Source organism: Methanobrevibacter sp. (assembly GCF_045646205.1).
Lineage (GTDB): Archaea > Methanobacteriota > Methanobacteria > Methanobacteriales > Methanobacteriaceae > Methanocatella.
Genome location: NZ_JAZRKF010000009.1, coordinates 1 through 57,671 on the forward strand (window position 1 = coordinate 1; position 57,671 = coordinate 57,671).

The 57,671-nt window shown below is 34.4% G+C and carries 31 protein-coding genes (1 of these 31 running past the window's edge); 14 read left to right on the forward strand and 17 right to left on the reverse strand.

Features of this window, described 5'->3' with window-relative positions; translation table 11 throughout:
* Window positions 1-213: 213 nt before the first annotated feature.
* Together ACKI44_RS01965 and ACKI44_RS01970 are read right to left on the reverse strand one after the other, a co-directional pair.
* Window positions 214-357, reverse strand: coding sequence for a hypothetical protein (locus ACKI44_RS01965; RefSeq protein ID WP_407421032.1), 144 nt, complete (start codon window positions 355-357; stop codon window positions 214-216).
* Window positions 358-1,056, reverse strand: coding sequence for a hypothetical protein (locus tag ACKI44_RS01970; protein ID WP_407421034.1), 699 nt, complete (start codon window positions 1,054-1,056; stop codon window positions 358-360). It abuts the gene before it with no gap.
* Between the two features lie 126 nt (window positions 1,057-1,182).
* Here ACKI44_RS01970 and ACKI44_RS01975 point away from each other — a divergent pair, with 126 nt between their 5' ends.
* Genes ACKI44_RS01975 through ACKI44_RS01985 form a run of 3 tightly spaced genes read left to right on the forward strand, consistent with a single transcriptional unit; the run spans window position 1,183 to window position 4,723 of the window.
* A complete protein-coding gene (locus ACKI44_RS01975; protein ID WP_407421036.1) occupies window positions 1,183-1,983 on the forward strand; it encodes a class II glutamine amidotransferase in 801 nt (266 codons plus the stop codon).
* Entirely contained in the window at window positions 1,967-3,349 is a 1,383-nt protein-coding gene (locus tag ACKI44_RS01980) for a hypothetical protein (RefSeq protein ID WP_407421038.1), read from the forward strand. Before ACKI44_RS01975 ends, ACKI44_RS01980 begins: the two co-directional genes overlap by 17 nt.
* Window positions 3,350-4,723 carry a glutamate--cysteine ligase gene (locus ACKI44_RS01985; RefSeq protein ID WP_407421040.1) on the forward strand — a complete coding sequence of 458 codons (1,374 nt, stop codon included), beginning with the start codon at window positions 3,350-3,352 and terminating at the stop codon, window positions 4,721-4,723.
* On the opposite strand, the gene ACKI44_RS01990 is transcribed toward ACKI44_RS01985, so the two are convergent.
* The 3 genes from ACKI44_RS01990 to ACKI44_RS02000 are packed head-to-tail and all read right to left on the reverse strand — an operon-like array spanning window position 4,720 to window position 7,268.
* The gene (locus ACKI44_RS01990) at window positions 4,720-5,043 is read right to left on the reverse strand and encodes a NifB/NifX family molybdenum-iron cluster-binding protein (protein ID WP_407421042.1); all 324 of its coding nucleotides are present in this window, start codon (window positions 5,041-5,043) and stop codon (window positions 4,720-4,722) included. The genes ACKI44_RS01985 and ACKI44_RS01990 overlap by 4 nt on opposite strands.
* Before the next feature lie 13 nt (window positions 5,044-5,056).
* Window positions 5,057-5,812, reverse strand: a complete 756-nt coding sequence (gene mtnP / locus ACKI44_RS01995; protein WP_407421044.1) for an S-methyl-5'-thioadenosine phosphorylase — start codon at window positions 5,810-5,812, stop codon at window positions 5,057-5,059.
* 7 nt (window positions 5,813-5,819) lie between these two features.
* The gene (locus ACKI44_RS02000; protein ID WP_407421046.1) at window positions 5,820-7,268 is read right to left on the reverse strand and encodes an RtcB family protein; all 1,449 of its coding nucleotides are present in this window, start codon (window positions 7,266-7,268) and stop codon (window positions 5,820-5,822) included.
* A gap of 130 nt (window positions 7,269-7,398) precedes the next feature.
* On the opposite strand from ACKI44_RS02000, the gene ACKI44_RS02005 reads away from it, so the two are divergent.
* Complete coding sequence (locus ACKI44_RS02005; RefSeq protein WP_407421048.1) at window positions 7,399-13,026, forward strand: C1 family peptidase; 5,628 nt, start codon at window positions 7,399-7,401, stop codon at window positions 13,024-13,026.
* A gap of 400 nt (window positions 13,027-13,426) precedes the next feature.
* Here the strand turns inward: ACKI44_RS02005 and ACKI44_RS02010 are convergent, their stop codons facing one another.
* Window positions 13,427-16,426 (reverse strand): hypothetical protein, encoded by a 3,000-nt coding sequence (locus tag ACKI44_RS02010; RefSeq protein WP_407421050.1) that lies wholly within the window; start codon window positions 16,424-16,426, stop codon window positions 13,427-13,429.
* Between the two features lie 496 nt (window positions 16,427-16,922).
* Between ACKI44_RS02010 and ACKI44_RS02015 the strand changes: the two genes are divergently transcribed.
* Both ACKI44_RS02015 and ACKI44_RS02020 read left to right on the forward strand, forming a co-directional pair.
* Entirely contained in the window at window positions 16,923-17,105 is a 183-nt protein-coding gene (locus tag ACKI44_RS02015; RefSeq protein ID WP_407421052.1) for a hypothetical protein, read from the forward strand.
* Window positions 17,106-17,345: 240 nt separating this feature from the next.
* Window positions 17,346-20,333, forward strand: coding sequence for a C1 family peptidase (locus ACKI44_RS02020; RefSeq protein WP_407421054.1), 2,988 nt, complete (start codon window positions 17,346-17,348; stop codon window positions 20,331-20,333).
* Window positions 20,334-20,528: 195 nt separating this feature from the next.
* On the opposite strand, the gene ACKI44_RS02025 is transcribed toward ACKI44_RS02020, so the two are convergent.
* On the reverse strand, window positions 20,529-21,242 hold the full coding sequence (locus tag ACKI44_RS02025) for a DUF4013 domain-containing protein (RefSeq protein ID WP_407421056.1): 714 nt from the start codon (window positions 21,240-21,242) through the stop codon (window positions 20,529-20,531).
* A gap of 320 nt (window positions 21,243-21,562) precedes the next feature.
* Window positions 21,563-22,960: a DHA2 family efflux MFS transporter permease subunit gene (locus tag ACKI44_RS02030; protein ID WP_407421058.1), complete on the reverse strand. Its 1,398-nt coding sequence runs from the start codon at window positions 22,958-22,960 to the stop codon at window positions 21,563-21,565.
* Window positions 22,961-23,290: 330 nt separating this feature from the next.
* Between ACKI44_RS02030 and ACKI44_RS02035 the strand changes: the two genes are divergently transcribed.
* The gene (locus tag ACKI44_RS02035) at window positions 23,291-26,506 is read left to right on the forward strand and encodes a C1 family peptidase (protein ID WP_407421060.1); all 3,216 of its coding nucleotides are present in this window, start codon (window positions 23,291-23,293) and stop codon (window positions 26,504-26,506) included.
* Between the two features lie 62 nt (window positions 26,507-26,568).
* The gene (locus ACKI44_RS02040) at window positions 26,569-29,907 is read left to right on the forward strand and encodes a C1 family peptidase (protein ID WP_407421062.1); all 3,339 of its coding nucleotides are present in this window, start codon (window positions 26,569-26,571) and stop codon (window positions 29,905-29,907) included.
* Between the two features lie 95 nt (window positions 29,908-30,002).
* Here the strand turns inward: ACKI44_RS02040 and ACKI44_RS02045 are convergent, their stop codons facing one another.
* Window positions 30,003-31,439 (reverse strand): ATP-binding protein, encoded by a 1,437-nt coding sequence (locus ACKI44_RS02045; protein ID WP_407421064.1) that lies wholly within the window; start codon window positions 31,437-31,439, stop codon window positions 30,003-30,005.
* 407 nt (window positions 31,440-31,846) lie between these two features.
* Here ACKI44_RS02045 and ACKI44_RS02050 point away from each other — a divergent pair, with 407 nt between their 5' ends.
* From ACKI44_RS02050 to ACKI44_RS02060, 3 genes are all read left to right on the forward strand, one after another.
* A complete protein-coding gene (locus ACKI44_RS02050) occupies window positions 31,847-31,993 on the forward strand; it encodes a hypothetical protein (protein ID WP_407421066.1) in 147 nt (48 codons plus the stop codon).
* Between the two features lie 114 nt (window positions 31,994-32,107).
* A complete protein-coding gene (locus tag ACKI44_RS02055) occupies window positions 32,108-34,690 on the forward strand; it encodes a C1 family peptidase (RefSeq protein ID WP_407421068.1) in 2,583 nt (860 codons plus the stop codon).
* 117 nt (window positions 34,691-34,807) lie between these two features.
* Window positions 34,808-39,316, forward strand: coding sequence for a C1 family peptidase (locus tag ACKI44_RS02060; RefSeq protein ID WP_407421070.1), 4,509 nt, complete (start codon window positions 34,808-34,810; stop codon window positions 39,314-39,316).
* Window positions 39,317-39,385: 69 nt separating this feature from the next.
* Here the strand turns inward: ACKI44_RS02060 and ACKI44_RS02065 are convergent, their stop codons facing one another.
* The 4 genes from ACKI44_RS02065 to ACKI44_RS02080 all read right to left on the reverse strand — a co-directional run bounded on the left by ACKI44_RS02065 (window position 39,386) and on the right by ACKI44_RS02080 (window position 42,615).
* Window positions 39,386-40,135, reverse strand: a complete 750-nt coding sequence (locus ACKI44_RS02065; protein WP_407421072.1) for a CPBP family intramembrane glutamic endopeptidase — start codon at window positions 40,133-40,135, stop codon at window positions 39,386-39,388.
* Between the two features lie 200 nt (window positions 40,136-40,335).
* Window positions 40,336-40,653, reverse strand: coding sequence for a hypothetical protein (locus ACKI44_RS02070; protein WP_407421074.1), 318 nt, complete (start codon window positions 40,651-40,653; stop codon window positions 40,336-40,338).
* 31 nt (window positions 40,654-40,684) lie between these two features.
* Window positions 40,685-41,107, reverse strand: a complete 423-nt coding sequence (locus tag ACKI44_RS02075) for an archease (RefSeq protein ID WP_407421076.1) — start codon at window positions 41,105-41,107, stop codon at window positions 40,685-40,687.
* Between the two features lie 389 nt (window positions 41,108-41,496).
* Window positions 41,497-42,615: an ORC1-type DNA replication protein gene (locus tag ACKI44_RS02080; RefSeq protein ID WP_407421078.1), complete on the reverse strand. Its 1,119-nt coding sequence runs from the start codon at window positions 42,613-42,615 to the stop codon at window positions 41,497-41,499.
* A gap of 74 nt (window positions 42,616-42,689) precedes the next feature.
* Between ACKI44_RS02080 and ACKI44_RS02085 the strand changes: the two genes are divergently transcribed.
* Both ACKI44_RS02085 and ACKI44_RS02090 read left to right on the forward strand, forming a co-directional pair.
* Window positions 42,690-42,815 (forward strand): hypothetical protein, encoded by a 126-nt coding sequence (locus ACKI44_RS02085; protein WP_407421080.1) that lies wholly within the window; start codon window positions 42,690-42,692, stop codon window positions 42,813-42,815.
* 148 nt (window positions 42,816-42,963) lie between these two features.
* Window positions 42,964-43,926, forward strand: a complete 963-nt coding sequence (locus tag ACKI44_RS02090) for a phosphatase PAP2 family protein (protein ID WP_407421082.1) — start codon at window positions 42,964-42,966, stop codon at window positions 43,924-43,926.
* 180 nt (window positions 43,927-44,106) lie between these two features.
* On the opposite strand, the gene ACKI44_RS02095 is transcribed toward ACKI44_RS02090, so the two are convergent.
* Both ACKI44_RS02095 and ACKI44_RS02100 read right to left on the reverse strand, forming a co-directional pair.
* A complete protein-coding gene (locus ACKI44_RS02095; protein ID WP_407421084.1) occupies window positions 44,107-44,838 on the reverse strand; it encodes a 6-hydroxymethylpterin diphosphokinase MptE-like protein in 732 nt (243 codons plus the stop codon).
* Window positions 44,839-44,847: 9 nt separating this feature from the next.
* Complete coding sequence (locus ACKI44_RS02100; RefSeq protein WP_407421086.1) at window positions 44,848-45,495, reverse strand: YczE/YyaS/YitT family protein; 648 nt, start codon at window positions 45,493-45,495, stop codon at window positions 44,848-44,850.
* Window positions 45,496-45,597: 102 nt separating this feature from the next.
* Between ACKI44_RS02100 and ACKI44_RS02105 the strand changes: the two genes are divergently transcribed.
* The gene (locus ACKI44_RS02105; RefSeq protein ID WP_407421088.1) at window positions 45,598-45,897 is read left to right on the forward strand and encodes an STAS domain-containing protein; all 300 of its coding nucleotides are present in this window, start codon (window positions 45,598-45,600) and stop codon (window positions 45,895-45,897) included.
* A 32-nt stretch (window positions 45,898-45,929) separates the two neighbouring features.
* Here the strand turns inward: ACKI44_RS02105 and ACKI44_RS02110 are convergent, their stop codons facing one another.
* Together ACKI44_RS02110 and ACKI44_RS02115 are read right to left on the reverse strand one after the other, a co-directional pair.
* Window positions 45,930-47,612 carry an MATE family efflux transporter gene (locus ACKI44_RS02110; protein ID WP_407421090.1) on the reverse strand — a complete coding sequence of 561 codons (1,683 nt, stop codon included), beginning with the start codon at window positions 47,610-47,612 and terminating at the stop codon, window positions 45,930-45,932.
* An 11-nt stretch (window positions 47,613-47,623) separates the two neighbouring features.
* Window positions 47,624-57,671: the 3' portion of an amino acid adenylation domain-containing protein gene (locus ACKI44_RS02115; RefSeq protein ID WP_407421092.1), read on the reverse strand. The gene runs 5,525 nt beyond the window's last position; the window shows 10,048 of its 15,573 coding nt (coding positions 5,526-15,573); its start codon lies off the right edge, out of view; the stop codon is at window positions 47,624-47,626.

Below are 57,671 nucleotides of genomic sequence, written 5' to 3' on the forward strand. Positions count from 1 at the left end.
AAGTAAAGAGGACTACTTTATGAATCGATGAATAATATAGTTGAACTTTCGGATAAAGTTCTGCTCGAGCCGTATGTTCGGAAACGGACACGTACGGTTCCACAGAGGGTGCGGATGAGCAATCATCCAATCCTATCTAACTAACACCCCCATTGAACTAAAAAAAATAAGTAACTCTAAAAAAATAATATGATAATGCCTTTAAAGTGCAATTCATCTCCGGCTTGCAGAAGCCGGAGAATTCTTGCACAAAAATGTTAAATCTGTCGTATTGGTTAGTGAGTCTGCTGCAAAGTTAGCAGAAATTCCTAAAGCCAGAAGAGCCACAAGCAATAGCACAAATAATATTTTTTTCATTTAAGCCACCCCCATGATTACAAGGGTAAAAATAAACACATCCGTTAACAAATGAGTAGTATAAGATATGAACACATTTTTTGTTTTAATGTAACCATAAAACTCAAATATTGAACCTAAACCCTGTATCAGCAAAACGGAAAGCAGTGATCTAAGATCCATCAGATGCAACATTGCAAAAAATACCATTACCAGAGTCATTGCTGCAACAATTGACAATTTACGGTTATTGCTGAATTTAAAGAATAGTCTTAAAAAGAACAGGAACGGAATAAGCTTAATCAATTCCTCACCCATTAATGAAAAGAGCAATGGCGGAATGCTTGCAAATGTAAGAGTAACTCCCTCAATAGTTGATGTTCCCGTTAAGGAAAAGTAATCCAAAGCAGAACCCACAATTAATGAATAAATAATATATCCGATAAAAAGGGCCACTGCAAGTCCAACTTCTTTTGCTTTTGGTTTTTGAAATAATGCCCTGTAATCCCATTTCAAATAATATAATAAAGGAATAAGAACGATAAAACAGAACAATATAGCATCAATCATTTCATTGCCTGTCAATCCCTGCATCATGAATCCTGCAAACATGGCAATCAATAATACAACCCAGCCTCTTTTTGGGATGTGAGGATTTTTATCATAAACCGGGAAATCTAAATCCTTGTTTTCAAAGTTAAAGTAATCAATATTTGACATAATAATAAAGTTATGATTTTTCTTAAATAAATATTTTTGATATTCCTACAATCAGATTTATATACCATGAAAAATATAACAATTGTTATTGAAATAATATTTTAATAAAATGGGGAGGTAAATTATATGTGTGAAATATTTTGTTTTAATTCAGATAAGCCAAAAGAAGTAAATGAATGTCTAAAATGTTTTTATAACCATAGTGAAGAACATCCGCATGGCTGGGGACTTGCAAACATGCACGATGACAACTTTGAAATAACAAAAGAACCGGTAAAAGCATCATGCAGCGAACATTTAAAAAGCATATTGTCACACCCAGTAATTGGAAATAACATATTTGCACATATAAGACTCGCAACAATAGGAGAAATTATATCACCAAATTGTCATCCATTTACAAAAATAGATGATAATAATAGGAGTTGGGTATTAATCCATAATGGAACAATCTTTGATTATCCACAATTAGACGAATATAAGGAAATTGAAAATGGAGATACCGACTCTGAGAGAATATTATTATATATTATCGATAAAGTGAACGAATTTGAATCTAAAAAAGGCTGTAAATCTACTCCATTCGAACGATTTAGACTATTAAAACACTTAATAGAAGATCTGTCATTCAACAACAAGTTAAATCTAATGATATTTGATGGAGAAGTAATGTACATACATTCCAACATGCAAAATTCCCTATACTACCTTAAAAATGAAGAGGGAATATTAATTGCTACAACACCAGTAACCGATGATGAAAATTGGAAACCTGCAGAAATAAACAAATTATTCTGTTTGCACAATGGTGAAATAATTCTTGAAAGTGAAGAACATTCAAATGAATATATACAAACTGAAGAGCAATTAGCTTACATTAACGAATTCATTGAGTCATTAGGTGAAAAAAATGGAGAAGATAATTAGAGATAAGTTATATAAGGAATTCATTGAACCTACAAAGCAAAAGAAAAACTTTATAGGAATAGAAATAGAAGTTCCAATTATCAATTTAAATAAAGAACCTGTTGACTTCGATATCGTTCACAAAATCACCGGCAACTTTCAAAAGGAATTCAATGATTTTTCTCCTAACGGAATAGATTATGATGGAAATACTTTTTCACTGAAAAATCCCAAAAATTCCGATATTGTATGCTATGACTGTTCTTACAACAATATAGAATTTGCAATGGGCCGTGAAAAAGACTTATTTACAATAAATGATCGGTTTATTACATATTATTCTTATGTGAAAGAGGAATTTGAAAAATATGACTATACCTTAACCGGAATGGGAATTAATCCTTATCGCAGATACAATAGAGAAATCCCAATTCCTTCCGAAAGATATTTAATGCTTTATCATCATTTGAAATCATTCAACAAATATAATGACATACCAATGCATTTTCACAATTATCCGGGCTATGGAATGTTTTCCAGTGCTTCACAGGTGCAGCTGGATGTCCATCATGATGATTTAGTAAAAACAATTAATACATTTACTAAAATAGAGCCAATAAAAGCTTTATTATTTTCAAATTCTGTCCTTATGGATGAAAACAAACATGTTACCTGTTATAGGGATGCATTATGGGAATACAGTACTCATGGGATAAATCCCCACAACATCGGAATGTATGATGTTGATTTTGAAAGCGTAGATGATATTTTAAACTATCTTGAAACATTGAATATATACTGCGTAATGCGTAATGGGGCATATATTAATTTCGAATCAATGAATGTGATGGATTACTTCCAAAATAGTCATATTACTGGCGAAATATATAAAAATGACAAATATGAACAGATAAAAATAAAACCTGAAATTGATGATATCGATTACTTAAGAGCATTCAAATTTATTAATTTAACATTCAGAGGAACATTGGAATTCAGAAGCGTATGCACTCAACCAATCAGGGATACCATGAGTGTGGCAGCATTTCATTTAGGCCTTAAAGATAAAATTGACGAATTGAATGAATTAATATCAAATGACAGAGTAATATATCATAAAGGATATACTGCAAGTGAACTTAGGAAATTATTAATTCAGGACGAACTTCCAACATTTATCAATAAAAAAGAATTATGTTCACTGACAAACAATACTCTAGATATTGCAAAAGAAGGGCTGGTTGAAAGAGGAGCAGGTGAAGAAATCTTTCTTAAAACATTATTTAATCGTGTGAAAAACCACACAAATCCTGGAAAAGATATTATAAAATCATTAAATAGTGGAACAGATATTGAAAAAGTTATTAAAGAATATGGGGGCGTATGAATGGATTTTTCACATTTGAAAAAATTAACAAAAGATGAAATATTATGCGGTTCATTTGGAATTGAAAGAGAAACATTGCGTGTCCATTCAAAAGGAGAATTATCATTAACTCCACATCCAAAAATCTTTGGCGATAAAATAGCAAATCCTATCATTACAACAGATTTTTCAGAAAGTCAAATCGAAATAATAAGTCCTACATTCAATAATATTGATGAAGCATTTTCAACATTCTGTTCATTGTCGGATATGGTTAATGAAGCTTTACCCGAACATGAATATTTCTGGTTCCATTCGCTTCCATGTATTCTGCCTGAAGAAAATGAGATACCTATTGCACATTACGGTGATGATGAAGAAGGGCGAAAATCAGAAGAATACCGTATAAAACTGGCTGAAAAATACGGTCTTAAAAAACAGATGATTTCAGGCATTCACTTTAATTTTTCATTTGCTGATGAAACATTAAAGAAATTATATTCCATTGAAAAAGAAGGTACTTTTGAAGAGTTTAAAAATAAAGTATACCTGAAGATATCCAGAAACTTCATCAGATATTGCTGGCTGGTAATTTATCTGACAGGCAGTTCCATAAGCTGTCATGAGACATTTACTGAGGATTGTATTAATTTAATGGATAAAAAAGATGAATATGGCAATTATTATTCAACAAAAGGGGCTTCGCTTAGAAACGGATCCTGTGGCTATAAAAACTTAAAGAAATTATACCCAAGTTATAATAGTGTTGAAGAGTTTACACAAGACATTACATCATATATCAAATCTGGAGATTTGTCTGAAGCAAAAGAGCTTTACACACAAATAAGATTAAAACCAAAAAATCCAAAGGATTTATTAAATTCCTTAAAAGAGACAGGAATAGAATATGTTGAAATTAGAACTCTTGACATTAATCCATTCTATAGATGCGGCATTACAAAAAGAGATATGCAATTTTTACACCTATTTATAATTTATATGCTGGTTAAAAATGAAAGTGACTATGAAAACTGGCAGGAAGAAGCTTTAATCAATGAAGAATTAAGTGCAGAAAGAGCATTTGATGATAAAATGAGACTTATTCGAGATGGTGAAGAGATAACCTTGAAAGAATGGGGTTTGGAATTAATAAATGAAATGCACCACATGGTTGATGAATTGGGAATCTATTACCACGACATGCTTGATTTGATGACATTAAGACTTGAAAAACCTAATGTTACATATGCCAAAAGGCTTTCCAAACTGATTGAAAAACAGGGATACGTCAACACCATTGTGGATTTGTCTTTAAAAAACAAGCACAAAAATAAGAATACAAAAATAAATGACATGAAAAAATACAGAAAACTTGCTCTAAATGAGCAAGCCTAATTTTTCATAAAGTTATAATGATCGATGTAGCGTTTCAGTACTTCATCAACAGATCCTTCATCCATGACCAGTTTTATGTTCAGCTGGTCTGCTTTAACTTTTGATTTAAAACCATATTGGGCTGCAATGATAACATCACAGTCTTCACACGCTTTTATGACTTTACTTCCCTGATGTTGGCTTTCCATGTCAATGTCAACTTCCCTGTGTTCTGTGAAAGTCAAATCATCATCTTCATACTCATAGACATATAATGAGTAACCTTTTCCCAAATGTAAATCAACATCCTGCCCGTTTGTAGATACAACAGCTATTTTCATTTATATCACCATTTTAAACTTCAGCACCGTCAAGTGCATGATTGCAAGTGCAATCCTTTTCTTCAGAATTTTTAATGAAATTATAAATTAATTCGAGTAAATCGTTTTCAAGTTCCTTAACCATTTCAAAAACTTCATCTATGGTCAGCTCACTTTCAGATATTCCTGATGCATAATTGGAAACTATACAAATTGAATTGTAACACATTTCCCTTTCACGAGCGAGAGTTACTTCAGGAAGTCCTGTCATTCCAACCAAATCTCCGCCAAGCATTTTAAACATCTTTATTTCAGCAGGAGTTTCAAATCTTGGTCCCTGTGTACAGACATAGGTTCCTCCTAAAATCACGTCACCTGATTTTGCCAGAATATCTCTTAAGTGCGGACAATAAGGTTCTGTAACGTCAATATGAACAACCTTGTCTTCATAAAATGTCTTTTCGCGGTTTTCAGAAAAATCCAGAAAATCGTCAGGAATGACAAATGACCCTGGAGGCATTTCCAAATTCATTGACCCCACAGAATTTGTTGCTATTATCTGTGTCACTCCAACATTTTTTAATGCATCGATATTTGCCCTGAAATTGATTTTATGTGGAGGAATGCTATGGCCTGAGGCATGTCTTGGGATAAATGCAACCTTTTTTTCAAAGATATCTAAAATAGATACTTCCACATCCCCGTACTCTGTATTGACTATCTTTTTTTCCACATTGTCTGCTTTGGAAGTTATTTCATAAACTCCGCTTCCGCCGATTATTCCAATCATGTTAGTACTATCCTTTTGTAACAGCTAATGGTTTTACTTTACAGACGAGTTTTGCAATACCTGTTGAGTCAGATACGCGAACTACGCTGTCAACATCCTTATATGCGCCAGGTGCTTCTTCTGCAATAACATTTTTGGATGTGGCTTTGATTTTAATACCATTGCTTTCCATATTATTTACGATATCATCGGGATTATAGTCTTTTTTAGCCTGTGAACGTGACAAGACCCTTCCTGCACCATGTGCGGTTGAACCGAATGTCTCTTCCATTGCGGTTTGTGTTCCATGAAGCACATAGGATGCTGTTCCCATAGTTCCCGGAATCAATACAGGCTGACCGACTTCACGATATTTCAATGGAACTTCTTCACGGCCAGGACCGAATGCACGGGTTGCTCCTTTTCTGTGAACCAAAACATCAACTTCCCTTCCATTAAAGTCATGAGTTTCCTCTTTTGCAATGTTGTGAGCCACATCGTAAACAATCTGCATGTCCATGTCACGTGCGGATTTTCCTAAGACGTCTTCAAAGGATTCACGAATCCAGTGAGTAATCATTTGCCTGTTGGCCCATGCATAATTGGCTGCAGCATACATTGCTTTTAAGTAGCTTTGTGCTTCTTTAGAATCAAGCGGTGCACATGCAAGTTGCCTGTCTGCAATATCAATTTTATAGTTTTTATAAGCTTTATCCATTAACCTTAAATAGTCTGAACATACCTGGTGTCCGCATCCACGAGATCCTGTGTGAACCATAATTACAATCATTCCTTTTTCAAGACCGTAAACTTTAGCCACTTCTTCATTGTAGACTTCATCGACGACTTGAATTTCCAAAAAGTGATTACCTGAACCTAGAGAACCTAATTGTGGAATTCCTCTTTTTTTAGCCTTATCACTGACTTCAGATGAATCTGCGGCTTTGATTCTACCGTTTTCTTCTAAAACTTCCAAGTCTTCTTCCCATCCGTAGCCGTTTTCAACAGCCCATTCTGCACCGTAATCCAGTACGTTGTTAATGTCTTCTTTGGAGAGTTTTACTTTTCCTTTAGATCCGACACCAGAAGGAACGTTTTTAAATAAAGCATCTACAAGTTCATCCAAGTGACCTTCGACGTCTTCTTGGCGTAAATTGGATTTGATTAATCTGACACCACAGTTAATGTCAAAACCGACACCACCAGGGGATACGACACCGTTTCTCATGTTGAATGCGCCAACACCGCCTATTGGAAAACCGTATCCGAAATGAATGTCCGGCATGGCAATGGAATATCTGAATACTCCAGGCAAACATGCAACATTAACTATCTGCTGGACGGCGCCTTCTTCAAGCGCCTCAAAACTTTCATCGTCAATATATAATCTTCCGGAAGCCCTCATCTTCTTGTTATAGCTTCCCGGAACTTCATAAACATTATCTCTAATCTTTTTAATTTCATCTTTGATAGCCATAAAAATCACGAGTTTATTATGTTTTAATATTTTAATTTAATTGATTAAATAATTTTTCTACGAAATTATCAAAAAATAATATAAACTTTTTTTAAAATATAATATACATATCAATTGATTTGGAGAAAAAATGATGAAAGAAATTAAAATATTTCTAATTTTGCTTGTGTTATTCATCTCAATCAGTGCTGTTTCGGCTGAAGGAAACTTTACATCACTTCAGGAAGAAATTGATTCAAGCACAGACAGCATTGAAATAACACAGGATTACGTCTACGATGATGAAACAGATTTTGAACTTGATGCCGGAATTTTAATAAATAAAAGCAATTATGTGATTAATGGGAACGGTTACACAATTGACGGATCAAATCAGGCCAGAATTTTTAGTATTCTCTCAGATAATGTCACGATTTCAAACATCAATTTAATTAATGGAAATGGGGATAAAAATCCGGGCGGATCAATATTTTCATTAGGTTCAGTTACTTTAAACAATGTGACTTTCAAACATAACTATGGAGCTGAAGGAGGAGCGATATTTAGCATGAACCCAATAGTTATAAGCAATTCAGCATTCACTGACAATATTGCCAAATGGGGAGGAAATGTTTATTGCCTAAAAGATATTGCCATTTTCAATTCAACATTTGCCAATTCAGCATCCGCCTACGCTGCAGCAATATACTCTCAAGGAAATTTTATCAGCATCATTAACTCTGTTTTTGAAAATTTACATGCCAATGAAACTGCCGGAGCAATAGGGCTAAGAGAAGCAAATGAAATAAAAATAATTAACTGTACATTTATAAACGCTACTGCAAATAAAAACGCTGGTGCGGTATATATCGACTTCGACCTGGCTGAAGAAAGCGAAGGCACACTTATTGTAAACTCAACGTTTATTAATTCAAATGGGGAGTTTGGTGGCGCTTTAGTCCAATTAATGAGTAATTTGACAATAATGAATTCTACTTTCATAAATAATACCGCCGAATATGACGGTGGAGCAATATATACCTCACATACAAACATTTATCTTGAAAACACGTCATTTAACTCCAATAAAATAAATTATGACTATTTATTTAATGGAGGGGCAATTTACTGCGATATGGCAGACTTTACATCAATTTCTTCAACATTTACAAACAATACGAAAAATGCAATTTATGCTTATGACAGCAATATGAGTATAATCGCCAATGAATTTGAAAAAAACCTAGAAGCTGTTCACTGTGTATTCGGTGAAAAGATTTTATTAAAAGATAATGAGTATAACGAAGATATCCTGATTTTAAATGATACCAATTACCAGTCTGTTGTAAACGGGAACAGCATGAAACTTGAACTCATTAACAATACAATTAATGTGGAAGCTCTTCCGGCACGCTTTGATTTACGTGATTGGGGATGGGTTTCATCCGTTAAAAATCAAGCAGGGATGGGTGCCTGCTGGACATTCGGAATGACAGGCAGCCTGGAATCTGCATTACTGAAAGCTGCAAACATCGCAACTGATTTTTCAGAAAACAACATGCAAAATACCATGCTGAAATATTCAATTTATGGAAGCACTAAAATTGTGGAAGGTGGAGCCAACTGTATTTCCACCGGTTATTTGTTAAGCTGGCTTGGAGCATTCACACAGGATGCTGATACCTATGATGAAGTTGGAAAAATTTCACCAGTAATCACAACCCAAAATGATATCCACATTCAGGATGTGATGTTCACACCTAACAATGAAATACCAAACGGCACACAGCTCAAATTGGCAATCTTGAAATACGGTTCAATAGACGTGTCCTTCTACGGGCAGGCCTCAATTAATGAAGTAAATCATTACTATAATCCAGAAACCCATGCACATTATGTTAATGAATCTATACAAGCAACTCATGCTGTTTCAATTATAGGATGGGACGATAATTATGATGCAAGCAACTTCTTAATCACACCTCCTGGAAACGGTGCATGGATTGTCAAAAACAGTTATGGTACAGAATGGGGAGAGAATGGATTCTTCTATATTTCATATTACGATAAGACATTACTAAAATCTGTAGACGTGACAACTTACGCTACTTCAATAATAATTGAAAATACTGAACCATACAATAAAAACTACCAATATGCTCTCATATGGGAAGGTGATTTCCAATCAGGCAATCAGAATGTAAGTTATATGAATGTATTTGAAGCATTGGATGATGATTCAATTGCAGCTGTCGGAACATACTTCGATAAGAAAGGCATGGATTATACAGTTGAAATTTATGTGAATGACGAATTGAAATTGACCCAAACTGGAGTATCACCATACTACGGTTACCAAACAATCAAGTTAGATGAATACATAGCAATTAAAGAAGGTGATGTTTTCAAAGCAGTAATAACTTCAAAAACTGCACCAACCGTTAACTTAACTTTTGTCAGGTCACATTACAGTCAAAATCTCTCATACATATCCTTCGACGGAGAACCTATGAAAGATTCTTATGACTTAGGTTACATTACATGTTTAAAAGTATACACCGTTGCAGATTCAAACAAAACCAATACAACAAATACATTTACAGAATTGGAAAGACTTATAAATGCATCAGGCCAATATTTGACTCTGGACGACGATTATTCATTCTACAATGAAACTGATAATAATACTGGAGTTTTAATCAACAAGGATAATTTTGTCCTTAACGGTAACGGCCACATACTTGACGCAAAAAACCTATCAAGAATATTCAACATTACTGCAAACAACATTACATTAAAGGATTTGGTTTTAATCAACGGTAATGCTCAAAAAGGCGGAGCAATCTATGCTAGAGGGTCATTGACATTGAACAACGTTACTTTCATAAACAACTATGCGAAAACAGAAGGGGGAGCTGTAGGGCTTTACGGTAATGTAACTCTTAACTGTGACAATACGGATTTCACTGATAATTATGCTGAAGCAGGTTCCGCAATATATGTGGAAAAAGGCAAATTGAATCTTTACAATGCGGAAGTGAGTTCAAAAATTTTCAATAAGTATTCTCAAATTGCTGCTTTGAGGCATTCTGTAATTAATATAGAAAATGCTACTTTTGCCAATACTAGTTCTTCTTATTCACCGGCATTGTATCTTAGAAATACTAAAACTTCAATAATCAATTCTAAATTCTATAATTTGAGAGGCGATATTACTGCTGGTGCAATAGGCGTTAGATTTGGTGGTGAGATATATATCAAAAATTGTGAATTTATAAACACTACATCATCTAAAAATGCAGGTGCTGTTTATGCAGATATTGCCGGAGAGGGTGAGGGTGGTTATCTAACAATAATTGATACTGTCTTTAAGGATACCTATTCTGACTTTGGTGGAGCATTACTTCAATTGGGTGGAGATTTATTCCTAAACAATACAGAATTCATAAACGGCCATGCAAGATATAATGGAGGTTCAGTATATCTTTCATATGTAAACGGTGCAGTTAATAACTGTACATTTGATTCAAACAGTGTTGATGTTATTGAAGGTTATCCAACCTATGGCGGTGCAATATTGTTGGATATGGGCAGCTATAACATTTCCGAATCCAAATTCTTCAATAACAATGCAAGTGCAGGTGCTGCGATTTATGCATATGATTCTTCATACACCATTAGCAATTCAATATTTGAAAACAATACAAATCCTATTTATTCAGTTTTCGATAAACAAGCCATTATAGATGAAACAAACATTTTCATCAATGACAACAACATCTCAACCAACAATACATTTTATGCAACAATAATGGTTGGGCAAGGCATGCAGTTAACCTTGATTAACAACACTATCAATGTCACTACTCTTCCATCCAGATACGATTCACGTGACTGGGGATGGGTTTCACCAGTTAGGGCTCAAGGTTGGATGGGTTCCTGCTGGACATTCGGAATGACAGGTGCCTTAGAATCTGCATTATTAAAAGCCACAGGTCTCAGAATTGATCTTTCAGAAAACAACATGCAAGACACCGTGATAAAATATTCTATTTATGGGGATTTGGATTTAGTTGAAGGTGGATTAAACACTGTTGCAGCAAGTTACCTGTTGAGTTGGCTCGGAGCATTTACACAAGATTTGGATTCATATGATGAAATGGGGAAAATTTCACCAGTAATCACAACCACTCAAGACATTCATGTTCAAGATGTGATATTCATAGCTAATGATGAAGTGCCTAACGGTACAAAACTTAAAGAGGCAATCATGAAATATGGCTCTATAAATGTCAATTATTATGGACAATCCCAATACGATGAAGTAAGCCTGTATTATAATACTGAAACATATGCACAATATGTTGATGTGCCTACAAAGCAAAATCATGCTGTTACAGTTGTGGGATGGGATGACAATTTCCCAAAAGAAAAGTTCTTGGCTACCCCTCCTGGTGACGGTGCATGGATTGTCAAAAACAGCTGGGGCCCTGAGTGGGGAGAAAATGGATATTTATATGTTTCATATTACGACCAATCATTCGTACAATGTGGTCCTGATGAATTGAATGGACATGCTACTGCAGTAATTCTTGAAAATACTGTTCCATACAATAAAAACTATCAATATGTGGTGACATGGGATGGCGGTTTCTTACCGGGTGCAGAAACTGTAAGCTATATGAATGTGTTTGAAGCATTGGACGATGATTTGATTGCCGGAGTCGGAACATTCTTCCAGGAAGGCGATGACAACTATACTGTTGAAATCTATGTAAACGATGAATTAAAACTAACTCAAAATGGAGTGACCCCCTATATGGGCTACCACACCATCAAATTAAATGAATACATACCGGTAAAAGAAGGTGATGTCTTCAAAGCAGTAATAACCACAAAAAATATACCATTCATGAGGCTTGACACTATGAGAACACATTATACCAGCAATATTTCATTTGTTTCTATCGACGGAACCCCTTGGATGGATTCCTACAGCGAAGGCGTAATTGCTGTTTTGAAAGTCTATACATTACCTCTAGCTATTTACACCCACGATTTGGTTAAAATCTATAAAAACGATTCACAATTCGATGCAAATATCGGCGTGGCCAATGAAACCGTAACCTTTGAAATCAATGGCGTGAATTACACAAGAACCAGTAACGAAAACGGAACTGCAAAAATGACCATTAACTTAGGACCAGGCAACTACGCAATCAAAACAACATTCAACGGCACAACAGTTGAAAACACAATTACAGTACTGCCTACGTTAATAGCAGAAAACCTGGTTAAATACTACAGAAACGCATCCCAATTCTACATTTCATTAATCGACGGCGAAGGTAATGCAGTAACTGGTAAAAACATTACAATGAATATTAATGGTGTTTTCTATGATAGATTAACCAATGAAAACGGAACCGCCAAGTTAAACATCAACTTAGAACCAGGCGAATACATCCTAACCGCAATTGACCCATTAACAGGACTCATGATGTCATACAACATCACAGTTTTACCAACTCTAAACGCAACCGACCTTGAAATGAAATACAGGGACGGCTCAAAATTCATGGTAAGCGTATTGGACGGCCAGGGCAAACCTTTAGCCAATGCAAAAGTAACCTTCAACATCAATGGAGTATTCTATACCCGTACAAGTGATTCTGAAGGAATAGCTAAACTGAACATCAACCTGATGGCCGGAAAATACATCATAACCTCCGAGTATGACAGATTGAGAATTTCAAACACCATTACAATCAAGGATTAATATATTTAATCCTTTTTTATTTTTTTTTAGTTGTTTTTTCTATTGATTTCGTTGCATATTCTTTTAGTTTTAATTCAGCATTGCTTTAATCCTGTTGTTTTTAAAATCAAAACCAACGAAAAAAAAGCTTGAAATAGAAAATAACAAAAAATAAGTAAAATAATACATCAAATACAAAGAAAAAATATCGGCAATATTCACCAAGCCAACTTTAAATATCGATTCTAAAAAAAATAACTTTAATTAATTGATAGGGAGTATAGACCTCCAGTGCAACCCCCATGCACCGAAGATACAATCATCCGATTAGTGAAAAATTCCTAATCCAAACGATGATTTAATTATTAGGCATCATTGGTCCTGCCTAATCCCAATCATTAACTTTTTTTAATCCCAAAAACTACATTAAAACACAGTTATAAAGTGCAGCAACCATTCCCATTCCAAGGACTCCGTTTAGAGACATCCATGCAGCAAATTCTCCCCAGCCATAATACATAGCATAATCGAAAGGAAGGAAATCTACAAAGAAATCAATTCCAAACATTCCGCCAACTCCGCCTCCTAAAGCTCCGGCAAGTGCACATCCAGTCATCAAAGTCACTAATACTTTTACTCTACTCTGGCTTATGTCATAAGTGTTGGAAATGATTATTGCAGAAGCTGCTGCACCTAAAGCTGCACCGACTAAAACACCGACAGCAATACCAATAGCAGGGTTTGCTGTGAAGAAACCAGTGACAGCACCTGCAATGAAACTTAATGCTGCAGCTCCAACTCCAATTAAAGTACTTTCAAGCATGTTCAAACTGTCAGCGAAATAAACTGTTCCTGTATTTGAAGTGATATTATTATCGTCGATTACAACAGTTCCGCCTTCACCGACACAGATATCATTACCCTCACCGTATGCCTCGTTGCCTGCAAAGGTAGTGTTTGCAAGAGCCAATACTCCCTGATTGAATATTGCTCCACCATTTTTCGCATAATTGTTTGTAAAAGAACAATTGATGCATGTTACCAATCCTGCATTGAGTATGGCTGCACCCCAATCCCTATCGATTATGTAATCCATCCTGTTGTTGTTGAAATGTGCATTGATGAGCATGCAGGATCCGCCCATATTTTCAATAACAGTGTTGAATCCTTCAAGAGTTATATCGGATGCTCCAAATATACTGCCCTTTTTTAATACAACCCATTTATCTTCATTCCTATCCTCAAATGAACCTCTGATTATTGAATTGCAACCATTAATATTAAGTATATCAAAAGGTGAGGTTTCAAAAGACCATGTTAAAGGACAGCATATTAGACAACTTTCGGTAAATACTACATTCAATGCATAACTTAGGGAATCTTCTCCTAAATATGAATGTTGTCTATCAGCTGATAAAAATCCGGATATCGGATCAAATACACTTAATGAAGTGAATTTGTTGGACATTGCATCCCAATATCCTGGTACATCATGGACATATACTGTTTTTGCTAGTGAAAACGTGTTTAAAAAATTTGAATTGCGCAAAGCCTCATAAACATTATCAAAGGTATAGTTGAATATATTCTTGAATTGGAAATTTTTTGTATAGGTTATGTCATATTCTCTGAATTCCCTGACCATTGTGAATACAAAATCACCGCTTTTATTATAATAGCTGCTGGTGTAGTAGAGGTCGTCATTATAATAGATTACACCGCCTTTCATGATTGAGTTGAAAATCAATGGAGCGATATCTATCTTTCCATCAGCCATATAAGTATAATAAGCAAAATCTACAAGATTATTTATGTCAACAGGAACCTTAGCCCCGTCAATAAATGGAAGTGATGTTTTTTCATCAAAGAAAATATTGTCTAAAGTCATGTTTTTACGGTTGCGGTCAATAAAGATTGCTTCACCGTTGATTGCTGATGTGGAATTTACAAACAGACAGTTGCTGATTGTGTTATCCATTCCTGCCATATAAATTGATCCGGCATATTTAGAGACATCATTTACAAAAAGATTATTATCAATGCTGCAGTTGTTTGCGTTACATGTTACGGCTCCACCAAAATCTGCACTGTTATCGCTGAAGATACAGTCCCTAATAACACCGTTGTTTCCGCTCCATGTTACAGCTCCACCGTTTACTGCATTATTTCCTGAAATCTCACATCCTGAAAGAACACCATTACAACCTCTCCAGTCAATAATACTTGGACATACATAATCTTCAGCAGTAAAGTCAAATGTTAGGTTATTGATTGCGACATTATTACCATTGACTATGAATACGGAATATGCAGGGTCTTCACCCAAGATTTTATGGCCGTTACCATTAATTACTACATTGTTTGCATTTATCACGATACTTCCATCAAAAGTATGGAGATAATAATCATGGACTATATCGAAAACTTCGCCATCCTTTAAATTGTTTAGATAGTAAATCAATTCTGAGAAATAACTTGGAACGAAATCATTTTCATTTTTAATTCCAAATATTACTTTACATCCATTTTCAAAATCAACATCTTTTGCACCCATTTTATAGCTTTCAAAAGTACAGTTGTCCAAGTACAAGACGTTTGCAATACTTTTTGGATTTGCAAAGTAAATTGATTCGTAATGATTAGTTGTATATGAATCCTTGAATTGGCAATCAGATATTTTGGTATTGGCACCGCTAACGTAGAGTGCACCACCGAATCTTGCGGCATTATCGTCAAAAATACAGTTTTCAATTAAACCATTGTTTCCCTGCCAGTTTATTGCACCTCCATAATCACCTGTGTTGTCATTGAATACACAGTTTGAAATGGATCCGTTGTCTCCATGCCATTCGATTGGACTTGTTAAACTGTTATAATCATCCCCATACTTGTTTAAACCTGATGAAACATATTCCACATCATATGCCCTGGAACCTTTAATGTTGAGATTGATTAATCTTACATTGTTTCCGGTTATGTTGAATATTGCAAAATATGCTTTGTCCCTATTTGCATCTATTGTATGGCCGTTACCGTTGATTACCACATTATCTGCATTGATGTTTATTATACGATTTTTTGACAAATCATAATCACAGCGTTCAATGGTATAATCCTTTTTGATATCATAGATGTCACCATCTTTTAAATTTTCCAAATCATCGCGCAAGTCATTATAGGTAGCCGGAACTGATTGGGAATCCATTCCGTTTAATAAACCCGCAGTGTTTCCTGTCACATTATCAGCATTTGCCAAGTTAAGTTGGTCTTCATCAATTGCGCTGACTCCAATATATGAATTTAAATCAGAATCTACGCTTACTTCTTCAACTGCCAAATTAGTTTCAAAATCCTGTGCATCTGAAATGGTATTATTACCTGCCTGATTCAAATCAGCCGCAAAAGCACTGGATGCGCTCATAAAAAAGCATATGCACACTATTAATAAAATCATTGATTTTTTTAGATTAGGCATCTTTTTAGTTCCTCCACAAAAAACAAGATATTGAATGCAGATTCATCAGAGGACAAAATAATTGGGGTTTGCCCCATCTGATTTGCATACTCCATCATTAAGCATTGATGTTTAATTTTAGAATTTGATTTAAATCTATTCTCAAACACAACTACTTTGCTATATTATTTATAGAGTATTATATATAAAGATTTTTGCAAGTAAGCACTTACATATGCTTTATTTCTTATAAAAAATGATATAAGGCCAGCATGCAAGTAAGCACTTACATTCATTGTTTTTAAATGATGACAAATAACGTTTAATGTTTTCATCACATGCATATGCTTAACGAATTTAGTTATTAAAAATCTTTTTTTCAATTTAACACATCATTAAGCAATAATAGCAGAATATATAAATTTAAATAATATTTTTCATAGAATTTTAAACAGTGATAATTATGAAAGTATTAAAGATTATGATTGTCATGATTGTTTTAATCCTGTCGGTGGGCGCAGTCTGTGCAGCAGATGAGATTTCCGACGATATAAGTGATGATAATCGAGATATTTTAAAAATAACGCAAGATGAAATTTATACGGCAGATGAATCATCATTCACTGATTTAGATGGTGAAATATAAAATGCAGGCAAATATTTAGAGTTAACTAAGGATTATACCTTTAACAATGAAACGGACAAAAATGAAGGAATTTATATCACCAAGAATAATTTCGTCCTCAATGGTAAAGGCCATACAATCGACGGAAATTTCCAGTCAAGAATATTCGTCATTACTGGAAATAACGTTACAATTTCCAACATTTGTCTTATTAATGGATATGCTAAAGATTACGGTGGAGCCATATTTTCACAATCAGATGTGATTTTAAAGAATATAACATTCACCAACAATTACGCAGAAAATGGGGGAGCAATAGCTAATTCTAAAGAAACAGTGATTAATGAATGTATTTTTAACAAAAACACTGCCAATAAGAGCGGAGGATGCATAAAAGCAGATAAAAGTTTAACCGTCATTAATTCATCATTTTTGAATTCAAATGCAGATAGCGGATCAGCAATACACTGTCTTGATGAAACATACATAAAAGGTTCTATCTTTATGAATTTAACCGGCGATGATTATGGTGCCATATACAGTTCAAAAGAATTAGGAATAGTAAATTGTCTTTTCTTCAACAATACTGCCCAATGGGGAGGATGCGTTTACGCAAACAATAGTTTAGGTATCAATAATTCGACTTTTACCAATTCAAAATCCAAATATGCCGCAGCAATATATGCTGAAGGGTCAGCTATAGTTCAAAATTCAATATTCACAAATTTATATGCCAATGAAACTGCAGGAGCAATAGGACTGAAAGAAGTAACATACGGGGAAATTACCAACTGTACTTTCATAAATACTACCGCCATCAAAAATGGAGGAGCGGTATATGTCGATGTTAATGATAAGGTAGACAAGTCAAATGGAACATATTTCATAAATTCAACATTCAATAACTCCTATGGTGATTTTGGTGGTGCAATTGCCCATTTAGGCGATAATTTAACAATATTAAATTGCAGTTTCGCAAACAACACTGCAAGATTTAACGGCGGAGCAGTCTATACATCCCTTGCAAATGTAACTTTAATCAACAGTCATTTCGAATCAAACAGAATACTTGACAGCGAAACCTTTGACGGCGGAGCAATATACTGCGACTCAAACATGTTAATAGCAACCAATTCAGTTTTCAAAAACAATACCAAAAATGCAATTTATATATACAATATTAATTCATTTATAGTGAAAAACGAATTTGAGAATAATGGTGAAGCCATCCACGCAGTATTCGGTGCCCCTAATATAGCCAACAATACATACAATGGAGACAAACTGGTTTTAAATGATACTGATGTTGTATTGTACATACTCTCAAATACCCAGGAACTTAAAATCATCAACAATACAATAGACACAAAAACCCCACCTTCACGTTTTGATTTGCGTGAATGGAAATGGGTGACTCCCGTTAAAAATCAGGGCGCCATGGGTTCATGCTGGGCATTTGGAGTTTATGGAGCGCTCGAATCAGCATTACTGAAAGCAACAGGAGTGACATATGACTTTTCAGAAAACAACATGCAGGGTAACGCCGTGAAATATTCAAAATACGGTGTTATGGGCTCTTCTGAAGGAGGACTGATGGAATATGGTCTGGAATATTTATTAAGTTGGCTTGGACCATGTCCAACAGAAAATGACACATATAATGAATTGGGCAAATTGACCCCAATACTCGACATAAACCCAAACATACACATCCATGATGCAATTCTTATAAGGCCTCCTGAAAATTCAACAGACACTGATGTATTTAAAAAAGCAATAATGAAATATGGAGCATTGAGCATTCTATATTATGCATGCGATTCAGCTCCGGGATACAATGAAAACACATCAGCACAATATCAGAATAACATAACTAATGAAGACCATTCAGTAGCACTTGTCGGATGGGACGATAACTATTCTGCAGACAATTTCATTACAAGACCTCCTGGAGACGGAGCATGGATAATCAAAAACAGCTGGGATGACACCTGGGGAGATAAAGGATATGGATATATTTCATATTATGACACGAGCATCCTGCATTACAATCACACAATAGGATTCATTTTTGAAAACAATGAAAATTATAGCGCAAACTATCAGACTGATTTAGTGGGACAGTTGAAAATTACTGAATATAATGAAAACATAAACTATAGGATAGACTATGGATCCATCAGAAATGAATTAATCAGCGCTGTTGGAACTTACTTTGCAGATGAAGGCGAAGAATATTTGCTTGAGATTTATGTAAATGACGAATTGGCACATGCTCAAAATGGAACAGCACCATTTAGAGGATTCCATACAGTCAAATTAACCAAAGAAATTCCTGTTAAAAAAGAGGATAACTTTACAGCAGTAATTACGAAAAAAAGCATTCCTATAATAGCTTATGGAAGACAGCACTATCTCAATAATCAAAGCTTTATGAAATTAGGCAATAAATGGATAGATTTAAACGAAAATGATACAACCACAACCTTAAAAGTCTATACCAAAACTTTAACCATTTATACTCAGGATTTAATTAAAGCCTATAAAAGCGATGTTAAATTTGAAGCCAATGTCGCTGCTGCCAATCAGACCGTTATCTTTGAGATAAACGGCGGAACATACAAAAGAACCAGTGATGAAAACGGGACTGCAAGAATGGCAATAAACCTGGATCCGGGAAACTACACAATCAAAACCACATTCAACGGCACAACAGTTGAAAACACAATAACAGTATTGCCAACATTAATAGCTGAAAACCTAATAAAATACTACAGAAACGCTTCACAGTTCTACATCACATTAATTGACGGTCAAAGTAATGCAGTATCCGGTAGAAACATTACCATGAACATTAACGGAGTATTCTATGACCGTTTAACCAATGAAAATAGTACGGCTAAACTAAACATTAACCTGGAGCCTGGAGAATACATCCTAACAGCTATTGACCCGTTAACCAGACTGACGATGTCATATAACATTACAGTATTGCCTGTATTAAACGCAACTGACCTGGAAATGAACTACATGGACGGCTCAACATTCAATGCAACAGTCCTTGACGGTCAGGGTAATCCGTTAGCTGATGCAAAAATAACATTCAACATAAACGGAGTATTCTACACAAGAACCACCGATTCCTCAGGAATAGCTAAACTAAACATCAGATTAATGGCTGGAGAATACATCATCACCTCCGAATATGATGGAATGAGAATCGCAAATACAATAACAATCAAGGATTAATCAATTTAATCCTTTTCTTTTTTTGATGTATATCATGAACTTGAAATCAATTAAAAATTATTACTAAGCATTGTAAAATAGATACATCACCAATATAGACAAATAGTATTAGTTAAAGTGTTAAAATTATTTTAGGAAAATGCATTTAAAACTAGATTATTTAATTTGAAAAAAAAGAAAAATGTGGTTTATTATTTAATCGGAGTATAATAAACCAACAGCTCTGTTATAGAAGAATGCAAAGTAAACAGAAGCAATAGCTAATACGACATTACCAAGCATACCATTTAATTTGTTAATCAATACAACAACTATAGCAATAATCAATAAAATTATTACAACAATAGCAACTACTCCAAGAATTTTAACAATACCCACTCTGGATATGTCTCCAATTGCTTCTCCAATAGCTAAAGCAGCACCTAAATCATCAGTTTTTGCCAATCTACATTTAGCCATGAAGTTTGCTAAAGCAAATACAATAAATAAAATTAATGCAATTATTGAAACTAACCAGTTTCTAAGGAATAATCCTAAAACAAAAGTAATAATTACTGGTACAATGAAATAAACAAAACTAACAACAATTAATTTAATAGCATTTGAAACTTGTCTTCCAAAATCAATTCCCGGACTGTCATTTCTTCTTTCAATACCATATTTAACAATATCTAAAGCATATCCTTCAATTAAGAAATACACAAGGACAAAAACAATGATTCCAACAATACCCATTCCTGCAAATGCCGCACTGGAAAAACCAGTAGTATGATATGCGCCTATAAAACCTACTAAGGCTGATCCTCCGATAAATGCAGCAATAAGTGCTAAAACTAAATATACAACTAATGCTTTAACATTATTTAATGGATATGCTAATGCATCAGATATAATACTTCCTATACTCATTTAATCACCTTTCATTTAATTATTAAAAAAAACTCAAATTGAGTCGATATTAATTTTTATTATTATATTTATTTAAATGTTACCATTATTAGAAAAACCCAATGATTTTATTTGAAATTTTGTTTTTAAATATAGAAACATTTTTTGTAAAGATACAGCAAATAATAGGTAGTTTTAAAAAACATGAATGAATTTATTGTGAGTTTTCGATGTGAATATACATTCATATTAATATATTAAAACTTAATACCACAAATACAATTCAAATAATACTTTATTAACGAAATAATGATTTTTTAGAGAAATTTCTTCAATGGAAATTAACCCTGTTTTTGACTTTCGATTTTATCTTTATCGTCAATGTATAGAATAGCCAAAATCAGCATTATGATATGGAGCACAAGTAAAATCAGTGAAGTCTGATTGAATGCAATAACAGAAGCAGAATTATGGTCTATTGCACCGCCTGCCAAAACAGCCACCATCACAACAACCATTGATGAACCTATGGCTGCAAAAATCTGTCTTAATGTATTGTTTACTGCAGTTCCATCCTCAACCTTATCGGACACCATAGTCAGTGCCCATGTTGTTGCAGGCATTAATGCGAGGCCTGCACCAATATAACGAATTGATTGAGTTATCATAATGAATTCGAAAGAGGAATCCTGCGTATAGAACATCATGGTTGCAAATCCAATTATGGAAAGAATACATCCCATAATCAAAACCTTTCTGATTCCAATTCTATTTGTAAGCAAAGGTCCAATAAAATTAAAGGCAATAATCAGAAGACCACCTGGAAAGAGTACTGAAGCGGAAAAAATTGCAGAGTTATATGCTATACCTTGTATAAATATCGGAACAAGTGCAGTGCATCCGTTTAAAGCGAAGAAAAGGATACATATAAATACCGTACCTATTGAAAAATACTTGTTTTTAAGTATAGATATATTAATTAAAGGCTTTTCCAGTTTAGGCTGACGCCTTACAAACAATATCAAAGCAATAATTCCAATGATAATTGGCAATATTACAAAATAATGTGTAAATCCATAATCTGCAACGTTAGTAAAACCAAGCATCACTCCTCCACAACCAAGAACAGATAATAATACTGACAAGTAGTCGAGAGGATAATTTTCAGTAGGGGTATCGTCCCTTACAAGAATTAACCCAAAAACTAAAAGGATTATTGTAGATATTGCGAAAAATGAAAACAATGATCTCCAGCCATAGTATGTTATGACAAATCCTCCTAAAAAAGATCCGACAACAGGAGCGATTGCAACAACCAATCCATATAATCCCATATATGTCTGCCATTTCTCTTCAGGAACGATTCTTAAAAGCAAAATCTGAACATAAGGCATTACTATACCGTTTCCAATAGCCTGAAGAACTCTTCCGAAAATCAAAACAATCAATGAATTTGAAAAATAACATATGATGGATCCCAAAAGGAATACTGCCAATGCAAAGAAAAATATTGTTCTTGCACTGAAACGGCGTGAAATAAAAGCGCTTAAAGGAATCATGACTCCAACGACTAAAAGAAATGCTGAATATGACCATTGAGCCTGTGTTGATGAGACTGAAAAATCACTCATCAGATAAACAACCCCTGTTGTGATAATTCCCTGAGCTATAGTTATCAGAGCAGCAGTTAAAGTAAATAAAACCAATAGCTGCATCCGATTGTCCATTTTAAAATTCATTTTTTCACACCAAAAAAAGTTATTACTACTTCTATTTAATTCAGATTATTTATATTTTTTTACTTTATAAAATGAATATTTCTTTAAAAAATCAATTTTAAACATTATTTTTGAATAATATACAAAATAAAATATAAACTATTAAATATTAATTTTTTATATAAATTTAATTTAATTCTTCCCCTTTTTTTGAGAAAATCTGTTGCAGAAAATAATTATTAATTTACAGACTTGTTTTTTTGAATAATTTTTAATATCACCCCAATTAAATGATAAATTTTTTAAAAACCAAAAAATATATTATATAATATTGAATATGGGAGAAAAATTATGAAGATAATTAAAATATTGCTTGTACTGGCTATTTTATTCATCTCGCTCAGTGCCGTTTCGGCCGAAGGAAACTTCACGGCACTGCAGGATGAAATAGATTCAAGCACGGACTTCTTAGAAATAACTCAAGACTATGTATATGATAATTCGACTGATTATGAACTTATGGATGGAATTAAAATAAATAAAAATGATTTTACCATTAACGGTAACGGCTACACCATCGATGCATCCAACCAGGCCAGAATCTTTATCATTAATGGAACCAACATCACAATAAACAATCTGAACCTTATAAATGGGAATGCCCACAGTGGTGCAGCTTTATCAAGTTTACCTGGTTCTGACCTTACTACAAACAATGTTACCTTTATAGACAATGAGGCCACAGGAAGAGGTGGTGCGGTTTTAAATAACGCATGGTATATAAGTATGAATGACAAGTTTATCGATAACTATGCCAATAATGGTGGTGCGATTAACTCAGCAAGCGGAGGATTGATTATAATAAATGGAACCTTTTCAAGCGATAAAATCCAAAACTGGGGTTTAATCTATATGACCTCCACTTTAATGTATATTGAAAACACCACTTTTGCAAATACCACAGCAAATTATTCTACTGCAATTTATGCCAGCAAAAGTCGTGGGCAAATCATAAAATCCAATTTTTTCAACCTGACCGCTACAATGACTGCAGGTGCAATAGGAATAAAAGAACATTCATATGACATTGAAATAGATGACTGTGACTTTATCAACACCCGCTCCGCGAAAAATGGTGGAGCGATTTATGCGGATGTCGGAGGAGAAGATGGAAATTTAAACGGAAGCATTACAATTCTCAATTCTCGTTTCACTAACTGTATTTCCGAATTTGGAGGGGCATACCTTCAGCTTTGCGGATACTTAAATATTGACAACACAAACTTCACTTCAAACATTGCAGTCTTTGACGGAGGAGCCATATATACTTCCTGGGTAGAGACAGTCAACATTACCAATTCAATATTTACTTCAAACATTGGATATTACGAAGGCTTTTCACATGGTGGGGCAGCATACTTCGACATGAGCGATGTTATCATAGATTCATGCATTCTTGAAGACAACAGTGCAAGCGAGGGCTCATCACTCTATACATATGACTGTGATGTATCCCTATTTGATAATTACTTCAGCAACCCTACAGAAAACGGCTCAAGCATCTACGGTGTTTACTGCGAATATTATGAAAGCGGAAACAATTACACAGAGGACATACTGTCTTTAAACAATACGAATTATGATTTGAATGTTGAATCATCCCAAACCCGCTTCGATTTGATAAACAACACCATAAATGTCGAAACCCTTCCGAAAAGATTTGACTTGCGTGACTGGGGATGGGTTTCATCAGTTAAAAACCAGGGAAACATGGGCTCCTGCTGGGCATTCGGTATTACGGGAGCATTGGAATCCGTATTGATTAGATATGCAAATATCACCTATGACTTTTCTGAAAACAACCTGCAGAATACTATGATAAAATATTCAAAATATGGTGCAACATTTACGGCTGAAAGTGGAAACCCATATTTGGGCGAACCTTATTTTTCAAGCTGGCTTGGAGTATCCCCTGCAGTATATGACACCTACGACGAACTTGGAAAAATATCCTCATTAATTGCTACTCCTGATGATGTCCAAATCAAGGATATTGTATTCGTTCCGGCAAGAACTAATTCAACTGACAATGACCCGCTCAAAAGGGCATTGCTCAAATATGGTGCTCTAGCCGTTGCTTACTACCATGAATTTAATCCATCATACTATAATGAAACTACTCACGGATATTACAATTTCGAAATAGCTGGTGTAGACCATGTCATATGTCTCGTCGGCTGGGACGACACCTATCCTAAGGAAAACTTTGTAGTAACACCTCCAGGAGATGGTGCATTTATCGCTAAAAACAGCTGGGGAACCGACTGGGGAGAAGAAGGCTTTTTCTACATATCATATTATGACGTGTCCTTTGTTACCAACCTCCCTGCCATGACATTCGACATACAAAACAACAACAAATATGACAAACTTTACCAGCATGAAATCAACTACAACACTACTACAAATCACACATATGCCATGAACAAATTTGTGGCAGGTGAAGACCTCCAGATTACAGCTGTCGGATCATTCATCATTCAAGCTGGCGATTATGATTTTACTATACTCGTGAATGGCGAAAAGGTATATGAACAAAACGGAACATACGATTATGAAGGATATGCAACCGTCGAATTAGATGAGTACATTCCTGTCAAAGCAGGAGATGAATTTGCAGTCATATCCAAAAGCCAAATGCAGAATTTTGGTACAATAAGAACCCATGCAGAGCCACATGTCTCATTTGTAAGTTATGATGGTGACGAATGGGAAGATTTAACCGAATATAATATTGCGGCCATGATTAAACTCTATACTGTTGCTTTACCAATTTATACTGAAGATCTGGTTAAAATCTATAAAAACGACTCCAAGTTCGAAGCCAATATCGGTGCTGCTAATGAAACCGTAATCTTTGAAATCAACGGTGTGAATTACACAAGAACCAGTAATGAAAACGGAACCGCTAAAATGACCATTAACTTAAACCCAGGTAACTACACAATCAAAACAACATTCAACGGCACAACAGTCGAAAACACAATCACAGTACTGCCAACATTAATAGCAGACAACCTGGTAAAATACTACAGAAACGCTTCACAGTTCTACATCACATTAATAGACGGTGAAGGTAATCCTGTAAGTGGTGTTAACATTACCATGAACATCAACGGTGTTTTCTATGATAGACTAACCAATGAAAACGGAACCGCCAAGTTAAACATTAACCTGGAACCAGGTGAATACATCCTAACCGCAATTGACCCGTTAACCGGACTCATGATGTCATATAACATTACCGTTTTACCAATCTTAAGCGCCGAAAACATGGAAATGACATACATGGACGGTTCAACATTCAATGCAACAGTCATTGACGGTCACGGAAATCCACTGGCTAATGCAGAAGTAACATTCAACATCAACGGAGTATTCTACATAAGATACACCGATTCCAATGGAATAGCCCGGTTAAACATCAGACTGATGGCCGGAGAATACATCATAACCTCCGAATATGACGGAATGGCAATCGCAAACACAATTACTATTAAGGATTAATCAATTTAATCCTTTTTTTAATTTTAAAAAGAAATATGAAGATAATTAAATGAGGAATATTTATGAAATATAAAAAGTTATGTATTATATTGCTTCTTTTAATATTCTCCATAAGTGTTGTTTCAGCAACTGAAGTAAATAATACAATAGAAATCGATGATCCATTAGAAGTTACACCGGATAATGAAATTAATTACACATTTACAGACTTAAGTAATGAAATTGATGAATCTGAAGACATACTGGACATTCAACATGACTATACATACAATAATGAAAGCGATAATGGCTATGTTGTTATTGAAAAAGATAATTTTATAATAAATGGAAATAACCATATTTTAGATGGAAATAAACAATCAGGAATATTTAATATAACCGGGACTAATGTAACTATAAAGAATTTAGTTTTTACTAACGGTAAGACAGACATAGGCGGAATAGTATACTCCACCGGTGAGGTAACATTAAGTAATGTCACTTTCATCTCAAATAATGTTACTTATATAAGCGACCATACCGAGTATCGCGGTGGTGCAATATCAAATAAGGGCGGAACAATCAATTGTTATGATTCCAAATTCATTGACAATCATGCTGAATCAGGATCAGCCATATTTATAGAAAATGGTCAACTAAATATTAAAAACACTTACATAACATCAACTGTTTCAAATAGATATGGCCAAATTTGGGCAAGATACTCTGAAGTCAATATAGAAAACGCAGATTTTATAAATATATCTGCCATATATTCTCCTGCGATAGCTCTTGAATACTGTGACGATACAATAATAACCAATTCCAGATTTATTAATTTGACTGCCGACATTTCTGCAGGAGCAATTTGCTTAAAAAGAAGTGGTAATCTTTATATCAAAGGTTGTGAATTTATCAACACCAAATCTTCTAAAAATGCAGGTGCAGTTAACATAGATTATCTATTTGACGGTTATAGTGTTACTATACTTGACACTTTATTTTACAATGCAAGTTCCATGATTGGTGGCGCATATATTCAATTGGGAGGTTATCTATTACTAAATAATACCAGTTTTATAAATAATAAAGCTACTTACAGTGGAGGTGCAGTTTATCTCTCATTTACTGGCAGCATAATTGATAATTCTACTTTCAGTTCAAATAGTGTTGAATTATTAGATGACTATCCAACCTATGGTGGCGCAATATATTCTGATTTTAATAATTTGGCGATATCCAATTCAAGATTTATTAATAACACTGCATATAACGGCAATGCAATCTATGGCCGTGATACCGGATACTATAGTATTACCTATTCCACATTTGAAAACAATACAAATGCTATTTTTACCCATTTTGATACGAATCCCGGCATTCTAGATAATAATGAGTATAACAATGATAGTGTCATTACTGATCAGACATATTCCTATGAAACATTTGTTGAAACCTCATCTTTAGAATTTAAACTAATTAATAATACCATAAATGTTAATAGCCTTCCAACAAGATTTGATTCACGTGATTGGGGATGGACTTCAGCAATTAAACACCAAGGACATATGGGTGCCTGTTGGACATTCGCAACATTGAATAATTTAGAATCAGCAATATTAAAAGCGTGTGGAATCGAATATGACTTTTCAGAAAATCATCTTTTGCATAGCATGATAAGATATTCTCCTTACGGTACTATATCAGACAGTGAAGGAGGAGAAGCAGTAACAGGAGCATCATACCTGTTAGCTTGGTTTGGACCCATTTTAGAAGAGGAAGATAACTATGATGAAGTTGGAAAACTTTCACCATTCCTAACGGAGAATAATATTATTCACATTCAAGATGTGATATATATTCCTAATGATGAGATACCTAATGGTTCAAAAATAAAGTCTGCAATTCTAAATTACGGTTCAGTAAATGGAAATTATTATGCAGAATATGGAAGTGAGGGCTATTACAATCCTAAAACATCCTCACAATATACTAATGAAAGTATTACTTCAAATCATGAAATTTTAGTTATTGGTTGGGATGATAATTATTCAGCGAATAACTTTTTAATTACCCCACCAGGCGATGGCGCATGGATTATTAAAAATAGCTGGGGACCAGACTTTGGAGATAATGGTATTCTTTATCTTTCATATTACGATAAAACATTTGTAGCAACCCCAAATTTAATTGATTTCTCCATGGGAATAATAATTGAAAATACAATACCTTACAATAAAAACTACCAACATGATTTCACATGGGAGGGTAACTTTGCAGACAGTAGCATGTTTGGAGAGGATAATGGCACCATTACCTATTCAAATCAATATGAAGCAGCAGATGATGATTTAATTGCAGCTGTCGGGACATACTTCAACCAAAGCGGCATCAATTATACCGTGGAAATTTATGTGAATAACCAGTTAAAACTAACACAAGACGGCATATCCCCATATTGCGGATTCCACACAATAAAATTAAATGAATACATACCAATCAAAAAAGGAGATTTATTTAAAGCAGTGATAACATCAAATACTATGCCTTATATTATATGTCAATATTCCAGAGTTCATTATTCTGGAAATGAGTCCTTTTACTACCATAATGGTGAATGGATTGATTTGTATACTTCTAATCTGATGATTGCCTGTTTAAAAGTTTACACGATTGATAATTTACCAATTGTGACTGAAGACTTAGTTAAAATCTATAAAAACGATTCCCAATTTGAGGCAAATATCGGCGTAGCTAATGAAAAAGTAACCTTTGAAATCAATGGTGTGAATTACACAAGAACAAGTAATGAAAACGGAACCGCAATAATGGCCATTAACTTAAACCCAGGCAACTACACAATCAAAACAACATACAACGGCACAACAGTCGAAAACACAATAACAGTACTGCCAACATTAATAGCTGAAAACCTGGTAAAATACTACAGAAACGCTTCACAGTTCTTCATCACATTAATAGATGGTGAAGGAAACCCTGTGAGTGGTGTTAACATTACCATGAACATCAACGGAGTATTCTATGACCGTTTAACCAATGAAAACGGCACAGCCAAGTTAAACATTAACCTGGAACCTGGAGAATACATCCTAACCGCAATTGACCCATTAACCGGACTAATGATGTCCTATAACATTACAGTACTACCAGTCTTAAGCGCCGAAAATATGGAAATGAAATACATGGACGGCTCAACATTCAACGCAACAGTCATTGACGGTCACGGAAATCCATTAGCTAATGCTGAAGTAACATTCAACATCAACGGAGTATTCTACATAAGACACACCGATTCCAATGGAATAGCCCAGTTAAACATCAGATTAATGGCCGGAGAATACATCATAACCTCCGAATATGACGGAATGGCAATCGCAAACACAATTACCATAAAGGATTAATCAAATAATCCTTTTTTCTTTTTTTAATATATGGTGCCAGATTTACTAGAAAATCTTTAAAAAAACATACAGCAAAACTGCCAGTTTGTGACACTTCACATCAATGCAAAAGTCAATAATGGAATATAAAGGATTCCGTTTTCATATTTAATGCTTTTAGTCCTGTTAGATACAAGTATTGCATAATCTGCATTGTATTTATTTTTAGCAATTGTTAGTTGGCTTTTTGTTTTTTTACCGATTCCGACTTCAATAGGTATTATTCTGTCCAGATGCCTTACAATGAAATCTACACCTTTTTTGTTTGCATCATAGAATAATCCAACCGAGTTAAATGTTTCATCAGACAAAAGTTTGATTGATGACGCCACAAGATTTTCTGCAAGTGCTCCATAGCATTTTTCATGATTCAAATTGTACCTGCCGACAAGATAGTTTTGTGCTGATTTAAGTGAAGGCGTTAAAAAAAAGTGCTGTGAAGGTTTTTTTAACATTTTTCCTGCGGAACCATATGCAGTTACTTTAAATATCAGTTGTGTTTTTTCAAGATTATCAAGTATGTTTGTAACGGTTTTTGTGTTCAATTCCAGCGCTTGTGCTATTGCATTTGTTGATGTTTTTCCAGGTTTTTTAGTTGCAATATAAGAGATTATCTGAAGTATTTTCATGCCATCTATTTTAAATGATGTGAATTTATCCAGATCCGTGTTTACGATTCTTTCTATTATCTCATTTGTTTTAATGTGTGTTTCCATTTCAGACAGATTCAATGAAAATGGAAGTCCTTTTGAATGTAAATAATGTTTTAATTCTATTTCCGGATCATCGCCTATGTTTATCAGTTCTTTTTTAATCGTTTTTTCACATTCAACTGCTTTAGCTATGCTTTCTTCGTCACATTTAAGAATCAGGTCTTTGAAGTTGTTTTTTGATAGATTTATACCATATTTTAATAGAAGATATTCATTGAAATCACACGGAAATATCTGCTGGCGAGTGATTCTTCTGACTGCATCAGTGTTGACTTCAAGTTCTATTGCTGATGAGCCTGTAATAATCATGAAAATATTATATGATTTTTCATACAACAGTTTTGTATAACCTGCCCATCCAGGATCGAATTGGGCTTCATCAACAAGGAAAAATATCTTTTTGTCGAGTGTGACGGGTGTAGACTGGTGCATGTCCTCAAGAAATGTTTCAAAGACATCTTTTATTGTATTGTCGCTGATGCTTTTAAGGTCATGGACATCTAAAAACAGAATGTTTTCTTCTGGAATATCTTTTTCATGAATTAGGTGATTAAAAATCTGATACAAAATAGTTGTTTTCCCAACACCCCTCAAACCCGGCATCATTATTAGCCTGTTATAATATTCACCATTTGTTTCTAGGAAATTGTCGACATAATTTTTTAGTTTATTGTATTTTTTTCTGGGATAAATTATATTTTCTGTTTTCCTTTTGGATAATATCCTATTTTCTCTTTCTTTAGTATTAATAAATTCAATTAATTCTTCCTTTGTCATCATATTAAATTCACCCCATTTTCCAATGCAAGTAACTTATTATTTTAATACATATGTTATATATAAATGTCTTAGTATTAAAATACATAAGTTATTTATAAATATCTTAGTACTTTAATATATATTATTTAATATTACTATACCAATAATTATTTTTCACAAATCAATACCAATAATCTGGCGAATATACATAATCAAATAGAACTTCACACAGCAATACATAACTATAACTTAGAATCAGACAACTACACAATCAAAACAACATTCAACGGCACAACAGTTGAAAACACAATAATCATATTGCGAACATTAATAGCTGACAATTTGTGAAATACTACAGAAACGCTTCACAGTTCTACATAACATTAATAAACGATGAATAAAACCCTATAAGTGGTGTTAACATTACTATGAAGATCAACAGAGTATTCTACATAAGATACACCGATTCCAACGGAATAGCTAAATTAAACATTAGATTGATGGCCGGAGAATACATCATCACCTCAGCGTATGATGGAATGGCAATCGCAAACACAATTACCATCAAGGATTAATCAAATTAATCCTTTTTTCTTTTTTAATTAATCTGAAAATAATTTATCAAAACTATTTTTCCCTATCGATAATCTTTATAATGAAAAAATAATAAAATTATATTTAATGAATATGTGTGGGGGATAAAAATTAATAAAAACGTAATTCTTATTGCCATAGCAATACTATGCATATTGCTTATTGGCGTAATCATATCATTCAATGTTGTTTCCTCTGGAGAAAGCTTCAAAACCCTCCAGGATGAAATCAACAAAAGTGAAAATACTATAGAAATAACACAGGATTATAAATTTGACAACGAAAGCGATCATGAATTGAATAATGGAATTCTAATAAACAAAAGCAATATTACGATAAACGGTAATGGCCATACAATTGACGCTTCTAATCAGTCCAGAATATTTAATATAACCGGAGAAAACGTTACAATCACAAACCTTAATTTTATTAACGGAAATTCAGGTTCAAATTACGGCGGAGCAATATTCAATAATGCTACGACAGATATGTCAAATTGTACTTTTAACGCAAATACCGCCGAAAGCGGAGGAAGCATTTTTACAAATAAAGAATTAAACATTGACAATTCAACTTTTAGCAATTCAAAAGCAAAATCCGGCGGAGCAATATATGCTCAATCAGACATGACCATTAAAGATTCCACATTTAAAGATTTGGCCAGTGATGAAAATGGAGGAGCCATATATACTTCAAACATTACTGAAATAACAGGTTGTCATTTCACAAATACAGATGCAACATGGGGAGGAAGCATTTACTCATATAAAGATTTGAATATTGATAAATCAACTTTTATGGATTCGGATGCAAAATATGCACCGGCATTTTATGCTCAGGGAAATATGACCGTTAAAGACTCTTCATTTGAAAACTTACATGCCGATGAAACTGCAGGAGCGATAGGCCTAAGGGAATTGAAATATGGAGAAATAAACAATTGTACGTTTACAAATACATCAGCAGACAAAAATGGTGGTGCAGTAGATATAGACGAGAATACGAATTCCACAGAAGGAACATACATTAAAAATTCGAAATTCCTCAATTCACACGCTAATTTTGGTGGTGCAGTTGTCCAGTCCTGCGGCAGTTTAACGATAGAAAATTCCATTTTTAAAAACAATACCGCTACCCATGATGGAGCGGCAATATATGCATCATTTTTAGATTTTAATATGACCAATTGTAATTTTGAATCAAATAAACTAGAAAAAGAAGATTCATACAATGGTGGAGCAGTTTACTGTGATATGACAGAACTTACTTCAGTTTCCTCAACATTCACAAACAATAGTAAAAATGCAATATATGCATACGATTCCAATTTAAAAGTTGGCAATACTGAATTTAAAAATAATCATGAAGCCATTCACTGCGTATTTAGTGAAAATTCATTAACAAACAACACTTATGTTAATGACAGTTTAGTTTTAAATAATACCAATTATAATTCAGTTGTGTCAGAAAATGGAGCGGAACTCAAGCTTACAGATAAAAAAATAAATAGTGATGTAATCCCATCACGTTTTGACTTGCGTGATTACGGATGGGTTACTCCAGTCAGAATTCAGGGAGATGCCAATGCCTGCTGGGCCTTCGGGTCATTAGGAACACTGGAATCAGCATTACTTAAAGCAACAGGCAATAAATATGACCTATCCGAAAGTCATATGGTAAACACCATGCTTCAATACTCAAAATATGGATTATCCGAAGATGCTGATGATGGAGGATATTCAGATTGGGCTTTAGAATATGTTTTAAGTTGGTTTGGACCTGTTACAGAAGAATATGATTCTTATGATGAATTAGGCAGATTTTCCCCAATATTAAACACAGACAATAATATTCACATCCAGGATGCAGTCTTTATAGAGCCTCGCGATAATTTCACAGATAATGATGCATATAAAAAAGCGATAATGGACTATGGCGCTTTGGACATATCATATGGTAATTTTGAAGATGCACCTTACTACAATAACCAGACAGCAGCACAATATCAGAATATAAGCCTGAATCAAGACCATGAGATTACTCTTGTAGGATGGGATGACAATTATTCAAAAGAAAACTTTTTAGTCACACCTCCGGGAGATGGCGCATGGATAATTAAAAACAGCTGGAATGACACCTGGGGAAAAGACGGATATGGATACGTTTCCTATTATGATGTAGGCATTTTCAATTACACATATACCGTAGGCTTTGTTATCAATAATACTGAAAACTATACAACAAATTACCAGACCGATTTATCCGGAAATCTGACCATTAATGAATATGACAAGAACGTAAGCTATTCAAATAGCTACAAAAGCAATGGAAATGAACTGATTAGTGGTGTTGGAACTTACTTTAGTGAAGAAGGTGAAAACTATTCACTTGACGTTTATGTAAACGGGCAACTTAAACACACACAAAATGGAGCCGCCCCATACTACGGATTCCATACGGTTAAATTGGCGAAAGAAATCCCCGTTAAAGAGGGTGACACCTTTAAAGTAGTGATGAAAAAGAAAAGCATCCCTACATTAAGCTATTCAAGACAGCACTACCTGAAAAACACAACATTTGTTAACTACGGTGACGGATGGAAAGACATATCTCTTGAAAATGAAACTGCATCTCTAAAAGCTTATACAAAAAATCAGCAGGAAATTTTCAAGATTTAACCTCACAACATTAAGGATTAAACAATTTAATCATTTCATTTTCTTTTTTTTAACATAGATAAGTTTTTTTAAAATTAAAAATATAATTATCTACAAGTACTTTTAGGAGAAAAAATTATGAAAATAATTAAAATATTTCTAATTTTACTTGTGTTATTTATCGCAGTCGGCGCTGTTTCGGCTGAAGGAAACTTTACATCACTTCAAAATGAAATCGATGCAAGCACAGAAAGTATTGAAATAACACAGGATTATGCATATGACAATACGACAGATTACAAAGTGAATGATGGAATTTTAATAAACAAAACCAATTATATGATTAACGGTAACGGCTACACCATTGACGGATCCAACCAGGCAAGGATTTTCAAAATCATTGGAAACAACATAACGATTTCAAACCTTAACTTTATCAATGGAAATATGACCGGAGACTTGGGCGGAGCCATATACTCCTCAGGATCAATTACCTTAAACAACGTGACTTTTAAAGACAATTATGCAGACTACGGCGGAGCAATATGCGTATCAAAAGAGTGCATGATAAATAATGCTCTATTTAGCACAAATACGGTATCCAACGATGGAGGAGCAATAATTGCATGGGAAAGAATTACGATAAACAAAACAATATTTGAATCAAACACCGCACCAACATCCGGCGGAGCAATATATTCAATTGGAATAACCACAATAAACAACTCAAAATTTATAAAAAACAAAGGAGAATTCGGCGGAGCAATAAACACATGGACATACACCACAATAAACAACACAGAACTTGCAGACAACGATGCTGAATACGGCGGAGCAATATATGTGGCCGGAAAAACCACAATAAACAATGTGACACTCACAAATAACACAGCCTCAGAAAATGGAGGAGCCATAAGTGCAAGAGATGAAACCACGATAAACGATGCAATATTTTCCAATAACAATGCAAAAAACGGAGGAGCGATATTTACCAATGGAAATTCTAACCTCATAAAGTGTTTATTTGAAAATAACACAGCAAACGGTGGTGGTGGCGCAGTTTATTTCAACAAAAACATAAGCAATACTAAAATATCAAGTACTTTTAAAGGAAATAAAGCTGCAAAATCAGGTGGAGCAATATTCATCAGATCAAGTGCACAAAACAATCAAATCGAAAGTACTTTCATCGAAAATCAAGCATCTTACGGAGCAGGAATGTTCTTCTACAATGAAGCGAATAACAATACATTTACCTGTGATTTTATAAATAACACAGCCATATCCTGCGGTGGAGCAATGTTCTTCTACAGCAAAACCGATTACAATACATTTAAAGGCAATTATATAAATAATAGAGCAAATGGACTAATAGATGAATATAATGGTAATGGCGGTGCAATAACATTCAAAGACACATCAAAAAACAGCATTTTCAACTGTAATTTCACCAACAACACCGCAAGACTATACGGCGGAGCGGTAAATTATAGACAAATGGCCCATAACATAACATTTAACTGTGATTTCATCAGCAATAATGCACGATACGGCGGAGGATTAAATTTCTTTGATGGTTTTGACAATATTACATTTAATAGTAATTTTATTGCCAATAATGCTACATTTGGTGGAGCAATATGTGCTATGGGAGAATGTATGATAAATAATGCAACATTCAACAACAACATGGCATATATTGGAGGAGCAATATATGCAACAGGAAAAACCACAATAAACAACACAAGATTTACCAACAATCTTGGAATGGAATCTGGAGGAGCCATTTATTTTAGAAACGATGCCCTCAGCATAAATAATGTAATTTTTGAAAATAATTTTTCACCTTACTCTGATGCTATTGGAGGTTATGATAATACACTAAGCTTAAAGAATGCAACATTTATAAATAATGAAACAAATTATGGTTTAATTCGCTTGAAAGATACTTTAATATTAATAGAAAATGTTACTTTTGAAAATACAATATCCAATTATACTACTGCATTATATCTCGAGAATTGTTCAGGGAAAATAAAAAAATCAAATTTCATTAACTTAACTGCCAAGTTTACCGGAGGAGCAATAGTCATTAAATCAATAAGCGATGAAATTACCCTGGAAAATTGCAGGTTCATTGACGTCACATCCAAAAATAACGGTGGTGCAATATATGCTGACGTTGACAATCTGGCGAATAAAAAAGTTGTAAATAGTCTGAATGTAATTAATACGGAATTTAATAATTGCAGCAGCAGATTTGGTGGTGCAGTCTTACAGCTGAATGGTAAACTGAATATTGAAGGGTCCAGATTCATTAATAATAATGCTCAAATAAGTGGGGGTGCAATATACGCTTCCACAATTGATTTTAACCTGAAAAATAGTGAATTTATTAATAATTCTGCTTTTAAAAATGGTGGTGCAACATATATTGAGCTAACAAACTCCACATTTGACAATACATCTTTTATTGGAAATAAAGTTGAAAACAGCAGCACAACAAATCCTAACACCGTTTATGCATATGATACAAGTTTATACATTAAAAATTCATTATTCAACAATTCCAAACACAGTATCTCTTCATTTTTTACTGTTGAATATCTTGATGAAAACAATACAGTAAATGAGGATGAATTTAGCTGGGACAATAAAATTTACACGACAGTGATTGTTAATGAAGGATTAGACATCAAATTAGTGAACAATAGTATTGATGTTACCAGCATACCGTCCAAATTTGATTTACGTGAATGGGGATGGGTTACTCCAGTTAAAGATCAAGGAAGTAAAGGTTATTGCTGGGTCATGGGAACAGTAGCTACGTTAGAATCCAATATTTTTAAAGCTACAGACACAGAATATGATTTTTCTGAAAATAATATCGGAGATAATGGAATAATGTATAGCAGATATGGAAATATTTACGATTCAGAAGGAGGATTAATGACAACCGTATCAGGACTAATCCTAAGCTGGCTTGGTCCAATACCTGAAGAGGATGAACCTTATGATGAGTATGCAAAGGTATCCGATATCTTAGACACACAAAATAAAATCCACATTCAGGATGTGTTCTTTATCCCCGTTAAAAGGACCGAAGATTATATTGTAAGCAATGAAACAAATACATTAATTAAACAGGCATTATTAAAATATGGTGCTGTTGTAATGAAATATGCTGGAGACGGCAATTATTATGAGGGCGAAACAACTTCAATATATCATAATGATGTTTATGGAACCAACCACATAACTTCTTTTGTTGGCTGGGACGACAGCTATTCAAAAGATAACTTCAATAATCCCCCACCAGGTGACGGTGCTTGGATAATGAAAAACAGTTGGGGCGATACATGGGGCGATGATGGATACGCATACATCTCATATTATGACACCTCACTATTAGGACCTGATCTTGATGGAGAATATACAATCCCATATACATTAGCATTCATAATTGAAAATACTGAAAATTACAAATACAATTACCAAACCGACATTATGGGACTTAATCGATTCAATGAAAACTATACATATTACTCAAATGAATATACGGCTATTAAAAATAACCTTATATGTGCTGTAGGTACTTACTTTAACGATACTGGAGTTGATTATGAATTTAAAGTATATGTCAATGATGAATTGAAACTCACCCAAAATGGTACAAGCGAATTTGCAGGATTTAAAACCATAAAATTAAATGAATACATCCCGGTTAAAGAAAATGACGTGTTTAAAGTAGTCTTTAAAAACAATGTGCTCCCACAACAAAACAACTCAAGGCAGCATTACATGGAAAATGTATCATTTGTAAGTGCAGACGGCATAAATTGGATTGATTATGCGCCATTGAACATGACAGTATGTTTAAAAGTCTATGCATTTGACTTAGATATCTATACCGAAGATTTGGTTAAAATATATAAAAACGATTCCCAGTTTGTTGCGGATGTCGGTGAAACTGGTGTTAAAGTAACATTTGAAATTAACGGAGTAACTTATACAAGAACAAGCGATGAAAACGGAACTGCAAGAATAGCCATTAATTTAAACCCAGGCAATTACACAATCAAAACAACATTCAACGGCACAACAGTCGAAAACACAATAACCGTACTGCCAACATTAATAGCAGAAAACCTTGTAAAATACTTCAGAAACGCTTCACAGTTCTACATCACATTAATAGACAGTGAAGGTAATGCAGTATCTGGTAAAAACATTACCATGAATATTAATGGTGTTTTCTATGATAGATTAACCAATGAAAACGGTACAGCCAAGCTAAACATCAATCTAGAACCTGGTGAATATATACTTACCGCTATCGATCCGTTAACTGGACTAATGATGTCCTATAATATTACAGTTCTGCCTGTTTTAACGGCAAGTGATATGGGGATGATCTACTTAGATGGAAGCACTTTTAATGTAAAATTAGTCGATGGTGAAGGCAACCCATTGCCCGGCGCATCAATCGAGATGAACATTAATGGAGTGTTCTATTATAGAACCACAAACGCTTCAGGAATAGCTAAATTAAATATTAGGCTTATACCTGGAGAGTATATAATTACTTCTGCATACCAAGGCGCTGTAATTTCAAATAAAATAACAATTGTCGCAAAAGAGGACTAACAATCCTCTATTTCTTATTTTTTTAAAAAAAGAATAAAAAATGATTATCCATAAAGAATAATCATATACTTAATTTTCCGGAGTTTCTTTGATTTCACCAAACCAGTCGGTTTTCATACCTACAAAGTAGACTACTGCGAACAATATAATGTTGAAAACAGTGAAGAATATGAAGTCATATGTGCCGATTGTGGAAGATGTTGCACTAAGTCCCAACATGACGAATAAAGCAATGCTTAGATTATTTGCCGTATGGAAAGCGGAACTTACCTCTATACCATTGGTTTTCCAGGTTAAAATACCATAAAGAAGACCTGAAATTCCTACTTCAACTACACCCAAGCTGTTATATCCGTGAACCAGAGCAAAGAATATTGCCTGAAGAATAATTGCCAAAACAGGTATTTTAAACCATGAGCCCAAAGTCTGCATAATTAATCCACGGAATACAAATTCTTCAGTAATACATTGAATAGGAACCAAAATTAAAGTTATGATTAAAAAGAGTATTGAAAAATGACTAACACCGTTTGTCCCATGAACAAGAACATCTATGCCCTGAGCTATTATAATTAATACAAATGGAATTACTAAAGCTTTAAGATATAATTTAAAATTCCATCCGCCACGTGAAGAAGCATAGGATGAAAATGGTCTGTCTTTAACGATTTTAGAAGCGATATATAATGACGGAAGCAATATAATGACTCCCAAATCAGTGAAAATTTGACCCCATACAGTATTCATCACTTCATATCCGCCATTCATAATAGACATTATGAAATTTGTTCCGAATGCAACCCAAAAAACAAGTGCCAATACTGATGAGAGTATTAAAAATATTATAAAACCGACTATGAAAACAAGAATCGGCTTATGCCATTTATAGTTTTCAAATGTTGTTGGAAATGTTATATAATCAGATATTGTATTTTTTTTCTGTCATGTTATACATATTTCAATTTAATAAAATATACATTTTCCTATATCTGATATCAAATTTTTTTAAAAATGAAGAATTATTTCCTGAATAGTGCAGATATTCCTGCAGCCAAAAGCAGCAATGCACCAACAATTCCATGTGATGTTCCGACCAACACAAGCATTGCAGCGACTATGAAACCTACACCAGCATATTCCAAATCCCTTTTTATGAAAAAAGAAGAAGCAAAGCCTAAAAAAGCACCTACAATAGCTAGAAGTGCAATGAATGAATTGCCCTCAAGGCCACCGCTTTGAATAAGCAATATGAATGATCCGGAAATTATGCTTAAAAATGAACCTATAATTCCAAGTATCTGTTCAAAATATCTTGATGTGGTTTTTATTCTTTTCATGATATAATATTGATTTGCATTTTATAAATAATTATAAGTCAACAATAGCCTTCAGCTCTACAACATCACCGACATTGACTTCCATTTGATGGAATGTTATTGCCTTGATTTCACAGTTCCTTGCATGTTTATCCCAGTTAATATCTTCGCCTTTTATGATAGCCTTAAGATGATAATCCTCACCAATGCAATCGATTTGAACGTCAAACTCTGAGAATAACATGAATTCAATCTCGTGATAGAACAATAATTCCTCCAAATAGTCGTATAGAAGAGACACCTTGTCTTCAGAGGTAATTTCAAATTCTATTGATTTTTTAGGTTCGATGTTACCTGTATTCGATATTATGTTAAACATTGCAAGACTGGCATTTTCAAAAGCTTCATTTAAAGTTTTGCCGAATGCATAAAAGCCAATATCTGCTGTAACGTCAAAATATTCAAATTTTTTCATGATTTTACCTTCGAAATAATACTCTTCAAATGCTCTCTCGCTCTTTGCTTATATATGGTTATCAAACAACTTAAATATAGTGATGTGATTATTATGTTCAAAAATACTAATACCGCAAAAAGAGCAGATTTAAGAAAAAAGACTTCATTGATAGATGAAATTTTATATTCAAACATAGATATTCAAGTTTGCATGGTAACGCTCGCTGTATTTTTAGTGTTACTTTTATCTGTGCTCTCCGTTGCGACAGCACAAAACCCATACATGTTATAGATGGGCATAAGTATAATTAGATTATAATACCAAACCCTTAAAACTATGAGTACAAGGGCGTTATCTTGCAATAATCTAATTTTGATACAAAACTAACTTCCGTTAAAATATGCAGGTTAAATGCTGAAATCATCAGGGTTGAATCTAAGGATTATTTCACGTGAATTACCCCTTGACCCTGATCCTGTATATTTTGTATCTATTAACCTTAAAAATTCCAGTTTATCAATAGTTCTGGCATAAGATGAATAGCTAATTTTTTCTTTTTTACGGAATGTATCACCTAATTCGCCTGCAGTAATATTTTCTTTGCTTTCAATGATTAATCTGAGCAAGTTTCTTTCAGTATCAGTTAGTGAAGATAATATCTGTGAGACATTTACTGAAACCAATGAATCAATGGCCTTATCGAAATGTTCCTGAGTTATTTCACGTGACGCATCGGCTTCTGCAATGTTTCCGCAGCTTCTCAAAAGGTTGATTCCGGTTCTCAAGTCCCCGTTGTCAAAAGTGTAAGTTGCAATTTGTTCCAGGATATCGTCGCCTAAAACTCCCGGAAAATAACCTGCATTGACCCTATCCCTTAAGATATCTTCAATTTCAGAATAAGAATAAGGTGGGAATGTGATTTCTTGTGGAATGAAGACAGTATTTACATTCTTATCAAAAGCATATTTGAATTCAAGATCAGATAATATTGCAAAAATCGCTGTTTTTACACCTTCGTATTCTTCATATGCCCTCAATATGTCATAAAATAACTTATTAGCATTATTGCTTTGGAATAAATAGTTAACGTCATCCAATGCCAATATTAATGACTGACCATTTCTTTGAAGTTCAAGCATGATTTTTTCATAGATTCTGGCAAAAGGAATACCGGTTTCCGGAGGTAGAAATCCGAAAATCTTTTTATGGATTTGTGAGATTATGCCGAACCTTGTAGTGTGCAGCTGACAGTTAATATAAACGCAGACTACCTTTTCGGTGTTTTTTTCAACAAGTTCATATACCTTTTTGATAGCGGTTGTCTTTCCGGTTGCAGGTGAACCGAGCACCACTGCATTTGATGGCTGTCCTCCACGCATGGCAGGCCTTATTGCCATTGCCATTGCTTCCATTTGAGTATCCCTATAATTATAGTTTGGAGGCAAGTAATCAGGATCAAATGCATTGATGTTTTGAAAAAGACTTTCATCATGCATTAATATATCTTCAATTCCCATAGTATTCAATTTGTATTTAATTATTAAAAAAATTATTCATTATTAATGAGAGGGAATTTGTCAGGACTTTTGAAAAAAGAGAAATGGTTAAAAATGTATCCGAGGCAGTTGCGAAAGCTTATGAATTACCAGTTGATGCCATAACAGTTCTAGTTCAAGTCTTTGCAAAGGAAAGTATTGGAGAGGTTGGAGTAATCTCTAATACTTAACCTCCCATTATTCTACAACACCATAATCCTCAAATATGCAAAGCCAAATGAGGTATTGTCAAACCAGCCAAGCCCCATATCCCTACAGATAGACAAAAAATATAAAACGAAATATTAATAAACATATTATTACAGAATAGGTGAAAAAATGTTTACGATGGGTTTTTTATTATTTTTACAAGGAATTCGTGAATCTGCAGGTGGAGTATTAAATTCATTTTTCATGAGTTGTACGGATTTTGGAAATCTACCAATTATCCTATTTCTAATTGCCATACTTTATTGGACATATGATAAAAAATTGGGCGAATACCTATTAGTATCATTGTCATTTGCCCGTATAGCAAATAGTTTCTCTAAACTTACTGCATGCGTATACCGCCCATGGATATCTAATCCAAACATTCATCCTTATGAAAAGGCTTTGGAAGCCTCAACAGGATATTCTTTTCCCAGCGGACATATCTCATCCGGAACAATTTTGTTCATTGGTCCCATTTTAAGAGGTAACATCACAAAAGGACTGAAATTCTTCTTTGTGTTTTGTCTTGTGTTGATTGCATTTACCCGTTGCTATTTCGGAGTACACTATTTAACTGATGTTATTGGTGCATTCATAATTTCTTTAATTGTATTGTTTGTTGTTGGCAAGTTATTTGATAAATTGGAGGATAATCCAAACTTTGACTTGATTATTGTGGGCGCAGGAATCTTGTTGTCCATTATACTTTTGGCTTACGCAACATTCAAATCATACCCTATGGATTATAATAGTGCGGGCAAATTAATAGTTGATCCTGCAAAAATGGTTGTAGATGCATATAAGGATGTTGGATTTACTTTAGGAATATTGATTTCATGGGTTATTGAGAGAAGATTTATTAAATTTTCAAGTGACGGACCTCTTGAGCGCAAATTTTTAAGAATCGGCGGCGCATATATTGGATATCTGTTTCTTATGCAAGTATTATATCCTGTGATAAAAAGCTCTTTTGATCCGCAAATGGCTAATTTACTAACATTTTCAATGTTTCCTGTTTATGTGATTTTGGTGATACCTGCAATTATCAAATTCTTCCAAAATCGAAACAAGGATATTTACACGGATTAATAGAATCTTTTAAAAATCTAATATTTGAATGTGAAACTGATTGAAAAATAAGTTTGAATACCAAATAACACAATAACTTATCCAATTCAGTTTTTCACAATTCTTTTTTAAAAATACATTATAAAAAAAGTTGAGAAGATAATTGAAACTTCCCATTTAAGGTCAGAGATAACATCAAAACTATGATGAATCAACAGTCACCAAGTTGATTATCTCAACATTTTCATTTTCAATTACCCAGTCGGTTAATTTCTCTGCATACTGGAGTTTTTTGCGTTTAACCTCATCGGCAGGTCCTGTAATGTCTGGCAAGTTTGGTCTTGAGTATTTGGTTACGATTTCACCAAAATCCATCCCTGCTAGGATAACTTCAGATGCGCCCAGTGCTACACTTAAAAACAGTGCCCTGTCGCCGTCAGTAAACCCTCCGAAGTTATATACGTTGCCTAAAGGCTGGGCCTGGGTGGTTCCAAGGACATTTGTGAAATATGGAGTGATTCCGACAATTTTATCCAGATTATCACCGTGGGCATGTACAACGACATTGGCACCTCTTAAGTTGGCAATCAAAATGTCGTCAAGGTTTCCGTCCAGATCCGTTACAACAATGTCCGGAACAATTCTTTCCTCGATTAATGCAGTTGTAGCTCCGTCTGCTGCAACCAGGACATAATCCCTTAAATCATAATTTTCCTTCAAGTCCTTGATGTGGTCTTTGAGTGATGGGCCTGCACCGAATACAATAAACTTGTCTGAAAAACCTACTATTTTACTTAAATCTTCGAGCGTTAAACAGCCCTCTTCAGACAACATCTCATCTAATACTTGAGCACATTTTTCATCATCTTCACGGGAGAATCCAAAATCATCTAGGATTTCTTTATAATATATACTCCATTCACCAAATTCCATGTTTTTACCTCATTTGTTAACAATATTTATATTTTTGCCAGTCACTTGATTATATAATTTTGCAATTTGCCTTAATGTGAAGCCCACCATGACTGCTGAAATCACAGTTCCGATATTGACGCTTTCAAACGGATTCGTGTAAAAGAAAAAGCACATCAGAAATGCAATAATTACCATGGTTGTGTCAAAAGCCATCTTAATTGATGAAAATCTCCATCCCGTAACAATAGCTATTGATTCAACGCATCCTTCACCGGGCAAAGGCGCAATATCAGCAGGCATGTAGATGAAAATTCCCAAAGCGATTAAAAAGATGCTTAAAAAAATCAATAGGATATTAATGAAGAGATTATCCGGAATGTTGAGTGAATAGACAATAGCTAACGTCACATTGGTGAAATATCCGAATAAAACACAGTTAATGAACTGAAGCAATCTTTTCGTTTTGAATTTTGACCTTAGAATAATCATCTGAATGAATACCAGAGCGGCATTGAAAATGAACGTTGTAATTCCAATGTCAATGCCTGTACACAATGCAAGGGAATATGCTATTGAACTGATGGGAGTCGTTCCGAAAGTTGATTTGATTGAAAATGCGACTCCAAAAGCCATGATAAATAACCCTAAAACAAAAAAGCAAATTCTTCTAATCATCAATATTTTTATATAAATTAAAATATTTAAGATTAATCAAGGAAATATTTGAAGAAAGTATATAAATAAAAATATTACATAAATTTAATTGGAGGCGATAACATGAATGTTGAAAAAATTTATAATGATAAGGAATTAACTATCAAAGTAGACAATCAGATTGATACAGTTACTGCTCCGGATTTTGAAAATGAAATCAACGATGAAATGGGAAAATTCGATTCACTGATTCTTGATTTTGAAAAACTGGAATACATTTCAAGTGCAGGATTGAGAGTCCTAATCATGACACAAAAGAAATTACAACCTCAATCAATACCGTTCAAAATCATTAATTCCCCAGATATGATAAAAGATATTATAAAAGTATCTGGATTAGATAATATCTTAGATATTCAGTAAAAAAAAGAATTTTAAAGCTAAATAATTAATATTTAGCTTTTATCCATCACATATTCAATATTGTTAAAACCTAAAACCTCCGCATATTTGAAAAGATTTTCAGGGAATTTCTTTTTAATGGCTTCAAGGTTTTCTTTTTCTCCGTCGTACTTGACGTCAACGTGGATATTGTCATCGTAATCTATAACCAGCATCTCGACATAGGTACCGTGTTCATTCGTGTCAAAGATTGCATCAAACATCTTATTGACATTATCGCAGAACTCATCTGAAGCGTTTAAACTTTTAAGATGCTGTAATGATTCTTCTCTTGCAGCCACATCATTGTCTGTAAGTACATAGTTTCTGGTTTTAGGAATCAGATCCTTTTCAATGAAGAACAATCCACTGTATTTTTTATCTCTTTTCTGAATTGCCATGACAGTTATGAAAATGATAGCAAATGTGATTATTGATGCAACTGTAAATGCTATCCAAATTCCATTAGACCCTATAAACTGATACAAGAGGTATATGCAAGACAACGGCATCACAAGAGTGAAAATGATTGAAAATATTGTTGAAATCGTTGATCTTTCAATAGCTTCGTAATAAAATATCAGCATGTTAGGAAGTATTGAAGCGACAAAGAAAATTGAGTACAATCTAAGCGCATTAATTATAAATCCTGCAATATCAGAATTATTAAAGCCGTAAAGAGCTAAAAATCCTTGAGGCCATATCCAGAAGAAAGCAACAAGCAGTGATGCGAAAATCACCGTAATTGTAAGCGATGTTTTGATTAAATGATTTAAATTCAAATAATCATGCTTTGTATAGTATATCGGGACAATGGACGTCAGTGTTTCTGCAATACCAATGTCTATGATACTTGCAATAACCAGAGCGTCCATACATATCATATAGGTAGTCAATCCGGTGTCTCCCAAAGTTGATACGAGGAAAAGATTTAATATATAAACGAAGATTAAATCAAAAAGTCCTATACTTGCACCAGGGAATCCCACTTTAGTCATTTCCCAGGTAGTTTTAATCCATGTTTTGATTTTAAGTGCAGATTTAGTAAAGAGAAATGTCCTTTTTGGGTCACGGAAGTATTTTATACATATGATGATACCCACACTGTATCCGATAAACGTTGCAAGAGATGCATAAGCCATACCTAAGCTCATCAGGTCCAAAAAGACAAAATCAAAGATTACATTGATTATATTGGCCACAATAATTACTACTGATGCGAAGTTCGGCTGACCGTCTACACGAATATACTGGGTCAGTACCCCTGCAATGGTAGACACGACGAAACATCCATACAATCCATGTGAATATTCCATTACAAGAGGTTTTGTAGCATGAGTAGCACCTAAAAGATTAGTTAAAGGACCCATAAAAAATATACAAACAATAGCAAGTATACATGAAACAACCAATGAAGATACGATTGATGCCGTGAAGTAACGGTTACTTCCTTCAGTATCAAATTCTGATTTTTTATTCAATGCTAAAATTTGACCACCAAGTCCAAAAAGCCATTCCACAACAGTTATCAATAAAATCATAGGCTCCAGAACTTCAATTGCTGCAACCGCATTCTTACCTATGTAGGCACCTACGAAAAATGAATCGACAACGGAACTTATGTTTAAAGCCATGACAATAAGCAGTGTTGGCAATAAAAGTTCCTTAAATTTACTGTCTGCAATTTTAAAATTCATATATTCACCCCTTAATCAAAATAATTTACCTCATTTAAATGTTCAATAAATTGTTTAAGATAATTTTCATCTATAACCGGCCATTCAAATCCAAATGAATCAAGAATATCCAATGTCTGATCCATTTTTACAATGTTGCCGTCATCACCATCTTCTTCAAAGTCCAAATCATCCAATGTCAAATCGGCAGTGATTATACCCTGAATGTTTTCATCCATGTTCTGCTCATAGATTTCCTTGAATTCCTCTGAAGAAACGTTTCTAATGCCAAATCCGAATGTGTTCAATGCATCAATGATGTCCTGAGTAGGAATCAGTTTCTCGTTTTCACAGTGGAAAATCGTTGATTCTTTTGGTGCCGTTGACAGGAGAAGTGTTGCTTTTGCAACGTAATCGATAGGACTTATTTCAACAATTTCTCCGGCCAAACTTGGATTTATTGCCTTCAAGTTTTTAATGGCCCTGATGTTGTTAAGAAATGCATTGGTATCAAAGTTTTTCTGGAAGAAACCGTCTGAGTAACGTGCCATAAGGTTACCTACCCTGATAATCTTTACATCCAAACCGTTTACAGCCTTTTCAAGTACCATTCTTTCTGCGAGGAACTTACTGTTGAGGTATTTATTGGATAAATCCTGTCCCCAATACAGTGTTCTTTCATCACATACGACATCATCAATGTCAGTATCTTCAAGATACTCGTCAATGACACTTGTTGTTGATATCTGAACGTATTTGATGTTATTTGCCTCTGCAAATTCAAGTCCGTTAACAACACCGTCAACATTAACCCTGAAGATGTAATCATCGTGAGTGTAATGTTTTACGATAGCTGCACTGTTGATTAATGTATCAATTGGATAGTCTTCCAACTTCTTGAAGTCATCGATGTTTGTAATGTCACCCTCTGAAAGGATAATGCGTGATCCTATAAGGTCAGTGAAGTCATCATCGAAGTAATAATTCATCAAATCAGCTAGACGTTCTTCACATGAGTCAAAGCTTCCTTTTCTAAGCATACAGTAAAGCGTTCCGGTTTCATTCTTGATGTATTCATACAGTATGTGAATTCCTAAAAATCCGGTAACACCAGTCAGTAATACATTACCTACATCGTTATTTTCACCCATGGCAAAGTTTTCAAAGGTATTCTTTTCAAGAAGACTGTTGATTTTGCTGTAATCATAGTTTTCAATGATGTCAACATCCAAATCATCTGAAATGCCGTCACCTGAAAGGAAATTGGCCAATTTTCTTGGAGTCTGATTTTTGAATATGTCATCATATTTTACATCATAATCCTGTTTTAAAAGCTCAATGATAAGTTTTGATGCGATAAGTGAGGTACCACCTATTTCAAAGAAGTTGTCTTCTGCACCGACAATTTCAACATCCAATATTGATGAGTATATAGCACAGATTGCCTGTTCCAGTTTGGTTTCAGGAGCGACGTAATTGAACTCGAGTTTAGGTTCAGGAAGTGCTTTCAAATCAGTTTTTCCGTTTGGAGTCTGCGGCATCTCATCTATCTGCATAAAGACTGTAGGAACCATATATTGAGTAAGTCTTTGTGACAAGTACTCTTTAAGTTCATCCTTGTTGATTTCCTCTTCTGCAGTGAAGTATGCACATAAATGCTCATTGTTACGAATTTCCTTAATTACAACAACGTTCTGTTTTATGTTAGGGAAATTGGAAATGTTGGATTCTATTTCACCGATTTCAATTCTTAAACCTCTTAGCTTAATCTGGTTATCTATTCTTCCCTTGATGTCAATGTCACCATCAGGAAGCTCTATTGCATAATCCCCACTCTTGTAGTACGGAATGTCGTCAATTGTAAGGTAAACTTCCTTGGTTTTGTCATCCATGTTGTAATATCCTTTACCGACACCGACACCACCAATGTACAGTTCACCCATTACGCCCTGTGGGAGGAGTTTTCCGTCAATATCCCTTACTTCAGTTATATAATTTCTTAAAGCCTTACCGATAGTAATGTTTTCAGGATCAGTTATTTCCTTATAGTTTGAAGCGATTGTTGCTTCAGTAGGTCCGTAACTGTTGTATACATGAGCATCACAGTATTTTTTAACACCGTCAAAGGCTTTTGCTGAGAACTGCTCTCCACCCATGACAATACATTTTGCGCATCCGATTACATCACAGAACTCTTCAAATTCAAGATATGAGAGTAATCTTGATGGGGTGAATTCCATTACCTCAGGCTCTTCACGTTTAATAAGTCTTATTAACTCGACAATGCTTTTTATTTCATCATCATTAGCAAATATTATCTTAATACCGTTTGTAATACCTGTTAAAATATCTTCAAGAGATGTATCGAATGCGATTGTTGCAATACTTAATAAGTTATTGTATTCTGCCTTTGGATTTCCTTCAACCTGGTTACATGCATTTTCATGGGAAATCATTACACCTTTAGGATTTCCAGTAGAACCTGAAGTGTAAATCATGTATGAAAGGTCATCTTTAGAAATTTCAACATCAGGATTTGTGATATCAGTCTCACCAAGCAATTCATTGATGGAAATGGAATTGATAGTGCTGCCATCTACATTGATTATATAATCTGCCTGACTGTTTTCATAGATGTATTCAATTCTTTCTTTAGGGAACTTTAAATCGAGTGGTATGAATGCACAACCTGCTTTTAATACACCGATTATTGAAGCAATCAGGTCACTGTTACGAGGAAGCATTATCAAAATATTGCTTTTCGGATTAACACCTTTCTTGATAAGTGCATTTGCAATACGATTTGCCTTTTCGTTAAGTTCTTTATAAGTCAATTCCTCTTCTGCAACAAGTGCGATTTCATCAGGCTTTTTATCGACCTGTGCTTCGAAACGTTTGTGGAGGAACGGATTAACGACCTCTTCAAATTCAACCATTTCGAATTTGGATGCAAGTTCAATGTCGCTGATTCTCAATTTGTCCATGTCGTTAATGAAGAACTGGAAGAGAATATGCTTGACTGCATTGAGGAATTTAGTGACATAATCTTCGGAATAGATTTGGTCATTATATTCAATGTAAAGGCTTATTGACTCGCCGTCATCGAAGACATCCATATTTATCTTATAGTCTGTTGCAACGGTACCGTCAAGGTCAATCATTTCATAAGTCTTGCCTTCAAGTTCAACATTGTCCGCTTCGAATGCTCCGTGATATGCGTAGAAGAATTCAGGTTTCAACTGATATTCCTCGGAAAGTGTAGTGTATGAGTAATTGCTGTGGACTAAAGATTCTTTCCAGCTTTTATCTACAACTTTAATGAAATCTTCAACCATCATTGCCCTGTTTTCACCACTTACCATGAGAGGAAGGGTTTTAACAAGCATTCCCTGAGTGTCAAAGTAATTTGAGTTTGATCTTCCGTTGAAAATGGTTGTTATCAATGCCTTGTCAGAGAAGGTGAACTTGTTGAGTGCCAGAAATGTTGCAGACATGAATAATACGTTTGGACTTATTGAATGGTCTTTACAGAAGAGTCTTACGAATGTTGAGTCCATCGTATCTTCAATGAGTTTGATTTTAGCGTCATCAGGATTTCCATTGAGGTTTGGAGTCAGTACTGTGGATTCGAAACCTTGTGCAAACTTATTTTGATAGTAAGCTTTTGAGACTTCATTGTCACTGAGTTCCTGCTCGATAAGACTGTAAACAAATCCGTCAACGATTTCTGAATTCAATTCGTTTCCTTCATATGCGTTTATTATGTCTTCAAAGAGAAGGTCCTGTGAAACACCGTCTGTAATGATATGGTGGAAATCAAGGAAAAGAACCGTTTCCGTTGGAGTTTTATATATTTTGAATCTGAAGAGCTGATTGTCATCCAATGGAATGTATTTAATGTCCCTGTCCATTATTTCCCTATCAGTGATTGAATCGATTTCAACTATTTCTATTTCATCAATTTCTGCATCATCACATCTTTTCTGTCTTAATTCTCCTTCAGGAGTAGTGATAATTCTTGTTTTGAGATATGGGTGTGCTTCAATAGTTTCAATAATGGCTGCCCTAAGTTTTTCAGGATCAATGCTGCTGTCAAACCTTATTGCGGAAGGCATAGTGTATTTTATTTCATCACTTTGAGCACATTCATAGTAAATACCTAACTGATTGGTAGTCAATGGGAAGTATTCCATGCTTTCAGCTGTCTTTGTAATTTCATCCAAATCGACATTAGTGTCAATGTTGTTGTCAATCTTATCTGCAAGGCTTTGTACAGTTGGACTGTTGAACAAATCAGTAATTTCAATATTGACATCGGTTTCATTGTAAATCATAGAATTCAATTTCATTAAAGTCAAAGAGGTGAAACCTAATGCATATAAATCGTCAGTTACTCCGAAGTCTTCAACATCAGTCAATGAGGAGACTATTTTGAATATTAACTTTTCAGTTTCGGTTTCTGCTTCAACATGATTTAAATTCAATGAAGGCTCTGGAAGAGCTTTTAAATCAGTTTTTCCATTTGGAGTTTGAGGCATTTCATCAATCTGTATGAATACTGTAGGAACCATGTATTTAGTTAATTTACTGTTCAGATACCTCTTCAATAGCCTGATGTCAATTTCTGAATCGGCAGTAAAGTATGCACATAAGTGTTCTGTACCGTTGATTTCCTTGATAACGACAATGTTACGTGTAATTGCAGGGAATCTGGAAATGTTTGATTCAATTTCACCAATTTCTATTCTTAAACCTCTAAGCTTAATCTGGTTATCTATTCTTCCCTTAATGTCTATTTCACCATCAGGAAGCTCTATTGCATAATCCCCACTTCTGTAATAAGGAATGTCATTAATGGTTAGATAAACCTCCTGAGTCTTTTCCTCCATGTTGTAGTATCCTTTACCTACACCGACACCACCGATGTACAACTCACCCATTACACCTTGAGGGAGAAGTTTTCCGTCAATATCCCTTACTTCTGTTACATAGTTTTTAAGTGCCTTACCGACAGTGATGTTTTCCGGATCGGTGATTGCCTTATAGTTTGATGCGATTGTTGCTTCGGTCGGTCCGTAACTGTTATAAACAACAGCGTCAGCATAACGTTTCACGCTATTGAACGCTTTGGATGAGAACTGTTCTCCACCCATAACGATACATTTGGCACATTTTATTACATCACAGAAGTCATCAACTTCCAGATAGGACAGTAACCTTGAAGGAGTGAATTCCATTACCTGTGGCTGATACTCTCTAATCAATTCAATCAGGTCCACAATGTTTTTAATCTCCGAATCATTTGCAAAGATTATCTTAATACCGTTTGTAAGACCTGTTAAGATATCTTCCAGTGATGTGTCGAATGCAATTGTTGCAATACTTAATAGATTGTCATATTCACATTTAGGGTTTCCTTCAACCTGGTTACATGCGTTTTCATGGGAAATCATTACACCTTTAGGATTTCCTGTAGAACCTGAAGTGTAAATCATGTAGGACAGATTGTCTTTGGTAATTGCAACGTCAGGATTTGCGTCATTTTCCTCTTCAAGCAATTCTTTAACGTTAAGTGAATTTCCTGTAGTTTCACTGGCAATAATGTAATCTGCCTGACTGTTTTCATAGATGTAATCGATTCTTTCTTTAGGATATTCCATATCAACAGGAATCAATGCACATCCCGCTTTTAAAATACCTAAAATTGTAGCAATCAAATCGCTTGTCCTTGGAAGCATTATCAGAACATTGCTTTTTGGTCTTACTCCTCTTTTGATAAGTCCGTTGGCTATGCGGTTTGCCTTTCTGTTAAGCTCATCGAAAGTCAGTGAATCTGAGCTTGTAACAAGAGCAATGCCTTCAGGATTTTCCTCAACATGCTTTTCAAATCTCTTGTGGATGAATGGATTTTCAACAGGAGAGAATGTAGGCAATCCTTTTGTGGTTTCCAGCTCAACGTCACAGATTCTGAATTCGTCAATGTCGCTTTCAATGATTTGATTCAATGTGACCTTGAATGAATTCATGAACAATTCGACATAATCCTTTGAATAAAGCTCATTATTATACAGCATGTCCAAATCGACACTGGAATCTTTTTTGAATACTGATAAATCTATTTTATATTCAGTAGCTACACTTGCATTCAGTTCATAGGATTCATATTCCTTATCGTTTATGACAACGCTTTCTGAATCGTCACCTTCCTGGAATGAATAGAAGACTTCAGGTTTAAGCTGATATTCTTCTGAAATCTTTGTATATGGATAAATGCTGTTGTTTATTGTGTCAATCCACATTTGGTCCACATCTTTGATGAAATTCCTAATGCTTTCCTGCCTGTTTTCGCTTTTCAATACTAAAGGAAGTGTTTTTACCAAGAATCCCTGAGTGTTGTAGTAATTAGGATCAGTTCTTCCATTGAATATTGTTGTAATTAACGTTTCATCGCTGAATGTGTATTTATTTAATGTCAGGATGAATGCGGACATGAATAGTGAATTAGGACTGACTGAATTAACCTTACAGAATTCATTAATGTCTGATGAGTCAAATGAGTCACTGATTAATTCGACTTTACCGTCTTCAGGGTTTCCATTAAGGTTTGGAGTTAGAACTGTGGATTCGATTTCCTGTGAGAGTTTGTCATCGAAGAATTTCTTGGCTGCTTCGTATTTCTCACTGTTTTCCAAATCGCTTTCAATAAGGCTGAATACATATCCGTTAACGGTTTCTTCTTCAATAGCTTCATTTTCATATGCTTTTGCAATATCTTCAAATAAAAGACCCTGTGATTCACCGTCGGTAATTATGTGGTGGAAATCTGAAAACATGACAGTCTCTTCAGGAGTCTTATAGATTTTGAATCTGAACAGCTGTTCATCACCGAATGAAAATGCCTTTACGTCATTTGCGGCGATTTCATCGTCACTGATGGCTGGAATGTCAACAATTTCGATTTCATCGATTTCAGCTGCGTCATCTCTGAACTGTTTTAGTGAACCGTCGTCAGTTGTTATGATTCTTGTTTTGATGTATGGGTGTGCTTCAACAGTCTTTATAATAGCTTCTTTTAACTTTTGAGCATCAATATCACTTCCAAACCTTGCGACAGACGGCATTGTATATTTGACTTCGCCCGGACTTTGCATACATTCATAATAGATACCTAACTGATTTTCGGTCAATGGGAAGTATTCTATAGTTTCAGACATCTCAATGAGTTCGTTAAGCTCTGATTTTTGATCGCTGTTATTTAAAATCTCTTCTGCAAGCTTTTTGATTGTTGGGCTGTTGAAGAGTACTGAAATATCCAAATTAACGTCCATTTCCTTATAAATCAATGTGTTTAACTTCATTAACGTCAGGGAAGTGTAACCTATGGCATATAAATCATCGGTTGTTCCGAATCCGTCGTTTTCAATAAGTCCTGAAACGATATCGAAGAGCTTTTGTTCGGTTTCATTTTCAGGTTTTACGTTTTCAAGTTCAAGTTTAGGTTCAGGCAAACGTTTTATATCTGTCTTACCATTAGGCAATTGTGGAATTTCATCCAATTGCATGAATACGGTCGGAACCATGTAGTAGGTTAATCTTTCTTTGAGGAATTCTTTTAGTGAATCCTTATCGATTTCCTCTTCAGCAGTGAAATAAGCACATAAATGGTCGTTGTTGTTGATTTCCTTAATTACAACAACTGCATGTTTAACATTAGGATATTTGTTGATGCTTGATTCAATCTCACCGATTTCGATTCTCAATCCCCTAAGCTTAATCTGGTTATCGATTCTTCCTTTAATGTCAATGTCACCGTCAGGAAGCTCTATTGCATAATCCCCACTCTTGTAGTATGGAATGTCATTAATGGAGAGATATACCTCTTCGGTTTTTTCAGGCATGTTGTAATAACCTTTACCTACACCGACACCACCGATGTACAGTTCACCCATTACGCCTTGAGGCAGGAGTTTTCCGTCAATATCCCTTACTTCAGTCACGTAGTTTTTAAGAGCCTTACCGATAGTAATGTTATTTGGATCTGTGATTTCCTTATAGTTTGAAGCGATTGTAGCTTCAGTAGGTCCGTAACTGTTATATACGTGAGCATCAGTGTATTTTTTAACACCGTCGAATGCTTTTGCTGAGAACTGTTCCCCACCCATGACAATACATTTTGCACAGCCTATTACATCACAGAACTCGTCAATTTCAAGATATGAAAGTAATCTTGAAGGAGTGAATTCCATAACTTCAGGTTTGTGCTCCTTAATGAGTGCGATTAAATCCACAATGTTTTTGATTTCTGAATCGTTAGCAAAGATTATTTTAATTCCGTTTGTAATACCTGTCAAGATATCTTCCAAGGATGTATCAAATGCAATTGTTGCAATACTTAAGAGATTGTCGTATTCGCATTTAGGGTTTCCTTCAGCCTGGTTACATGCGTTTTTATGACCTATCATTACACCTTTAGGGTTTCCGGTTGATCCTGAAGTGTAAATCATGTAAGCCAAATCATCAGGAGTGATGTCAACGTCAGGATTAGTTGTATTCTCTTCCTCGAGCAATTCATGGATATTTAAGGCATTATCTGCCTTTCCGTCAACGGTTATGATATAATCTGCCTGACTGTTTCTGTAAATGTAGTCAATACGTTCTTTAGGATATTCCAAGTCAATCGGGATGAAAGTACAACCTGCCTTTAAAATACCTATGATTGTGGCTATTAAATTACTGTCCCTTGGAAGCATTGCCAGCACATTGCTTTTGGCCTGCACTCCTTTCTTGATAAGAGCATTTGCTATACGGTTGGCCTTTTTGTTAAGCTCATCATTGGTGAGTGTCACATCAGTTGCAACAAGAGCAATGTTTTGAGGGTTTTCACTAACCTGCGCTTCGAAACGCTTGTGGATGAACGGAGTTTCTACAGGAGTGAATGTAGGCAATTCTTTTGTGGTTTCAAGCTCAACGTCACAAATCATCAAGTGCCTGATGTCATTTTCCATGAACTGATTTAAAACAAGTTTAAATGAATCAATGAACTGTTTAATGTATTCTTCAGTGTATAATTCATCATTGTACTCAATATTGAGTTCGATGCTATTATCGAAAACAAATATGTCAAAGTTGATTTTATAATCTGTAGCTACCAAATCCTCATTGATCAATTCTTTTTCTTCATATGCCTTGCCGTCGATTACAATGTCTTCTGATTCTAAAAATTCCTGATAAGTGAAGAAGAATTCAGGTTTCAACTGATATTCCTGTGCAATTTTAGTGTATGGATAGATACTGTTGTTCATTGTATCTTTCCATGTTTCATCAACATAATTAATGAATTCCTTAATGGAGACTTGCCTGTTTTCATTATTGAACACTAATGGGATTGTTTTTACTAAAAATCCTTGAGTATTGAAATAATACGGGTTTGATCTTCCGTTAAAGATTGTAGTTATTAATGTCTTATCTGAGAATGTGTATTTATTAAGACTTAATGCAAGACCTGAGAGGAAGACTGCATTTTGACTTAAGGAATTTTCATTACAGAATTCCTTGATGTCTTTTGGGTCAATTATTTCAGTGACTGATTTCAGTTTACCTTCGTCCGGATTACCGTTCAAGTTAGGCGTGAGTACAGTTGATTCAATTTCCTGTGAGAGTTTATCGTCAAAGAATTTTTTAGCTTCTTTATATTTGTCGAAATCCACAAGATAGCTTTCTAAAAGGCTGTATGTATATCCGTCAACAATCTCTTCTGAAATTTCCCTGTTTTCATAAATGCTTGCAATATCATCAAACAAATTGATTTGAGATACACCGTCTGTAATTATGTGGTGGATATCAAAGAATAGCACTGTTTCTTCAGGTGTTTTATAGATTTTGAATCTGAACAACTGTTCATCACCAAAGGAAAATGCCTTAACATCATTTTCTAGGATTTCATCATCACTGATTGCTGAAACCTCAACAATTTCGATTTCATCGATTGGAGCATCATCATTTCTTTTCTGTTTTATTTCACCTTCGCTGTCCATGATGATTCTTGTTTTGAGGTATGGATGAGCTTCAATAGCTTTGATA

What these genes read in the sequence shown, in the direction of transcription:
- ACKI44_RS02035 (WP_407421060.1), top strand. Translation starts at nt 23,291, where the DNA reads ATGAAGATAATTAAAATATTGCTTGTACTGGCTATTTTATTCATCTCG.
- ACKI44_RS01990 (WP_407421042.1), bottom strand. Translation starts at nt 5,043, where the DNA reads ATGAAAATAGCTGTTGTATCTACAAACGGGCAGGATGTTGATTTACAT.
- ACKI44_RS01965 (WP_407421032.1), bottom strand. Translation starts at nt 357, where the DNA reads ATGAAAAAAATATTATTTGTGCTATTGCTTGTGGCTCTTCTGGCTTTA.
- ACKI44_RS02010 (WP_407421050.1), bottom strand. Translation starts at nt 16,426, where the DNA reads ATGAGCGCATCCAGTGCTTTTGCGGCTGATTTGAATCAGGCAGGTAAT.
- ACKI44_RS01985 (WP_407421040.1), top strand. Translation starts at nt 3,350, where the DNA reads ATGGATTTTTCACATTTGAAAAAATTAACAAAAGATGAAATATTATGC.
- ACKI44_RS02025 (WP_407421056.1), bottom strand. Translation starts at nt 21,242, where the DNA reads ATGAGTATAGGAAGTATTATATCTGATGCATTAGCATATCCATTAAAT.
- ACKI44_RS02095 (WP_407421084.1), bottom strand. Translation starts at nt 44,838, where the DNA reads ATGGAATTTGGTGAATGGAGTATATATTATAAAGAAATCCTAGATGAT.
- ACKI44_RS02000 (WP_407421046.1), bottom strand. Translation starts at nt 7,268, where the DNA reads ATGGCTATCAAAGATGAAATTAAAAAGATTAGAGATAATGTTTATGAA.
- ACKI44_RS02070 (WP_407421074.1), bottom strand. Translation starts at nt 40,653, where the DNA reads ATGAAAAGAATAAAAACCACATCAAGATATTTTGAACAGATACTTGGA.
- ACKI44_RS02075 (WP_407421076.1), bottom strand. Translation starts at nt 41,107, where the DNA reads ATGAAAAAATTTGAATATTTTGACGTTACAGCAGATATTGGCTTTTAT.
- ACKI44_RS02050 (WP_407421066.1), top strand. Translation starts at nt 31,847, where the DNA reads ATGAAGATCAACAGAGTATTCTACATAAGATACACCGATTCCAACGGA.
- ACKI44_RS01980 (WP_407421038.1), top strand. Translation starts at nt 1,967, where the DNA reads ATGGAGAAGATAATTAGAGATAAGTTATATAAGGAATTCATTGAACCT.
- ACKI44_RS02005 (WP_407421048.1), top strand. Translation starts at nt 7,399, where the DNA reads ATGATGAAAGAAATTAAAATATTTCTAATTTTGCTTGTGTTATTCATC.
- ACKI44_RS01975 (WP_407421036.1), top strand. Translation starts at nt 1,183, where the DNA reads ATGTGTGAAATATTTTGTTTTAATTCAGATAAGCCAAAAGAAGTAAAT.
- ACKI44_RS02105 (WP_407421088.1), top strand. Translation starts at nt 45,598, where the DNA reads ATGAATGTTGAAAAAATTTATAATGATAAGGAATTAACTATCAAAGTA.
- ACKI44_RS02030 (WP_407421058.1), bottom strand. Translation starts at nt 22,960, where the DNA reads ATGAATTTTAAAATGGACAATCGGATGCAGCTATTGGTTTTATTTACT.
- ACKI44_RS02110 (WP_407421090.1), bottom strand. Translation starts at nt 47,612, where the DNA reads ATGAATTTTAAAATTGCAGACAGTAAATTTAAGGAACTTTTATTGCCA.
- ACKI44_RS02060 (WP_407421070.1), top strand. Translation starts at nt 34,808, where the DNA reads ATGAAAATAATTAAAATATTTCTAATTTTACTTGTGTTATTTATCGCA.
- ACKI44_RS02100 (WP_407421086.1), bottom strand. Translation starts at nt 45,495, where the DNA reads ATGATTAGAAGAATTTGCTTTTTTGTTTTAGGGTTATTTATCATGGCT.
- ACKI44_RS02015 (WP_407421052.1), top strand. Translation starts at nt 16,923, where the DNA reads ATGAAAGTATTAAAGATTATGATTGTCATGATTGTTTTAATCCTGTCG.
- ACKI44_RS02085 (WP_407421080.1), top strand. Translation starts at nt 42,690, where the DNA reads ATGGTTAAAAATGTATCCGAGGCAGTTGCGAAAGCTTATGAATTACCA.
- ACKI44_RS02090 (WP_407421082.1), top strand. Translation starts at nt 42,964, where the DNA reads ATGTTTACGATGGGTTTTTTATTATTTTTACAAGGAATTCGTGAATCT.
- ACKI44_RS02040 (WP_407421062.1), top strand. Translation starts at nt 26,569, where the DNA reads ATGAAATATAAAAAGTTATGTATTATATTGCTTCTTTTAATATTCTCC.
- ACKI44_RS02045 (WP_407421064.1), bottom strand. Translation starts at nt 31,439, where the DNA reads ATGATGACAAAGGAAGAATTAATTGAATTTATTAATACTAAAGAAAGA.
- ACKI44_RS01970 (WP_407421034.1), bottom strand. Translation starts at nt 1,056, where the DNA reads ATGTCAAATATTGATTACTTTAACTTTGAAAACAAGGATTTAGATTTC.
- mtnP (WP_407421044.1), bottom strand. Translation starts at nt 5,812, where the DNA reads ATGATTGGAATAATCGGCGGAAGCGGAGTTTATGAAATAACTTCCAAA.